The organism is Pseudomonas sp. PD9R, assembly GCF_019200975.1.
In the GTDB taxonomy this organism is placed as follows: domain Bacteria; phylum Pseudomonadota; class Gammaproteobacteria; order Pseudomonadales; family Pseudomonadaceae; genus Aquipseudomonas.
In genome coordinates this window covers 57672-115342 of sequence record NZ_JAHTMR010000007.1, presented here as the reverse complement: position 1 = coordinate 115342, position 57671 = coordinate 57672, and the positions used below count along the sequence as shown (strand labels likewise).

The following is a 57671-nucleotide window of genomic DNA, read 5'->3' as shown; positions in this document are numbered from 1 at the left end:
TGCGCCTGACCCTCAGTGGTGAGGCCAAGGTGTTGCTGTCATGGCTGGACCACATCGAGCGCGACGGCGTTGCGCTGCAATCGCTGACCCTGGAAAAACGCGACACCGTGCTGGAGGCGCGGGTGGTGCTTAGGTAGTTGTGCCGCTTCCCGGTAACGGCGGCAACTTCGCCAGTTTCAGCGCGACCACCAGCGCGACCACCAGCAACCCGCCGATGAACAAGCCAATCCCGTTCCAGCCGCCCAAGTGCCAGAACACGCCACCCGCCGTACCGGCAATGCTCGATCCGGCGTAGTAGCTGAACAGATACAACGAAGACGCTTGCCCTTTGGCCTTGGTGGCGCGGCGGCCGATCCAGCTGCTGGCCACCGAATGCGCGCCGAAGAAGCCGAAGGTGAAAATCAGCATGCCGACGATCACCAGCGGCAGCGGCGTGAACAGGGTCAGGGCGAGGCCGGCGATCATCAGCACGATGGTGCTCCAGAGCACTTTGCGCCGGCCCAGTTTGTCGGCCAGGGAGCCGATTTTCGCCGAACTGTAGATGCCCGAGAGGTACACCACCGACAGCAGCCCGACGAAGGCCTGTTCCATGTGGTACGGCTCGGCCAACAGACGATAACCGATGTAGTTGAACAGGGTGACAAATGCGCCCATCAGCACAAAGGCTTCGAGAAACAGCAGCGGCAGCCCGGCATCGCGAAAGTGCATGGTGAAGCCGTCGAGCAGGCTGCGCGGGTGTAGCGAACGGGCGCGAAAGTTGCGTGATTCCGGGAGGATCTTCCAGAACACCGCCGCCGCAATCAGCGCCAGCCCGCCGATCACCAGCATCGCCGTATGCCAGCTCACAAAGTCGATCAACACCCCGGTAATCAATCGCCCGCACATGCCGCCGATGGCGTTGCCGCCGATGTAGAGGCCCATCGCCAAACCGATGTGCTGCGGGTGAATTTCCTCGCTCAGATAGGTCATGGCCACCGCCGCCAGGCCGCTCAACGACAAGCCGATCAGCGCGCGCATCGCCAACACGCCATGCCAGCTCGGCATCATCGCGCTGGCCATGGTGCACAGCGCCGCGGCGAACAATGCGGCGACCATCACTGGTTTACGCCCGACGCGGTCGGAGATGGGGCCGGTGATCAGCAGGCCGATGGCGAGCATGCCGGTGGCCACCGAGAGGATGAGGCTGCTCTGCGCAGCATTGATGGAATACTCGTGGGACAACAGCGGCATCATCGGCTGCACGCAATACAGCAGGGCGAAGGTCGCGAAGCCGCCGCAGAACAGCGCCAGTACCGTGCGCATGAACGCCGGCGTGCCTTTTTCGATAAAGATTTCCTTCAGTTCAATGGCGACATCGTCCAGTGCTGAGGGCGGAACTTCATGGGCAAGTGGAGCAACAGCAGTTTTCACGTTGGACCTCGAAGGGGCGCAGCCGGGCAGGCAATGGAAAAATCATATAGCTGGCTAATGATTCAATCCAATATATTGTTCGACCTGTTTGATAGCTTTTACGACCTAATGGAAATCCCATGGAATTGCGTCATCTGCGCTACTTCATCGCTGTCGCCGAAGAACTGCATTTTGGCCGCGCCGCACAGGTGCTGGGCATCTCGCAGCCACCGCTGAGCCAGCAGATTCAGGCACTGGAACAAGAGGTCGGCGCGCGGTTATTCGAGCGTACCAATCGTCGGGTCGAGCTGAGCGAGGCCGGTCGGCTGTTCCTTGAAGAGGCGCGGCTGGTGCTGGCGCAGGTCGACAAAGCGGCGGATGTCGCGCGACGGGCGCAGTTGGGCGAGTTGGGAGAATTGAAAATCGGCTTCACGTCATCGGCGCCGTTCAACTCGACGATTCCCCAGGCGATTTTTTCGTTCCGACAGCGCTTTCCGGCGGTGCACTTGAACCTGCGGGAAATGAGCAGTACCCAGGTGGCCGATGCGCTGGTGGACGAATCGATCGAGGTCGGGATCATGCGACCGTTAGGCCTGCCTGATTCCCTCAGCGTCGTGGAGCTGATGCGCGAGCCATTGGTGGCGGTGCTCAGTTCCAAACACCCGCTGGTCAATGACAGCGAAGAGGGCTTGTTCCTGTCGGCGCTGGCGCTCGAACCTTTCGTATTTTTCCCGCGCAGCTATGGCAGTGGCTTGTACGCGCAATTGCTCAGCCTGGCCCGGGACGCCGGCTTCAGCCCGCACTTCGCCCAGGAAGCCGGCGAGGCGATGACCATCATTGGTCTGGTGGCTGCGGGGCTTGGGGTGTCGGTGTTGCCGGCGTCGTATCAGCGGATGCGTATTGATGGTGTGGTGTATCGGCCATTGCTCGATTCGGCGGCGGTGTCGGCGGTTTGGCTGGTACAGCGCAAGGACCAAAAGTCGGCGATGGCCAAGGCCTTTGTGGAGTTGCTGACGCGTAAGGTGGAGCCGCTGAAAGCGTGACTGCTGCGCAGTCAATCGCGAGCAGGCTCGCTCCCACAGGGACCGGCGATGTGCACAAGATTTGTGTCCCGCCACCGATCTACTGTGGGAGCGAGCTTGCTCGCCAAAGCGCCCTCAATAGCGACTTGACCTGCGAGGACAGACGGATGCTGTAAATGCCATTCGGTGGGCGATTACAGGTGGAGTTTTTGATGTGAATAACCAAGCGCTTCCGACAATGAAATTGGCGTTTGAGGATATTTCCTACCTACCTCAAAGCAATTTCCTCGCACTCGGAACATCTCGTCTGCCAACAATTTCTGATTTTTGGCCTGCGTGATCTGAGCGGGTCTATGGCTGATAGGCTTCAGGGATTATCTGATAGACAGGTCTCCTGCCATGACCCTGTGGTTCAAAGATCACCCCAGCGATGAACAGTTTTACAGGCGCGGCCCAGCATCGCTTCACTTTGCGGCTATCTGACTCACTCAATAAAAATCGTTATCAACCAGTGCTTGAACACTGACTTTCTGCAACTACTTTTCGGCCCTCACAAATGGATTTGACTTGGATGGAGTGCCGATAATGTCCCAGAAGTTGTCTGAGGAAAGTGATGAATCGCTCAAGCGCCGAGGCTTGATACGGTCTAAAACATGGCCCTATGTCATTCGTGTTTTACCACGCGAAATGGAACCATCCAGGCCCACCAAAGTAAAAACTGCCTTAGCACGTGAGCGGGAACAAAAGGAAGTTACACGTCGATACGAAGCGCTTCAAAAAGCCGAGCGTGCTCGACAAGATGAATTCCTTCGCCCCTGTGACGAACGTGAAAAAGCCGAGCAACTGAAATTACCTCACAGTCAGGACTGCACATTCGCCAAATCCACCAGCGTGGCTATGGGGCAGGTCTGCCATCCGAACGGTACTGCTCCTTTTGAGAGCCTGGACAATTACGGCACCTACGCAGTGCTCAGCACCCGTGAGGCCATCACCTCGGCGGGTACACCGCTCCAATTGATTGGCGGCTCAGCCACCGCATTGACCTTGGCGGGGCGACTTGGCGGCTCCATGTCGCTGGGATTGGCCGATATTGCTATCACCACAGGCGTTGTCGCAGGTGGCATGGCTGGCACCGTCGCCATGCTCTGGCCCAATGCCTTTGCGTCTGACACCGCGTTTTACAGCACCGAAGAATTCGCCAATCTGACCATGGCTAACATCGGTGTACGAGTCAACGTCAAACACCTGCCCGGGGAATCGGTCAGTGCGTTCGGGGTGTACACCGGTAACAACTCCGCGTGGCGAAGTGTCCCGGTGATTGCCGCAACCGCGCGCGGTGATCAACTCGTCGCGGATCTGGGCGACGGCGTAGAGTTGATCTGGACACCCTCCGTCGATACCAGCAGGTTGCTGGGCATTCCAGCGCTGGAAGGTGCCCCGCAATTACCTGCCGCGTTCGTCTTTCCCGTAGCCGAACAGGCCGAGCAACGTTATGAGCATCCGGCAAACCCGGCGGACTTCCGGGATGCCATTATCTGGTTCCCGGGCCAGCCGCAAATCCTGCCGGTCTATATCTCGCTCAACGTGCGCGGTGCGCCGGGTGTGGTTACGGGTGTTGGGCAAGATGTGATGGGGATTTGGTTGGCCGGGGCAGGTGTCGGAGAGGGTTCCCCAGTTCCAACACGGATTGCCGACCAACTCAGAGGTCGTGAGTTTTCTAGTTTCGATGCGTTTAGGAAGGCGTTTTGGAAAGCAGTAGCAGACGACCCTGAGCTGAGTCGCCAATTTAATGAAGACAATTTAGACCGTATAAAGTCAGGCTATGCACCAACTGCTCGCGATAAAGATACCGTAGGGAAAAGAAGTACCTTCGAGTTGCACCACGTTGAGCGTATTGCTGACGGCGGAGCCGTGTATGACGTGGATAATCTAAGGGCCAATACTCCTAGAAACCACATAGCCAATCACCGAAAAGTGGATCTATGAAAAAAAGTATCTCTGATTACACCGAAGCTGAGTTTATTCGCTTCATACAAAAAATACGTGCGGCAAACAAAAGCGCGTCAGACGAAGTTCTAGGTGAACTTCTAGAACAATTCAGGCAGCTCACAGGCCACCCTGATGGCAGTGACCTGATCTACTACCCTGAGCACGGAGCGGATAATTCAAATGAAGGCATCACTGAAACTGTGAAGAAATGGCGCGAAGCTAACGGTCTACAAGGTTTTAAACCGCGGTTTTAATCGCAATGCTGCTCAGTTAATTGTTAGTGCTTAACTGAACAGCATTGTACTTCTGATCCAATGTTTCTCACCGGTGACTATCACGCCAAATGTCCGTGGTGCGTCGGAGGTGGTCCCAGATGTTGGTTAAGGCGTGACGCAGGTTTGACTCATATGGAGACTCAGTGATGAAGCTTAAGGGCGCACTTTCTGATTACACCGAAGACCAGTTCAAAGCATTGATTCAATCTATAAAAGACTGTGAAGGGACAGAGGATTATCAGGCTGGATTGGTAGAACACCTGAACAGCCTTGCTGCGGGTGCAGGTGGTTCTGATCTGATCTATTACCCTGAGAATGGTTCTGACAGCTCAGCAAAAGGCGTCGTGCAAATAATTCAGGCTTGGTGCTTGGCCAACGGCCTGCCTGGCTTTAAACCTCGTTTCTGAGCGACCGTTCAGAGAGGATCCCAGTTTCGCGCCTGCGAAATCCCGTTTTCCGGTTGTGTCATTTTTTGCTGAGGAAATGAAAAGATCGCAGCCTGCGGCAGCTCCTACATGGATCAGTGTAGGAGCTGCCGAAGGCTGCGATCTTTTGATTTTGCTTTTACGACCAGCGCTTGAAAATCAGCGAAGTATTTACCCCGCCAAACGCAAAGTTATTGTTCATCACATACTGATTACTCATCTGCCGGAACTCGCCGCGCAGGTAGTCCAGCTTGCCGCAATGCGGGTCGACCTCGTCGAGGTTGAAGGTGTGGGCGTAGAGGTCGCGGTTCATCATTTCGATGCTGAACCAGGATTCCAGTGCGCCGCAGGCACCGAGGGTGTGGCCGAGGAAGCTTTTTTGCGAACTGATTGGCATGTGTTCGCCGAACAGGCTGCTGGTCGCGATGGTTTCGGCAATGTCGCCTTGTTCGGTCGCGGTGCCGTGACCGTTGACGTAGCCGATGTCCGAAGGCTTGAGCCCGGCGTCTTCGAGCGCCAGTTCCATGGCCCTGCGCATGGTGACTTGTTCCGGACGGGTGGTGTGCTGGCCGTCGGCGTTGCTGCCGAAGCCGACAATTTCGGCATGGATGTGCGCGCCACGGGCCAGGGCGTGCTCCAGTTCTTCAAGCACCAGCATGCCGCCGCCTTCACCGATCACCAGCCCGTCACGGCCCTTGTCGTAAGGGCGTGGGCTGGATTGCGGGGCGTCGTTTTTCAGACTGGTGGCGTAGAGGGCGTCGAAGACCATGGCTTCGGTCGGGCACAGTTCTTCGGCACCACCGGCGAGCATCAACGGCAGACGCCCGAACTTGATTGCTTCATAGGCATAGCCGATGCCCTGGCTGCCGCTGGTGCAGGCGCTGGAGGTCGGAATCAGCCGGCCGGTGAGGCCGAAGAAAATGCTGATATTCGCCGCCGTGGTGTGCGGCATCATGCGCACGTAGGAGTTGGCGTTCAGGCCCTCCGCCACCGAGTTGAGCAGCATGTTGCCGAATGCCTTGATCTCGTCGGTGCTACCCGTGGATGAGCCGCACGCGACGCCCATGCGCCCGTCCTTGATCGACGAGTCGCCCAGCAACCCGGCATCGGTCAGTGCTTGTTCCGCCGCGCCGACCGCCAAGCGTGATACCCGGCCCATGCTGCGCAGTTGCTTGCGGGTCCAGTGGCTCGGCACCTTGAAATCATCGATGGGGCCAGCCAGTCGGGTGTTGAGTTCGGTAAAGCGATCCCACTCGTCCATGCGGCGAATGCCACTGCGGTTGGCCGCGAAGTTGCCGGCGATGGTCTCCCAATCGCTGCCAAGGGACGTGATGCCGGCCATGCCGGTGACGACAACGCGCTTCATCAGCACAGGCCTCCATTGACGGCCAGAACCTGCCGGGTGATGTACGAGGCTTCCGCCGACATCAGGAAATTCACCGCGCTGGCCACCTCTTCCGGGGTGCCCATGCGTTGTGCAGGAATCATTTTCATCAGCTCTTCCACCGGCACGTTTTCATCAAGCATCGCCGTGTCGATCAGGCCGGGCGCGACACAGTTGACGGTGATTTTGCGTTTACCCAATTCAATCGCCAGCGCCTTCGCCGCACCGATCAGACCGGCCTTCGAGGCGCTGTAGTTGACCTGGCCACGGTTGCCAATCAAGCCGGACACCGAGGTGATGCAGACAATCCGCCCGGAGGCGCGACGACGGATCATAGGCATCATCACCGGGTGCAGCACGTTGTAGAAACCATCGAGGTTGGTGCGCATCACCACATCCCAATCATCCTCGCTCAACGCTGGAAAAGCACCGTCACGCGTCAGGCCGGCGTTGAGTACCACGCCGTAGTAGGCGCCGTGGGTGTCCACGTCGGCTTCAAGAATTTCTTTGCAGCTGGCGCGGTCGGACACGTCGAATTGCAGGATTCGCGCGTTGCGGCCCAAGGCTTCTATTTCAGCCTGCACCGCTTGCGCGTCTGCCAGGCCGCTGCGGCAATGCAGCACGATGTCATGCCCGGCCTGCGCCAGGCGCAGGGCGATGGCGCGGCCGATACCACGGCTGGAACCGGTGACCAGTACGGATTCAGTCATGGCTGCGTTCCTTGTGAAGAACCTTCGGGTTCAGAAAGATATTGAGCTGCCTGCGGCGGACGGTACACGTTCAGACGGGCGGTGGCGTGAATGCCAGGGGCGTTGATGTGGCATTCGAACACGCCCATGCCGTTATCGTCTTCCAGCGAGCGGAGGCCGTGGATGGTCAGCTCGGTGCCGGCCGGAAAATGCTCGACGTTGCATTCGAATTTGCGGCTGCCGAGCAGGAAGCCGAGTTCCACCGCATCGCCACGCTGACGCGCCCGACAGCCGGCGTAGGCGGCCACGCTTTGCGCCATCAGTTCAATGCCGACCCAGGCCGGCAGGCTGCCGTCGGCACGGTTGAACAGCCCGGCTGATTTGACCGTGAGACGGGTATAAATCTGCTCGTCATCAAACGCCAGGATCTCATCGATGAGGATCATGTCGCCAGCGTGCGGCAGCAGTTCGGCGAGCGGCCAGTCAATCATGGGGCGTCTCCGATAATCAGGCTGACGTTGTTACCACCGAAAGCGAAGGAGTTGCTCATCAGGTAGCGGGGATGTGTGGACGCCAGGCGAGTGGCCGGGGTCACCCAATTCAGCGCAGGAAGTTCGGGGTCCGGTTGGCCATCCCAGACATGCGGCGGCAGGGCGTGCTCGCGGTTGCCCGTGCTCAGGCTCAACCAGCAGAACGCCGCTTCCAGCGCGCCAGCCGCACCGAGAGTGTGGCCAGTCATGGGTTTGGTGGAAGAACACGGCACTCCGTCAGGGAACACCGCCGCGACGGCCTGGCTTTCCATGGCGTCGTTGTGTTGAGTGGCGGTGCCGTGCAGGTTCAGGTAACCGATTTGTTGCGGTTGCAGTCCGGCGCGATTCAATGCTTTGCGCATTGCCTGTTGGGCACCACGGCCGGAGGGTTCCGGTGCAGAAATATGGTGCGCATCGGAGCTGGCACCGCTGCCGAGCAAGGCAATCGACGGGCTGTCGCCGGGCTGTTTGCTCATCAGGAACAGCACGGCTGCTTCGCCGATGTTGATGCCGTTACGGTTCAGCGAAAATGGGTTGCAGCGCTGCGCGGACACCGCTTCCAGCGCCGAAAAGCCATTGAGGGTCAGTTTGCACAGGGTATCGACACCGCCGCACAGCACCACGTCGCACACGCCAAGATCGAGCAGGCGTTGGGCGCTCATCAGTGCGCGGGCGCTGGAAGTGCAGGCCGTGGAAATCACATAGGCCGGCCCACGCAATTGCAGCCACTCGGCAAGAAAATTCGCCGGTGCGCCGAGCTCCTGTTGCTGATAGTCGTATTCCGGAGGGAACTGCTGTTCGCGGATGAAATGGGCCAGGCCCTGGCTGGCTTCGTCGATGCCCGACGTGCTGGTGCCCAGAACGACACCGATGCGCTCGCGGCCATAGGTCTGAATGGCTTGATCGATGTCCTGACGAATTTGCAGGGCGGCTTCCAGCAACAATTGATTGTTTCGGCTGTGTTGCCGGGGCAGTTCGGCTGGAATTGCCGCCAGTTCGCCACGCACCGCACCCACCGGCAACGATCGCTCCGGCACCCAACCGGCTTCGTTGCGCATCCCCGCGCAATCGCCGGCAAACAGGTTGCGCGCGACTTCGTCCTTGTCACGGCCCAAGGAACAGATGACTCCGAGAGCATTCAGGTAGGCGGTCATGGTGCCTCCCCGCTCAGGGGCGTGACTTGATATTTCGGGCCTTTGGGCAGGTTCAATACAAAGCTCATCGGTTGTGAATAACGAACGTCCCAGCGCTCAGGCAGGGAGCGTTGCGCGCCATGCTGCCAGGCATCGGGATAGTTGCTGTGCAGTTCGTCCTTGGGCGTCAACGCAAACAGCAGCGCCGCGAACAGCTCCCGGGCTTCCGGGTTGGGCGGCAGCAGGCCATCGGCATGCCATGCGCCATCGACCAGTTTCTGGCGTGCCTGGGGAATGCCCAACAAGTCCATCATCGACCAGCGAATACCCGGGCCTTCACGCTGGATCACCAGCACCCAGTCCTGACGTTGGTCGGCTTGCAGGCGCTGGATGTGCAATTGCAGTGGCAACGACAGGCCTGAGGTTTGCTTGGGCAGCGGTGCCTGGCTAGCGCAGGCGCTCAGCAACAGGATGCAACCCAGCAGCAGCGCAGTACGCCCTGTAGGAGCGAGCTTGCTCGCGATGGACGCCAGCGATAACGCGGGCGGTCTGAATAAACGCGTTGTCCAGACGTTTTTCGCGAGCAAGCTCGCTCCTACACTAAACATCACGCAGCACCTTCCAGCGGTTTACGTGCCACCACATTGACCAGGGTTTCTTCCCGCTGGCCGAAAGGTTTTGGCCTGCACAGTCCCAAGACTTCCAGCAGGCCAAAGTCCTTGGCGCGACTCCACCACAGGTACGGATACGACACGTTTTGCGCACCGAATTCGAAACCCTGGCCACGGATCATTTGCAGATACTGCGCGGCACTTTTTTGTACCTGCATCGGGTGGCGAAACAGCCAGCGAATCACCCAGGTATCAATGTAAGCCTCGGTTGATTCCGCAAACAGCAAGTAACCGCCGGGCTTGAGCACGCGATAGAACTCGGCCAGTGCCTGTTCCTGCTCCACCAGATGATGAAAGGTCTGGTGACAGAACAGCAGATCGACGCTGGCATCCGGTACGGCGAGGGTCGCGCAGTCGCTGCCTATCAACTCCACCGTCATACCTTGATTGACTGCTTCTTCACGGCTCTGGTTCAGGCTGTGGGGGTCAGCGTCCACGCCTATCAGACGTTCGGGCATGAAAGCTTCGCGCAGATACTTGAATGATTTGCCCTGACCGCAGCCGGCATCCAACAGCACCGGATTGCTTGGCGGTGCTTCGCTGAACAGGTTGCGCAGATCGTTGATCGCAACGCGCAATACCCGGTATTGCCAGGTGTGACTGCGCAGGAACCACAGGCCAAAACGGGTTTCTTCGACGTAGTTGTCGCTCAAGTAGCTCATGTCGCATCCTTTGCGCAGAATTCGGAAATCACTTTCAGCCGGCGCTTGGCTTCGCTGACGAACGGGTTGCGTTCGTCCCAGGCATAGCCGGCCAGGATCGAGCTGATCATGCGGCGGATTTCCGCTGAGCTGCCCTCATGGTAAATCACGTCCTGGAAGGTTCCGGCGTACCAGCCTTCGACATAGCAACGGAACGTATCAACGCCGCGCTTGAGCGGTTCGGCAAATTCCTTTTGCCAGTCGACGGCTTCGCCTTGCAGTTGGCGGTGCAGAACTGCGGCCGCCATGCTTGCCGAACGCATGGCAATAGTCACGCCGGAAGAGAACACCGGGTCGAGGAATTCCGCCGCGTTGCCCAGCAGTGCAAAACCCGGCCCGTGCAGTGTTTTGACGTTCGCCGAATAGCCACCGATGGTTCGGGCAGGCGTGTCCCATACCGCGTTGTTCAGCACGCCGGAAAGGCTTGGCGTTTCGGCGATGAAGCCGCGCAGGCAATCGTCCAGATTGTCAGTGCGGCCATCAAAATGTTCCGCCGCCGCGACCACGCCTACCGAGCATCGGCCGTTGCTGAACGGGATGGTCCAGAACCACACATCGCGCTTCGTCGGGTGCGTGGTGACGAGGATTTTGCTGCGGTCGAAGGTTGGACTGTCGATGCAGTCTTCGACGTGAGTGAATACGGCTTGGCGCACCGGAAAATTCGACGGTGCTTCGAGGTCGAGCAAACGCGGCAGGACGCGACCATAACCGCTGGCGTCGAGCATGAAATCAGCCTCGATGCGGTACTCGCTGCCGTCCTCGCGACGTACGCCGAGCTGCGGTTTCGGCCATTCGACGTCGACGCTGACGATGGTTTCGCCATAGCGAATTTCTACGCCTTGCAGCGCCGCCTGATCGGCCAGCAGCTTGTCGAAATCGGCACGTTGAACCTGAAAGGTCGTTGGCTTGCCGTGGCTGAAGGTGTCACCGAAATCGAAGGCGCTGTAGCGTTCGCCCCAGGCAAACGCTGCGCCGGTTTTCACCTGGAATCCGGCGGCGTTGACCGCATCAAGCATGCCCGCTTCTTCGACGAAATCCAGGCAGTGCGCCAACAGGCTTTCGCCGATGGAAAACCTTGGGAAATGCTGACGCTCGATCACCAGTACGTCGTGGCCCTGGCGCTTGAGCAGCGCGGCGGCGATTGCACCCGAAGGGCCGGCACCGATGACCACGACCTGGCGATTTTCCATCTCAATGATTGGCATGGGGGCTCCTTGCCGGGGCGGCAGCTTTCAAGGGGATCCGGTGCATGCCGGCCAGTGCCGGCAGCAGTGTTGCGATCAGACCCATCAGCATCAGCGCAAAGTACAGCGCCGGGCTGATGAGCTGTTGTTGCAGCAGCAGGTTGAGAAAGACGATCTCGCTCAAGCCGCGAATGTTCAGCAATACACTTTCGCGCCAGCGGCTGGCGCCTTTGAACGAAGCGCCGGCCCAACCGAGGCCGAGCCAGTTGCCCAGCAACTTGCTGGCAATCGGCAACAGCAGCAGTGCCGCCATTTGCAGCCAACCCAGGCTGTCCATTGCACTGTGCACATTGATCTGCACGATGCCGAACGTAAGGATCAGCGGGATGGCGAGGTACGTCTGCAAGCGACTCATCCAGATTGCCGGCAGCGGCAACACCAGCGGTGCCTTCAGTGCGGCCATGATCAGTACATAACCGATGCCGAAAATCAGTGCGTTGAGCTTGTAGTGCTCGGCGACCATCAGCAGGACAAAAAAACTCACGCTGTAGAGCCAACGTTGACGCAGGCCGAGCAGCCGCAGCAGGACGGGCAGGCAAGCGCCGGCCAAAGGCAGCAACAGGCTGCTCAGGTGCAGGGTGCCTTGGGCGAGGGCGAACAGGGTCCAGCAGGCGAGGTCGATAAGGATCGCGGTTTGCACCAGTCGTCGGGTAGCGGCGGGCGGGTAGTCGATGTGGCGCAGGTACAGGTACAACACTGGAATGGCGGTGATGGCAAACAGCAAACCGACCGCCAGCGAACTCAGCCACGGCTGTGGTGGCAATAGCCAGATCGCCGTGGCCAGACCGCAGGAAAACGGAATGCAAAAACTTGGCAGGGCGATTTTCAGGCTCTGGCGGTCCAGTTGCAGGTCGATCACATCGCTGAGAATGTAGCCCAGCAGCAGCGCGAAGCTCAGGCTGTAGAGGTTTTTCAGCCAATCCGCAGACACCAGCGCCGCACCACTCAATTGCCAATGGGGTTCAACCCAGAAATACATCAGCAACGGCAGGCCGACGGTGGCCAGCAGCAATTGGCTGACAATCGGAATCAAGCCTAAATGGCGACCGACGCCGGTCGCCACGGCGAACAGCGCCAGGGCCATTACCCAAAACAGCACGACCATCATGCTGCCGGCTCCGCGATTGCAACGGCGTGCGGATGTTTTCCGGCCCAGGGTGCCAGCATGAAACTGAAGGCCAGGCCGAGGCTCACCGACAGCCCGAAGTTGCTCACTGCCGGCGTGCTTGAAACCGCCAGCAAGCCGAACGACAGCCAGGTGGTCAACGCCGCCAGTAAGGTGCCCAGCAGGCTCACGGCGGCACCGCCGACCTGTTCACGCATGAGGATCGCGTAATCGACGCTGATCGCCGTCACCAGCAGCAGGCCGAACAGGCTGAACAGGGTCAATGGCTGCCCCAGCCAGCCGAGGCTGGCCAGGCTGCACAGGGCGGCCAGCAACGGCAGGGAAACAATACGCAGCGCACCACTGAGACCGAATGGCAGGATCAACACCAACACGATCAACACACAGGAAGCGAGTTTCAGTTCGGCGGCACTGACCTGCGTCGCGGCGAACACCGTGTTCAACTCACCCAACCGATCCACCAATTTGACGCCCGGCAAATCCTCGGCCTGAACCCGCAGCAAGCCAGGGTTGTTCAGGCCTCGCAGGCTGACCATTGCAGCCACACCGTCGTCGTTCTGGCCGAGCCACAGCGGGCGATAAGGTTCTGCCAAAGGGCCGACCAGCGCCGCGTCGATGTCTTCCGTTGGCAGCGCCTGCAACGTCGCCAGCTCTGCTTGCAGCGCTTCGACCGGCACGCCGACGTCGAGCAATGGTTGCCAGAACTGCGGCAGTTTGTTCAACGCTTCGCGCACCTGACGCTGCTCGCTCGGTTGGCTGACCAATTGATTGAGCGACAGGTAGCCCTGAAGTTTGTCCAGGTTGACCAGTTGATCCAGACGGTCGCTCAGGGCGATCTGGCGTTCGAGCAATTGCTGTTGATTGTCCCCGCGCACCAGGAAGAACTGGCTGGTGGGTTGATAACCGGTGATGCGCGCAATGGTCTGGGCTTCGTCCGTCAATTGCTGCGGTGCGCCGACCCACTGGCGAATGTCGTTTTTGCTCCCGAGCTGCAACAGGCCACCGACGCAGAAGGCAATCAGCAGTGCAGTCAGCACAGGCGTGCGTGCGCGCTGAAGCAACGCGTCGCGCACCTCAAGCAAATACTCGCAAAGTCGCAGCGGCCACTGCGCCGGGCGTAAATCCACACCCTTGAGCAGCGCCGGCAACAGGCACACGGCGGACAAGTACGCACCTACCAGACCGGCGGCAGAGAACACGGCGATCTGCGTCAGCGCCGGAAATGGCGTCCAGGCCAGGGCCAGGTAACCGATGGTGCTGGTGATCAGGCTCAGCGTCAGCCCTGGCAAGGTCAGGCGCAGGGCAGGCCAACTGTGCCAGGGTTTCAGGCTCCAGCTCTTGGACAGGTAATGCAGCGGGTAATCGACCGCGACGCCGATCAGGCTCGAACCGAGCACCAGTGTCATGACGTGCATGTGGCCGAACAGCGCGACACAGGCCACCGCGCCAAACAGCATGCCCACCACCACCGGGACAAACGCCAGCAATACGCGCCAGCGGCGGAAGGCCAGTAACAGCAGCAACAGAATGCCCAGCGTGGCGCCGCCGCCGACCCAAGTCATCTCGCGGCTCGCTTGTTGCTGACCGTTGGCTGCATAGAGCAAGCCACTGGCGGCCAGCAGTTGCACGCCGGCTTCGGCGGCCTCTTCACGGCTGTGCTTGAGCAGGTCGGCCACTTGCAGCGGCAGGTTCATGTCGAAGGCATTGCCGGTGGTCCGCGCGCGCAGCAGCACCCAGCTCTTGCCGTCGGCATCGGCAATCAACGCGCCGCTGCCGATATCCAGTTGTACTGAGCCGTGTTGCGGCTGGCTGTTCTGAATGCGCCCGGTCAGGCCCAGCCAGTCGTCCTGGCTTGGCACCAGGCTGAAACCGGTGAAGGGGTCGAACAGCGCTTGCACCCGTTGCTGGATGAACAGGTCGGGATGCTCGATCAGTTGCTGGCGATCTTCCGCCGAGAGCATCGCCAATCGGCCTCGCAGCAGTTGTGTGCGCAGGGCCGGCAAGTCGGCTTGCAGGTTCCACTGGACCTTCTCGAACAAGCCGCTGGCCTGCCACTGATCACCGAGTTTTTGCGCCATCGCGATGGCTTGCTGGCGGTCGGCATGGCCCACCAGCACCAGCATTTCGCGGTTCAGTGGTTCTTGCATGCGTTGCTCGGCGCGCAGCTCCAGCGCGTCCGGTGCAGTGCCAGGCACCAGTTCCATCAGGTTGGCCGACAGCGGTGCGCCGTCACGCCATTGCCAACCGGCGAGCGCAAGCACCGCCAGCAGCAGGATCAGGAACAGCCTCGGCAACATGCGTTCACTCGGCAAAGTCGTGTTGCTCCGCGTCGCTCAACGGTTGGGCGCTGGTGCTGTCCTGCATGCGCAACAGGGTGCTGTCGCCCTGGGTTTCCAGCAGCTCGATACTATGCACCAGTTCGCCACCGGTGATGTTGATCTGATTGAACACCTGCTTGAGCAACATCGAGCGCGGCACCAGCGTCAGCTGCCAGCCCTGTGCGTCGCCGCTCAGCGACAGTTCGAAATCACGTTGTAGCCCGCTGCTGTCGCCTTGCAGTACGGCGAGGAACAAACGGTTTTGCTCGGCACCGGCACTCTTGCCCGGCAACATCTGCCAGCCGCTGGCGTCACGCCGGGCAATGCCTTTGTCGTTGATGCGGTAATCCTGTTGCAGCGGCGTTTTCAGCAGCCACAACAAACCGTGGTTTTTCGCGAGGACGAACGTGCCTTTGCTGGTCAGCGGTTGAGGCAGGGCACGCAAGTGTTTTTCCTGGATGAAGTTGCCGTGAATCACCTCGGGTTTGGCCAGTTGATCGCTGAGCTGTTGCAGATCGAACGCGTGAGCCAGCCCTGGCAGGCCCAGTAACAGACAGAACACTGTAGAAGCGAGCTTGCTCGCGATAAACCTGAGGGCGCTGCGGAGTGTCAGGTGCCTAGCGTCATCGTTGACGACCATCGCGAGCGAGCTCGCTCCTACAGGGGAGCGGGGGTGGCAGAAGTTCATGGCAGGGCCCTCTCTACGGCGTCGGTGAATACCTTCGGCGAGGCCAGCAGCATTTCGCGATTGCTCATGTCGACGGCGACTTGCACGGAAACGGCACGGGTCAGGCGTTCGCCGGTTTCCAGGTCGCTGATGAGGTAGTTGATCTTCAATCGATTCTCCCACTCCACCAGATTGGCTCGCACGTTGAGCTTCTGGCCAAACACCGCGCCGCGCACATAACGCAGTTGCAAGTCGATCACCGGCCACGCGTAGCCCGACTTGGACATGGCGCTGTAGTTGTGGCCGATCTTGTCCAGCAGCGCGCAGCGGGCGACTTCCAGGTATTTGACGTAGTGGCCGTGCCAGACCACGTTCATGCTGTCGACGTCAAAGAACGGCACGAGGATTTCCGTATCGGCGTGAAGCACTCCCTTGCTACGCATGCAGCCTCCAGTGTTGTTCGGCGATACGTTGCAGGCACAGGCGCAATTCGCCTTCCAGTGCGCGGTCTTCGATGACCGGCGGGAAATCCTTGGCCAACGCTTCGTGCATGGCGGCCAGCGCCGGTGGCAATGGCCGCGCGTCTTCAGCCTTGCTGCGCAGCCACACGCCTTGATTGGCGGCCAACAGCGTGGCGGCGGCGACCTGCTCGGTCAGCTCCAGCACACGAATCGCATCGCGGGCGGCGATGGTGCCCATGCTGACTTTGTCCTGGTTATGGCATTCGGTGGAGCGCGAGAACACGCTGGCCGGCATGGTGTTTTTCAGCGCTTCGGCGGTCCAGGCACTGGTGCCGATCTGCACCGCTTTGAAACCGTGATTGAGCATGGCGCGCTCGGCGCTGGCACCGGACAGGTTGCTCGGTAAACCGTGGTTGTAGCGTTCGTCCACCAGCAGCGCCAGTTGGCGATCCAGCAGGTCGGCGACGTTGGCCACGAGGTTTTTCAGGCTGTCCATGGCGAACGCGATGTGGCCGCCATAGAAGTGCCCGCCGTGCAGCACGCGTTCGGCTTCGGCGTCGATGATCGGGTTGTCATTGGCACTGTTGAGTTCGATCTCGATGAACGAACGCAGCCAGTTCAGGCTGTCTGCCAGTACGCCGAGCACGTGGGGCGCGCAACGCAGGGAATAGCGGTCTTGCAGGCGATGCAGCGGCGCGGTCGGGGCGTCGATCGCCAGGTCCTTGCGCAGCCACGCGGCGACTTGCATCTGCCCCGGATGCGGTTTGGCGGCGAACAGGCGTTCGTCGAAGTGCTCCGGATTGCCTTGCAGGGCGACCACGTTCAGCGCGGTGATGCGCGTGGCCAGTTGCAGCAGGTAGTCGGCGCGGGCGTAAGCCAGGCAGGCAAGACCGGTCATCACGGCGGTGCCGTTCATCAACGCCAAGGCTTCTTTCGGGCGTAGCACCAGTGGCTGCCAGTTCAGTTCACGGTGCACATCGGCGGCTTGGCGGCGTTCGCCACGGAACATCACTTCGCGCTCGCCGGACAGGGTCGCGGCGACGTAGGACAGCGGCGTCAAATCACCGCTGGCGCCCACCGAGCCCTCTTCAGGGATCAGCGGCAGGATGTCGTGTTCGAGGAACGCTTGCAGGCGTTCCAGCAGTTCCACGCGCACACCGGAGACGCCGTGGCACAGCGACTGCAAACGCGCCGCCAGCACCGCGCGGGTCGCCTGGGCGTCGAGCAGTTTGCCCAGCCCGCAGCCGTGAAAGGTGTACAGATGACGCGGCAATGCTTCGACATGGTGCAGCGGCACCGCGACCACGCAGGAGTCGCCGTAACCGGTGGTCACGCCGTAGATCACGCCTTCCTTGTCCAGCAGGGAATCGAGGAATCGCGCGCCCTTGGCAATGCGTTCGCGATACGCGGCGTCGTTCTGCAACCGCGTCGGCGCCTGACGGTTGGCCAGGGCCAGCACGTCTTCGATGCGCAAAGGGAGTTCGCCGAAGGTTACCGGCTCAAGCGTTGGCGTCGTCATCGGTCTTCCAGAAAGGGTAAAAGTTGAACCATTGTTGAGGCGCTTCGAGGCAATAGTGACTCAGGCGCCCGGCATAACGGGAGGCGCACTGATGAATGACCTGCTCGCGGTCGCTGCGCTTCCAGGTGATTGCGTCGGCGAACGGTTCGATGGTCAGCCGATAATCACCGTCGGGCTTTTTCAGGCACAGCAGCAGGTTGATCGGGCATTTCAGCAAGCCGGCGAGCAGCCACGGCCCTTGCGGGAATTTTGCCGGGTGGCCGAGGAAGTCCACGGTCACGCTGCGCCCGCCATGCAGTGGTACGCGGTCGCCGGCAATCGCCAGCCACTCACCGCGCTCCAAGCGTTCGCTCAGTTGCAACATGATCAGCGGGTCGAGCTCGCTGACCTGAATCAGGCGCAGATTGGTCGCCCCGGCTTCGCCCAGCAAGCGATTGAACTGCTCGGCGTGCTTGGTGTGCACCAGCACGTTCATCGTGACCTTTTCGCCGATCTCCGCCAGCGCGCGGCAGACTTCGAGGTTGCCCAAATGCGCACCCACCAGCATTTGCCCACGCGTGCCGCGCAACTGATTGCGCAGCAGCGCCGGGTCGATGATTTCGATCTGATCGATGCTCAGCTTGCCGTTCCACACGTCGAGTTTGTCGAGCATGGAATCGGCGAAGGCCATGAACTGGCCAAACACTCGCCAATGGGTCGGGCGCAATTCGGCGCGGCCGCTCCAGTCGGCGAGGCGTTGCTGGTATTGCCAGGCGCTGTGACGGGCGGTGCGGCCGAACAGGAAAAAGTACAAGACGATGCCATACAGCACGGGGCTCAGCAGTCGGCGACCCAGTACCTTGGCACCGAACGCGGTGAGTTTCATCAGCCAGAAACTGCCGCGCTCCTCGCGGTCGGCCCAGTGCTCTTTATCAGCGTTGCTGCTCATGCTCGCCACCGACGCCAGAGGATCACGGGGGAGCGCAACAACATGCCGAAAAACAGCCGGGTGTGCATGCTCGAAATCAGTACGTTGTCGTGGAACATGCGGAAATGCGAAACGCCATCCAGCGGGTAATGGACTTTGGTTTGCAGCCATTGCATTGGCTGATTGCGCCAAGCCAGACGCACCAGAATGTCCGAGTCGAAATCCATCCGTTTGCCTATTTTGGCGGTGTCGATCAGTGCCAGGGCCGGTGGTAACGGATAGACCCGGAAGCCGCACATGGAATCGCGGATCTGTAACGACAAGGTGTTGATCCAGACCATGACGTGGGTCAGGTAGCGTGCATAGAGGCGGCCTTTTGGGACGCTGGCGTCGTATTGCGGATAACCGCAAATCACCGAATCAGGATGGGCTCGGGAGCGTTCGATAAATCGTTCGACGTCTTGCAAATCGTGCTGGCCGTCGGCGTCCACTTGCAAGGCGTGGCTGAAGCCCAGGCGCGAAGCTTCACGCAAGCCGGTCATTACGGCGCCACCCTTGCCCTGGTTGGCGGCGAGGCGGATCAGGTAAACGTTGTCGCGTTTGGCCAGTTCATCCAGCACTTGGGCGCAGGAAGGGCTGCTGCCGTCGTCCACCAGAATGCACGGCAGATGACTGCCGAGCAGGGCGTCGACCACCGTGGTGATCGCGGTTTCATGGTTGTAGACCGGGATGATTGCGCAGGGGTTATGCATGTTCTGAAGCCTCCGCAAAACCCTTGTGGCGAGGGAGCTTGCTCCCGTTCGAGTGCGAAGCACTCGCCATGAAGCCCGAGCACGGAGGTTTTGGGGCAGCTTCGCAGCCCAGCGGGAGCAAGCTCCATCGCCACATTAAGCCTGCTTTATGCATAACCGGCAGGCTCCAGCAATATCCGCCCACTGGAGCAGGTAGCCGTTTCATTGCGGTAGGCGAAATACAGCTTGCTGCGTACCGGGTCAAAGCGCAGGTGCAATTGGACTTCATCCCCAGGACGCACCAGTTGCTGGAATTTCAGCACTTCCATGCCGGCGAATTTTTCTGGCAAGTTCATCAGTTGCTGACCCAGGCTCAGTGCCCACTCTACCTGCACCACGCCGGGCAAGACGGGCGCGGTCGGGAAGTGGCCGCTGAAGTAAGCCAGGTCCGGCGGTACAGCCAATTGCAGGCTCCATTCACCGTCAGTTTCGAGCTGCTGCAACACTTCCGGGCATTTGGGGCGCGGCGCTGACAACAGGGCTTCGACATCGGCCTGGGGCAGTTTGCCTTGAGCATTCAGCGGCAACTGTCGCAGCATGCGCCAGCGGCGTGGCAGTGCCAGCGCCTCGCAATGCTGGCTCAGGTGTTGGCGCAACGCTTGAGTGAGGGTGCGTCGGCCTTGATTACGCAAGGCGTGCAAACCTGATTCGCTCAACACCAGCAGCGCACCCAGTGATGCACGGTTTTCCTGGACCACGCCAAGCCGCGCTTCGGCGACCCAGTCGTGGTCCGTCAATGCCTTTTCCAGCATCGGCAGCGAGATACGCTTTTCTTCCAGTTTGACGATGCGGTCCAGCCGCCCTAGCAGTTCAAAACGACCATCGGCAGCGATTCGTGCCGCATCGGCGGTGTGTTCGATATGGCCTGGCGGCAAGTATGGCGAGTTGATGAGCAGCGCGCCGTCAGCGTCCTGGCTCAGCGTGACATCGGCAAAGGGCTGCCAGAGATCATGCCCCTGACGCCAGGCAATGCCGCCGGTTTCCGAGCTGCCGAAGATTTCCGTCGGCCATTGCTGAAGGCGTTGATGCAGGCTCTGCGCGGCGTCGGCCGGCAGTGCCCCACCGGAAGAAAACACCCGCCGCACCGCACTCAGGGCCTGCCAGTCGAGGTTATCGCCCATGCGCTTGAGCAGCGCCGGGCTGGCGACCCATGCAAAAGCCGGATGCTCGCGGCTGGCGCGCTGCAAGTCTTCGGGGAAGGCCAGTTGCTTGCGCACAAACGAGCGCCCGGCGCACAACGGCCACAGCACCCGAAACAGCAGGCCGTAGATATGTTGGGTGGCGACGCTGCCGATGATACACGCCGGGCCCAGGTCGGCCCCCCACAGTTGTTCAAGGGCTTCGACTTCATTGGCCAGCTGGCGCAGGGTTTTTTCGATGCGCTTGGGTTCGCCGCTGGAGCCGGACGTGCACAGGCTCAGCGAACAATGATCGAGGTCCAGCGCCTCGGCGCTGAGCGGCGGATCGCGATAGACGTTGAGGTGGGCGTCATCGGGGTGATCCGTCAGCCACAGATCAACTTCGCTCGACCAGCGTTCGCGTGTCCCGGCTTGCAGATCGGCCGGCAGCAACACGCTGACCCCGGCGCGCCAGGCACCGAGCAGGGCAATCGCCAGGTCGGCGGCATCTTCAAGGTGCACGGCGATGCGCTGCACGCCTTGGGTTTGCAGGCCGGCGGCCAGGCTCAAGGCCTGTTCGCACAGGTGTGCGTGATTGAGCAGGGGGGCGGCCGTGATGGCACGCTGCGCTTCAGCCTTGAGCAACAGGTGCTCAAGTTTTATCCAATTCATGGGCGGCCTCGTACCCGTTGTCGTATGAGCCATTCAATGGCAAACATCAGGCCGATCAATCCGTAGGAGATCAGGCCTGTGTACAACATCCACCAATTCAGCGGCGCCCACAGGGTCAAAAGGGCGGCGCACAAACCGTTGCAGAAAAAAAACACGCTCCAGGCCACGGTGACCTGACGGGTGTAGCGGATCGCCTCGGGCGGTAACTGCGATTCCCGTAGCCGCGCCAGGCGTTCAACCATTGGCGGACCCCATTTCAGGCTCAGGCCGAACAGCACCAGCATGAAGCCGCTGATAAGCACCGGATACCAGCGCAACAACAATGTGCTGTCGAACACCGCCAGCAACAGGCAGAACACCATTGCCACACTGGCCATCCACAGGCTGCCGGGCTTGCGCTCGCCGGTCAGTGCTCGCGCCAGCCACAGGCTGCCCAACAGCAAGCCAAACTGCCACGGCGCAAAGTGCTCCATGCCGAAATACACCGCGAAGGGGTACAGCAGGCCCGCCAACAGCAGGCCGAGGCCAATCAATCGACTCATGCGGCCGGTTGAACCAGACGGTAGACCGCCTCGACCACGTCGCTGACGGTACGCACCGATTTGAATTCTTCGGCGGCGATTTTCTTGCCGGTCTGGCGTTTGATGTGATCGATCAGGTCGACCGCGTCAATGCTGTCGATTTCCAGGTCCTGATACAGGTTGGATTCGAGGCTCACACGCTCGGGATCCAGTTCGAACAGCTCGACCAAGGCATCGCGCAGGGTGTTGAAAATGTCGTCACGAGTTTGCATGGTCCGGTCTCAAGCTGCCTGTTTTGCAGTGACGAACGCCGCAAGGCTCGCCACGTTGCTGAAGTGATTACGCGTGTCTTTGGCATCGGCATCGATTTTGATGCCGTACTTTTTCTGGATCGCCAGACCGAGTTCCAGGGCGTCTACCGAGTCCAGTCCCAGGCCTTCGCCGAACAACGTCTGATGGTCGTCGATGTCCTGGGCACTGATGTCTTCGAGGCCCAGGGCTTCGATGATCAGGTCTTTGATTTCCAGCAACAGGCTATTGGTGTTCAGATCGCTCATCTTCGGCGAGCTCCTTAATAAAGTAAGAATGCAGATAATCGTTGAGCTTGCGCGAGGCCTGAGGGGCTGGGCCGAGCGCGGCGAAGGCCTGTGGGTCTATATCGGCCCCGACGCGGAAACTGAAGTGCACGCGCCGATTCGGAATGCGATACCAGGGTTCGGCCTTGGTCAATGTGGTGGGGCTGACCTTGATGACGACCGGGGTGAGGATTTTCGCACCTCGCAGGGCAATTGCCGCCCCACCCCGATGAAAGGCCGGCGCCTGGCCCGGTTGGGTGCGGGTGCCTTCGGGGAAGATGATCAGGGTCTGGCCGTCTTTCAGCGCATCGGCGGCGGCATCGAGCATGTCCATGCTGCCATCATTGCTGATGTATTCAGTGCTGCGCAGCGGGCCACGGGTGAAGGGGTTTTCCCACAGGCTTTGCTTGACCACGCAGTTGGCATGGCGCACGAGGCCGATCAGGAACACCACGTCGATCAGCGACGGGTGATTGGCGATGATCATCTGCCCCGGCCGGCCCAGTTTTTCCGCACCTTGAATGTCGTAGGTCAGCACCCCGGCGCGCGCCATGAAGCGCACGAAAAACCAGAAGCAGCGACTGACCGTCTGCCGTGCGCGCAGGCGGTGAGTCTGGGCGTCGCCCGGCAGGCAGCCGAGCAGCGGGAAAATCACCAGCCGCAGGCACAGCCCGCCTAGCCCGAACAGGGCGAAGCTCGCGGCGGTGGCCAGCAGGCGCCAGTAGTAGGCGTCGCGGTTTTTTTCGGTCACGGGTTGCGTTGCCAGGTCCATACACGATTTTTCCAGGCATGTTGGCAGGTGGTTTGCTGGCCAAGCATCGCGCGCAACAGATTCAGCGCATGGGGCCAGCGGGATTTGGACAACGCATCCGTGGGGCTGTTCAGGGACAACTGCCAGTCACGACCGGGGGTAATCAACAGGCCGACGGCATAGGGAAACGGTACATCGTCGATCCAGGTCGAGTAGGCCTCGGGCGGTTGTTCTTCGGTGATCACCAGCAGTACGGCGGGCGCGCCTTCATTCAGTAGCGACGCGGCTTCCAGCATCCCGTGTTCCAGGCCATCGCCCGCAGCGGCGAGGGCCGTCATTTCGCTGGTTTCCCCGCGCATGATCGACCACAACCCGATGATCGCGTTGTGCACCGACAGGCTGAACTGGGTCGGTGACAGCGGCTGATCGACGGCCAGATCGCTGAGAATGTCGAACGTGCGCGGGGTTTCGCCGTGACGGGAAATAAAGACCAACGGTAGATCCTGACGACCCTCGGCCAATGGCCAGCCGACGCTGAACGCCATCCGTGCCAGACGGCTCAGTCGCCGGCGCTGCATGGCCGGCAGAAATGACACGTCGGGTGCGTCATCGCTGCCCGGGAGCACGACCGGCTGCCGGCTCCAGGCCTGCCAGTCGTCCACGCTTTCGAGCCCTGGGGCCCATGCGCGCCACTGGGCGATGTTGAAGTTGATCACAGACATTCATCCCGCCCTTGCGGGCTTCCTTGACGCGGTGAGTGGTTGAAGGCCACGACACACCCGCGTGGCGCATTGCGCCGAGTGGCGCGCATTATCGCGGTGCGGCGAACGTGTAGCAAATACTGGTTACATTTTGCTCAGTAAGATGTACCGGTTAGTTCGCGAAAACTGAACGTTTGACAATTATTCACATCGCCAACGGCCCGTCTGTCGGCTCTGTCGTCGAGCCAGCCACCCTATTGCGGCATTTTCCGCGAGAGATTGCCTATGACTGTGTAGTCCCTGTCTCTGCGAGGTAGCTAAGCAACGTCGAGGACCACTACACTCGGTCATTCTTTGATACACGGAGGTTTTGACATGCGGCGCGTGGTGTTCAATCAGAAAGGTGGCGTGGGCAAATCCAGTATTGCCTGCAATCTGGCGGCGGTCAGTGCCAGCGAGGGTTATCGCACCCTGTTGGTGGATCTCGATGCCCAGGCCAACTCCACTCAGTACCTGACGGGACTCACCGGCAATGACATCCCGATGGGGATTGCCGATTTCTTCAAGCAGACCCTGTCTTCCGGGCCGTTCTCCAAGAAAAACCAGGTCGACATCTACGAAACCCCGTTCGACAACCTCCACGTCATCACCGCCACCGCCGAACTGGCGGACTTGCAGCCCAAGCTTGAGGCCAAGCACAAGATCAACAAGCTGCGTAAGTTGCTCGAAGAGCTTGATGAGGATTACGACCGGATTTATCTCGATACACCGCCCGCACTGAATTTCTATGCGGTTTCTGCGCTGATTGCCGCCGATCGCGTGCTGATCCCCTTTGATTGCGACAGTTTCTCGCGTCAGGCGCTCTACGGCCTGCTGGCGGAAATAGAAGAATTGAAGGACGACCACAACGAAGGCCTCGAAGTCGAAGGCATCGTAGTCAACCAATTCCAGGCCCGCGCCAGCCTGCCGCAGCAAATCCTCGACGAGCTGATCGCTGAAGGCCTGCCGGTGTTGCCCGTTTACCTGGCCAGCTCGGTGCGTATGCGCGAGTCACACCAGGCGAACACACCGTTGATCCATCTCGATCCGCGGCACAAGCTGACGCAGCAGTTTGTCGAGCTGCATAACTTGCTGGAAAACACCTGAGTCTACTGACTGCACAGAACCACTGTGGGAGCGAGCTTGCTCGCGATGAGGGCTTCACATTCAACATCTTTGTTGACTGATCCACCGCTATCGCGAGCAAGCTCGCTCCCACAATGATCGGGGTGTTTTCAAATCCCTTGGCTGGCCAGCCAGCTCATCAACTGCGGTAACGAAAAGGCCCCGCTCTGGCGTGCGACTTCCCGGCCGTTCTTGAGCAGGATCAGGCTCGGAATCGAGCGAATCCCCAACTGCGCCGACAACTGCTGGTTCGCCTCGCTGTCCAGCTTGGCCAGTCGACACTTGCCCGCCAATTGCCCCGCCGCCTGCTCGAACACCGGCGCAAACGACTTGCACGGCCCACACCAGTCCGCCCAGACGTCTACCAGCAACGGCAGATCGCCCTTGATCTGGCTGGCGTAGTCGCCTTGCTTCAATTCAAAGGGTTTGTTCAGCAGAACTTCAGCCTTGCAGCGACCGCATTTGGGGTGATCGTTGAGGCGTTCGGCGGGGATGCGATTGAGGCCATTGCAGTGGGGGCAAGGGATGAGGAGTGGGTCGGTCATAAGGGGGGTCCTGTGAAGAGTCCGATTGATCCTATTTGGAGACGTTTGCTCATGTTTTCAATCGTGCAGCGTGCTGCGATCAAACTAGGCTGGGTCGTAATGAGCGCGACCGTTGGTCCACCCATGATTATCGCAACTTGCGATATTTTTGATCTGTGATTAACTCCCCATAGCAGAATGCGATAAGGATGTTGCATGCGTGTGTTCTCGGAAAAAAGGATTTGGGATTCAAAAGCGAAATGGCCCAATGCGGCGACTGCACTTGATCACTGGTATCGACTAGTCAGGCGAAATAGCCCTTGTGATTTTGCCGCGATGAAATCGCTGTTTTCTGCGACCGACAAGGTCGGTGAGTTTCATGTGTTCGATATCGGAGGAAACAAGCTGCGCTTGATTGCATATGTACGGTATCGGGGTCAGAAGCTGTACATCAAATACGTATTGGATCATCGCGAATATGATCGGGAAAAATGGAAGGAGGGAAAGGAATGAGTGTACTTATCAAGCAGGCCGCTGAGCATTGGGAATTTGTCTCGCCATTGCTGCGCAAACCAAAAAACGAAGATGACTACGACAGGCTTGTCCTGGCGCTCGACGAATTGCTCGAGATAACCGGTGACGACGAATCGCATCCCTTGATGAGTCTTGTAGATATCATCGGTGACTGGATCGAGGAATGGGATCATAAACATCGTCCCATGCCCGAGGCCAGCGGTGCCGATGTCCTTGGTTACATGATGCGCGAACACGGCCTGACCCAGAGCGATCTGCCGGGCGTCGGCCCTCAGTCAGTGGTATCCGAGATATTAAGCGGCAAGCGCCAGCTCAACCTGCGGCAGATCCGCTGGCTGGCTGAGCGCTTTGGTGTGTCGGTGGAAACCTTTATCTGACCGCCTCACGACGAACAACTGATCTCAAGATGCTTGCCCCACTCTGGCGGCCGCTCGGCGTAGCTTTCCATTCCAGGCTGTTCTTCGAACGGCTTGCTCAACACAGCATGCAGTCGCCGAACCTCTGAATAGTCGCCGCTCTCTGCCGCGTCGATAGCCTTTTGCGCCAGGTAGTTGCGCAGGATGTACAGCGGATTGACCGCGTGCATCCGGGCGCGACGCTGTTGCTGATCAACCTCGCCTTCACGGGCGACCCGGGCGAGGTAAAGCTCGCCCCAGGCGTCGAAACCCTTGATGTCGACGAAGTCGTCGCGCAAGCGGGCGATTGCCAGTTCTGGTGCCTGGTCGCCCAATCGGCGGAAAAACAGCGTGTAATCGACGCCGCTGTTTTGCATCAGCTGCAGCAGGTGTTCCAACAACTTCTGGTCATCGTCTTCGGCGGTAGTGAAGCCGAGGCGGCGGCGCATCAGGTCGAGGTAATGGGCCTGGAACAGCGGGAGGTACAAGCCAAGGGTTTCGCGCAGTGCCTCGACGCTGATGAACGGTGTCAGGGCCTGAGCCAGCGCACTGAGGTTCCACTGGCCGATCGGCACCTGGTTGCTGAAGGAGTAGCGTCCTTGATCGTCGGAGTGATTGCAGATGAAATTGGCGTCGAAGTCGTCGAGGAAGGCGAACGGGCCGAAGTCGAAGGTGATGCCGAGGATCGACATGTTGTCGGTGTTCATGACGCCATGGCAGAAGCCATAGGCCTGCCACTTGGCGATCAGTTCGGCGTTGCGCTCGACGATTTCGCGGAACATGGCCAGATAGGGTTCTGGCTGTTCCAGGCACTCGGGAAAATGCATGGCCAGCACATGCTCGCCCAGCTCCTTCTGCATCTCGGGACGTTTGGTGTAATAGAAATATTCAAAATGCCCGAAACGCACATGGCTCGGTGCCAGGCGCAGGACCATGGCTGCGCGTTCCTGTTTTTCGCGCCAGACTGGCGTATCGGAGCCGATCACACACAGCGCCCGAGTGGTCGGGATTTTCAGGGCATGCAGGGCTTCTGAAGCGAGGAACTCGCGGATCGACGAGCGCAGCACCGCTCGTCCGTCACCCATGCGCGAGAAAGGTGTTTGGCCGGCACCCTTGAGGTGCAGGTCCCAATGCTCGCCGGCCTCGTTGTACACCTCGCCCAGCAACAAGCCGCGACCGTCACCCAGCTGCGGGTTGTAGGAACCGAACTGGTGGCCGGAATAGACCATCGCCCTCGGGATCGCGTCGGCCCAGAGCTTGTGGCCGCTGAACAACTCGGCAAACTCCGGGGTGTCGGCCACGGCCGGGTCGAGGTCCAGCAGCGCCATGGCGGCGGGGCTGGCGACCACCAGTCGCGGATTGTCGATGGGCTCGGGCAGCACATGGGCGGAAAACGCATCGCCCAGGCGGTCGAAGCGATTATCGAAGGTCAGTTCGTCGAGGGCTTTCAAGGGCCGTCTCCAGCAGAATGTCCGAGCATTCTGCTGGGGAATGTCCGGTTAGTCGAGCTTGGCGGCCGGTGGCTCTTGCGCCGGTTTGCCATCCACCGGCGGTACGATGGTTTTGTTTTCCGGTTCGATGGGCACCATTTTGTATTCCTGGCCTTGCATGTTCTTGAGGTAGACCTCCATCTGCCGGAACGAGATGTTGATGTGCTGTTTCTTGAACTCGCGGTTGATGAAGCGGTTGACCTCATCGAGCACCGGGTTGCGGTCGCCCAGATCACGCACATGCATGCGCAACTCGTGGTCGAGGGTGCTTTCGCCGAAGTTCAGGAAGTACACGTGGGGTTCCGGGTCTTTCAGCACGCGCGGGTTGTCGCGCGCGGCTTTCAACAGCAGTTCCTTTACCAGGTCCAGGTCGGAGCCGTAATCCACGCCGAGCTTGAGGGTCACCCGGGTGATGGTGTCGGTCAGCGACCAGTTGATCAGTTGCCCGGTAATGAACGTCTTGTTCGGGACAATGATGTCCTTGCGATCGAAGTCGGTAATGGTCGTGGCGCGAATGCGGATCTTGCTCACGGTGCCCGACAGGTTGCCGATGGTGATGGTGTCGCCGATCCGCACCGGGCGTTCGAACAGGATCATGATGCCGGAGATGAAGTTGGCGAAGATTTCCTGCATGCCGAAACCGAGGCCGACCGACAGCGCCGCCACCAGCCACTGCAACTTGTCCCAGCTCACGCCGAGTGTCGACAGGGTCGAGACAAAACCGACGCCGGCGATCACGTAGGACAGCAACGTGGTCGTCGCGTACGCACTGCCCTGGGCCAGATTCAGCTTGGACAGGACGAACACTTCCAATAGGCCGGGCAGGTTGCGCGCCAGGGCGAAGGTGATGCCGATGATGATCAGCGCGCCGAGCATGTCGCCGATGCTGATCGGCACCATGCTCATGTTGGCGCCGGTGCCGCTGGTGTATTCGTAGAGGGTGACGTTGTCCAGGTACGAAAACACGGTGATCAGGTCGGCCCAAGCCCAATACAACGCGGCCATGAAGCCGCCGAGCAATGCCAGGCGGATCAGGCGCAGGGATTGTTCGTTGACCTTCTCGATGTCCAGGGCCGGCTCTTCGATCACCGCTTCGCCATCGCCAGCTTCTTTCGCTGCCTGCCGTTTGGCCAGCGCACGTTGATAGGCCAGGCGTCGTGCTGCCACGCTGAGACCGCGCACGAAGGTGGCTTCGATCACCAGCCAGAACATCAACAAATAAAGCGTGTTGATCAACCGATCGCTGAGTTTCAGCGCGGTGTAGTAGTAGCCGAAGCACACCGCCACGAACAAGGCGATCGGCAGGGCGGTGAACAGAATGGCCACGGTTTTGCGGAACAGTGACGCGTGTTCGTGGGTCGGGCTGCTGATCAGCAGGCGGCTGAGCAGCCAGGTCATCAAGGCGTAGCAGGTGAGCACCACCGGCATGCCGAGCACGTCGTCGGCCAGCGTCGCCGGTTGCAGTTCGGCAACGGCCACCACGGCGACGAGTGCCATGACCACCATGCCGAGCCGGCGAACCCAGCCGCGAAGGAATTCGACCTGGGGTTTTTCCCAACGGAAATGCAACTCGGCCACGCCACCGGGTGCCAAGACCCGGTACGCGGTGTAAAACACCAACCAGGCCTGGGCCATTTGCAGCAACGCCGCACCCATGTTGGCGTTCTGCCCGCGGGCGTCGATTTGCAGGGCCAGGCCACACAAGGCCAGGCCCAGGGCGACCGGCATCGCCAGCAGGATATTGATCAAGATCGCCTGAGGCGTGTGCAACTGGCTGTCGCGCTTGAAGTGGCCGATGTCCTGGTGAACCTTGTTCAGTCGGGCATACAGGTGCTTGCGCCGCCACAGCAAGGCACCGATCACCAGCGCCAACGGCAGGAACAGCAGCGGCCGCTGGGTCAGGCCATCGGTCAGTTCGCTCAGGCTCGACGCCCACGGCAGTGTGGTGACCTGGCGTTGCAGGCGCTCTGGCACGGCGCGGATCCATTCCAGGTCCAGCGGTTTGTTGCTGGGAATCCAGAACATCTGTTCATCGAGCGTCGCCCGCAGGCTTTGCGCGGTGCTGAGCAGTTGCTTTTGATTCAACTGGAGGGTGATGGATTCGTTAAGCACGGCGCTCAATTCGCGGTTCAGCCGCTCCAGAAGGTCAGCGCGCGTGGTCGCCAGCTCCAGCAGGTTTTTACGCAGTTGCGGGGTGACTTGCTCCGGCGGTTGGGTCGAGAGCAAGTTGTCGACATAAGTGGTCGGATTACTGAGCAGCTCACGTTGCTGGCTGACTTCGAATTGATACAGGCGAATGTCGGCGATCTGGTCGGCCAAATCACGGTCGACCTTGAGGCGCGGCAGGGCCAGTTTCTGTTTGTAGAGGATTTTCGAGAGCAGCAGGCTGCCCTTGAGCACGTTGATTTGTTCGTCGAGAGCCGAATCGCTCTGGGTCACACTGTCCAGCTGCTGTTTGGTTTGCAGGTTTTGCTGAGTGACGACGTTGAGGCGGTCAGTGCTTTTGAGCAGGTAGTCGGAGAGCTTCAGGTTGGCCGCACTTTCGGTGGCCAACAGGCTGCTGCTGCCGGCCTTCTGCGCTTCGATGGACTGCTGCGTCACTGTTTCCTGGGATTGGGCCAGGCGCTTTTGGTTGATCAGGTTTTGCAGCTCCTGGATCTCTTGATCCAGGCGGTCGGATCGTTCCGACAGCAAGTCATGCTGGCTGTTGCCCAGGTCTTGCAGTTGGTTGTTTCCGGCCAGTTCCTGACGGCGCAGCGGGATCAGCGCATTCAGTGCCGCAAGCTCGGTGCTGAGCTGGTCGCGCTGTTCGGCGCTCAAGGTTTTGCCGCTGTCCTTGCCAGCCTTGAGGATGTTGTTGATCTGCTGGATGCGCGTCTGGCTGGCAGAAATTTCCGCCTGCGCGCGCTCGGGGCGAGTCTGTGCAGTAATGATCAGGCTGTTGGCATCGCCCAGCGCCTTTTGCAGATCACTTTGCTGGGTCGCGCGCTCGGTCAGCAACTGCTCAAGCTGTTGAATCGACTCTTTGGTAAAGCGCTGCGCCACCGGCACCACGTTGCTGGCCTTGAGGCGAGCCAGCTCTCGCTGGTTCTCAATGGTCTGCTTGGGCGCGGTAGCGATTTGCTGCTTGAGATCGCTGAGCTTCTGCTCGTAATCACGCCGGTTGTTGAGCTGGGTCAGCGTATTTTGCAGGACCGATTGCAGGGCCTTTTGATCGGCCTCCGGCAATTTACGGTCGGCGATCTTGTCCAGGCTCGCCTGCACGGATTCACGGGTGGGCGGTTCGGCGGCTTGCAACGTGCCGACAGAGAGGCTCAGGCCCAACAGGACCATGACAAAAAAGGTGCGCAGGCTTGACATAGAGACCGATTAAAAAGCGAGACGAAGAATGGAGTTTAGAGGAACAAGCCGGGACCCGGGCGACTTCCTTCGGGGAATCTGACGCCCACTTTGCCGATCTTGTTCCCGTCCATGACCGCGACGGTCCAGATGGTGTTGTTCCATTCCACCTGGTCACCGACTACTGGCGCACCGCCCACTTTATGGGCAATGAAGCGGCCCAGGGACATGTCCGGATCTATACCTTCGACTTTCAACCCGTACAGGGCAGCAACCGCAGCCAACTGGGCGTCTCCTTCGAGTACGAAGTCGCCGAAGAAGCGCAAATCGAGGCCACGTTGCGGGGCCTGGCTGAAGAGTTTTCCGAGGGCCGCAAGGTTGTGTTCATGCCCGATTACACAGAGTAAATCGTCGACTTCGAGCACCGTACTACCCGACGGATGGAGCAGTTGCTGGCCACGAAACAGGGCAGCGATACGGGTCCCTTCGGGCATTTTCAGTTCACGAAGGGGCGAGCCGATGCACCATTTCTCGGCACCGAGGCGATAAACGAATAGCTCCCACTCGCTGGTGACGTGCACTTCCAGGGCGGAGCGGGAGATCGGCGCAGGCTCTGGCGGGACAGTCACTTTCAAAAGCTTCGCCACCCACGGCAGGCTTGTGCCCTGCACCAGCAGCGACACCAGCACGATAAAGAACGCCAGGTTGAAATAGAGCTGGGCGTTGGGCAGGCCGGCCATCAACGGGAACACCGCCAGAATGATCGGGACCGCGCCGCGCAGGCCGACCCAGGAAATGAAGGCCTTTTCGCGCCCGTGGAACGCCTTGAACGGCAACAGGCCAACCACCACCGACAGCGGCCGGGCAAACAGAATCATCCACAGCGCCAGGCCCAGAGCCGGTAGCGCAATCGGCAGCAAATCGTGGGGCGTGACCAACAGGCCCAACACCAGGAACATGCCGATCTGCGCCAGCCAGGCCATGCCGTCGAGCATGTGCAGGATGCCGTGGCGGCTGCGCACCGGGCGGTTGCCGATCACCAGGCCGCACAGGTACACCGCGAGGAAGCCGCTTCCGTGCAGGGCGTTGGTCAGGGCAAACACCAACAGACCGCCGGCGATGACCAGAATTGGATAGAGGCCGGTGGCCAGATTGATGCGGTTGACCAGTTGCAGCATGAGCCAGCCGCCACCGAGGCCGATCACGCCGCCGATGCCGAATTCGCGCAGCAGGTGAGTCAACAGGCTCCAGTGCAGGCCGGTCTGGCCGCTGGCGAGCATGTCGATCAGGGTCACGGTGAGGAACACCGCCATTGGGTCGTTACTGCCGGATTCGATCTCCAGGCTGGCGGTTACCCGCTCGTTCAGGCCTTTACCACCCAGCAGCGAGAACACTGCCGCGGCGTCGGTCGAGCCGACAATGGCACCGATCAGCAGGCCTTGAATCAGGTTTAGGTCGAACAGCCAGGCGGCGGCCATGCCGGTCAGCCCGGTGGTAATCAACACTCCGACGGTGGCCAGCGACAGCGCCGGCCATAACGCCACGCGGAAACTTGAGACCCGCGTGCGCAAGCCGCCATCGAGCAGGATCACGGCCAATGCCAGATTGCCGACCAGATAAGCCGTTGGGTAGTTGTCGAAGATAATGCCGCCGCCATCGACACCGGCCGACATGCCCACGGCCAGGATGATCACCAGAATCGGGATGCCGAGACGAGACGACAGTGAACTCACCAGAATGCTCGCACCTACCAGCAACGCGCCGATCAAGAACAGGCTGTTGATGGTCGTCGCATTCAAAGGCAGTACTCCAGAAAGCTGAAAGGCGGGCACAAACTGACCATGCAGTCTGCGTGCCAGCGATTCTAACCTGTTGAAATGTGATGCTGTCAAAAAGCTTTTTGAAGATCAAAAGATCGCAGCCTGCGGCAGCTCCTGCATTGTTCTATGTAGGAGCTGCCGCAGGCTGCGATCTTTTGCTTTAACGGATTACAGGCTAAAGCGCCCAACCATCGAGTTCAGATCCACCGCCAGCCGCGACAGCTCACTGCTGGCTGCGCTGGTCTGGTTGGCGCCGGTGGCCGATTGCACCGACAGGTCGCGGATGTTCACCAGGTTGCGGTCCACTTCGCGGGCCACTTGGGCCTGCTCTTCGGCAGCGCTGGCGATCACCAGGTTGCGCTCGTTGATTTCGACGATGGCGCTGTTGATGGTGTCCAGCGACAGGCCGGCGCCACGGGCGATATTCAGAGTCGATTCGGCGCGCTCGGTGCTGTTGCGCATCGAATCCACTGCGTGTTCGGTGCCGCTCTGGATGCTGCCGATCATGCGTTCGATTTCGCTGGTCGACTGCTGGGTACGGTGCGCCAGCGCACGCACTTCATCTGCCACCACCGCGAAACCACGACCCGCCTCACCGGCGCGAGCGGCCTCGATCGCGGCGTTCAGGGCCAGCAGGTTGGTCTGGTCAGCCAGGCCGCGAATCACGTCCAGCACCTTGCCAATGTCCCGGGACTCGTTGGCCAGATCGCCAATCAGCGTGGCGGTGCTTTGCACATCAGCGCTCATGCGCTCGATGGCGCTGACGGTTTCCTGCACTAGATCGCGACCATCACCGGCGGAGGTCGTGGCGTTCTTCGAGGCTTCGGATGTGCTGACGGCGTTGCGCGCGACCTCTTCCACGGCGCTGGTCATCTCGTTGACGGCGGTGGCGGCTTGTTCGATTTCGTTGTTCTGTTGAGTCAGGCCTCGGGCGCTTTCGTCGGTGACGCTATTGAGTTCTTCGGCGGCGGACGCCAATTGGGTCGCCGAGCCGGAAATGCGTTGCAGGGTGTCACGCAGTTTGTCCTGCATCTTCGACATCGCCAGCAACAGGCGGCCAGCCTCGTCTTCACCGTCGACCGTGATCGGGCGAGTCAGGTTGCCTTCGGCGATTTGTTCGGCGGCGTCCAGTGCATTGGCAATCGGTTTGGTGATGCTGTTGGTCAGTAGCCAGGCGAACAACAGAGTCAGTGCGGTGGCGGCCATCAGCAGGATGATCACCAGATTGAACGCCGAATCGTACTGATCGGCGGCCTGCTTGTTGGTGTCGAGGGTCTGTTGGGTGTTGATCTCCAGCAGCTTGTTCAATACCGCGTTGACCGCTTCGGAGTTGCTCAGCAAATCGGCATTGAGCAGGTTGCGCAGTTCATCGACCTGATTGTTGCGCGACAGGGTCTTCATCCGGTCTTCGATCTGCCGGTATTGCCCCAGCAACTGCACGTACTGATCGTAAGTCGCACGCTCCTGGGGGCTGGCAATCAGCTTTTCGTAAGTCGCTTGGGCGGCGTGAATCTGCTGGTTGCGCATCTCCAGCAGCTCCATGGTTTTCTGCTGAATGTCAGGCTCGCGATTAACCAGCAGGCGATAAGACAGCACCCGCAGGCGCAAGGTGAGTTGGGTGAACTCGTCGAGGCTTTTGATGCTCGGAACGCTGTTGGTAGTGATGTCCTCGGCAGCGCCGCGGATTTTGCTCATCTGGTTCAAGGCAAACACCCCTAGAACCATCATCAGACCGCCGATCAGGGCAAAGCTGAGGAACGCACGCGGCGCGATATTCATATTACGAAGGGACATGGCGTTTACCGAAAAGAGCGCATCCGTGCGGGGCTTAAACTGCTGTATGGATGACTTATCGGTCATGCGACTGAAGTCTTGAGCTTTACCGCCGTCCGACCATTACTTGTAGGATCGAAGCTTGCTCGCGAAGGGCGTTAACGATGACGCGCACAGTCTGGATAAACGCGTTGTCTGGACGCCTTTCGCGAGCAAGCTCGCTTCTATAGGAAGATCTTTGTTTTTGTTGGCGACGAAGTGCAGGAACCAGATACGCCAATCACAGTCTTTAAAGTTCGCGAGAACGGTCACTCGTCAGGAAAATCAAGGTCTTGCGCCTGTATAACCCTGGCATCCACGGTGACTTTTCTTTATCGTACGCGCCCTTTGAAAATGCCTGGAAAATCAAAATGTTGGAAGCATCTCTAAGCCAATTGGAACAGCTGGTCAGCGACCTGGTGCAACAGAACCAGACCCTGCTCGGTACTAATCAGACCCTGAGCGCCGAATTGGCTCAGGCCAAGGATGAAAACGAAAGCCTGCAACTGAGCCTGATGGAGCAGGAAGAGAAGCAAGGCGCCACCGCAGCACGCATTCAAGCCCTGGTTGAGCGTGTCAGCGCTGGCCCAGTCAGCGCATGAGTTACGGCGCAGGGGTAAAAGTCGTCTCTATCCTGGGGGAGGACTATTCGATCAAGGCTCCGGCCGGGGAAGAGCAAACCCTGCTGGACGCTGCAATGATGTTGAAAGCTGCCCTGGCCGATACCAAAAGAAAGTACCCGACCCTGATCGGTGACCGACTGCTGGTGCTGGCCGCGATGAATCTGTGCTCGCAGCAGATCGAAATGCAGAAGCAACACAAGCTCGAACTCGACCGTTACCAAGAGCAAGTCAGCGCCACGGTTGAAGTGATCTCCAAGACGATCAATCAGGCCTGATCGGCTTTGCGCACAACCAAAGAATAGATTGTCGGTTTGGCTGTATACAATCGGCACGGCTGTTGCAGTGTTTAAGCCACTTATTCTTTGGGGGTGCTCCATGCAGTTCTGGCGACGCAGTATTCAGTGGCAGTTGATCTTGAGTATGGGCACGGCCCTGCTCGTCAGTATTCTGATCGTGGTTGGCATTTATACCCTCGTGGTCAACCGCCTCGCCCAGAGCTATCTGGTCGAACAAGCGCTGCCGTCGAGCATCGAAGCGATGCGCAACGACATCGAGCGCATCCTCGTGCAACCACTTACCGCCGCCAAGGACATCGCCAGCAACAGCATGGTGCGCGACTGGCTGGCCGGGGGTGAAGACAGTGCCCAGGCCAATACCTTCGTGACCTACCTGGAAGGTATCCGCGCTGAACACAAGGCGTTCACGGCGCTGATTATCGGGGCCGCTTCCAACCACTACTACACGGAAAAAGGCCTGGACCGGACCCTCAGCCGAGCCAACCCCAAAGACGCCTGGTTCTACTCGTTCCTCGACAGCAACCAGCCGCGCACCCTCAATATCGACAACGACACGGCTACCGGAGAATTGGCGCTTTTCATCGACCTCAAGGTCGAGCAAGCCGGCAAGGTCGTGGGCGTCGCCGGGCTTGGGCTGAGCATGAAAGAGCTGTCGGAGCTGATCCACAACTTCAGTTTTGGTGAGCGCGGCAAGGTCTATCTCGTGCGTTCCGACGGTTTGATCCAGGTTCACCCCGAGGCGCAATTCAGCGGCAAACGCACCCTCACCGAGCAAATTGGTGGGTCGGCAGCGCAAGCGGTCATGGGTCAAAAAACCGCCACCAGCAGCGGCTTCCAGCGCGATGGCGAAGAGTTCCTCGCGTTGAGCTTGCCGCTGCGGGATCTCGGTTGGACTTTGGTGGCCGAAGTACCGCAATCGCAGATCTACGCCGAAGCCCGCCGCGCCATGTGGATGAGCAGCGGCATCGGCCTGGCGGTGGCGCTGGTGTGCCTGTTGCTGGTGGTGTTACTGGCCCGTGGGCTGGTGCGACCGATTCGTCAGGTAACAGCGGCGCTGGTCGCCATCGGTAGCGGCGGTGGAGATTTGACCCATCGTTTAGATTCCAGTCGTGCTGATGAGTTGGGTGACCTGGCGCGCGGCTTCAACCGGTTCCTCGACAGTCAGCGCGAGATGATCGGTGAAGTGCTGACCACCAGCGAGCAATTGCGCACCGCGGTCGGCCAGGTGGCGCGGGTGGTGGACAACACCGCCGAACGCTCCGGACGTCAGCAGGAGATGACCGACATGGTCGCCACGGCGGTCCACGAAATGGGCCTGACCGTGCAGGAAATCGCGCAGAACGCCGGCAACGCCGCCGTTGCTTCGCAAAGTGCTCGTGATGAGGCGATGCTGGCTCGCGAAGTGGTCGGTGGTTCGATCCGCCATATCGAAAGCATGTCCGACGAGATCGGCGTCGCCGCCAGTGCGGTGGGCGAACTGGCCAATCAGGTGGCATCGATCGATCAGGTGTTGGCGGTGATTCGCGGGATTTCCGAGCAGACCAATTTGCTGGCGCTCAATGCGGCCATCGAAGCGGCCCGGGCCGGGGACATGGGTCGAGGCTTTGCGGTGGTCGCCGATGAAGTACGGACGTTGGCGCGGCGTACGCAATCATCCACCGACGAGATTCAGCAGATGATCGGCAACCTCAAGCAAGGTGCAGAGAACGCGGTGTCGTCGATGCACACCGGGCAAGCGGCCACCGGCACCGGTGTCGAGTCGAGCCAGCGCACCGGCGCGTCGTTGACCGCGATTACCGGGCAAGTCGAACGCATCAGCGACATGAATCATCAGGTGGCGACGGCGACGGAAGAGCAATCGGCGGTGACCGAGGAGATCAACCGTAACGTGCAGGGGATTTCTGATTTGGCGCGGGCGACGGCGGGGGAGGTCAGGGCTTGTCGTGAGGATTGCCAGACGTTACAGCGGTTGGCGGATGATCTGGCGCGGCAGATGGGTGGGTTTCGGTTGAGCTAAAAAGATCAAGATCAAAAGATCGCAGCCTTCGGCAGCTCCTACAGGGAGCGCATTCCCATGTAGGAGCTGCCGAAGGCTGCGATCTTTTTTGTGGCCGTTAAACCGATCTATTGCCTATCAAAACCACTCATCCTGCATTCCCAAGCACACATCATCCCGCGCCTCAAGAATCGCCAACTCATGGTGGCAACCCGGCACTTCCCAGGTCAGGAAATACCGCGCCGCCTGCAGCTTGCCTTTATAGAAACTCACATCCGCTGCATTGCGCTTGGCCAGCCCTTCCTCGGCGCGAATCGCCTGTTCCAGCCAGCGCCAGCCGATCACCGTGTGGCCGAACACTTTCAAGTACAGCGCCGAGTTGGCCAGGCTGCTGTTTACCTTGCCCTGAGCCAGATCGGTCAGCAGGCCAATGGTCACGGTTTGCAGGCGCGCCACCAGTTTTTCCAGCGGTTCACGCAACGCGGTCAGTGACTCATATGCCTGGGCGCGTTCGGCGGTGTCGGCGATCAGGCGGATCAGTTGCTTGAGCCCGGCGCCGCCGTTCTGCGCCAGTTTGCGCCCCAGCAGGTCCAGCGATTGAATGCCGTGGGTGCCTTCGTGGATCGGGTTCAGACGGTTGTCGCGGTAGTACTGCTCCACCGGGTATTCGCGGGTGTAACCGTGGCCGCCGAGAATCTGGATCGCCAGTTCGTTGGCCTTCAGGCAAAACTCCGACGGCCAGGATTTGACGATGGGCGTCAGCAGATCCAGCAGCTCGTGGGCCTGTTTACGCTCGGCTTCGGTTTCGAGTGTGGTGGTGTCATCGAACAGCCGTGCGGCGTACAGCCCAAGATCGAACGAACCTTCGACGTAGGCCTTTTGGGTCAGCAGCATGCGCTTGACGTCAGCGTGATTAATGATCGCCACCGGTGCGGTGGTCGGGTCCTTACTGTCCGGCACGCGACCCTGCGGACGCTCGCGGGCGTACTCCAGGGAGTACAGGTAGCCAGCGTAACCGAGCATCACCGCGCCCATGCCGACGCCGATCCGTGCCTCGTTCATCATCTGGAACATGTAGCTCAGGCCATGGTGCGGCTTGCCCACCAGGTAGCCGACACACTCACCGTTATCGCCGAAGTTCAGCGCCGTGGACGTGGTGCCGCGCCAGCCCATCTTATGGAAGAGCCCAGCCAGCAACACGTCGTTGCGCTTGCCGAGACTGCCATCATCGTTGACCAGAAACTTGGGCACGATAAACAGCGAAATACCCTTCACCCCGGCCGGTGCGTCCGGCAATTTGGCCAGGACCATGTGCACGATGTTTTCTGACAGCGGGTGATCGCCGCCGGAGATAAAGATCTTGTTGCCCTTGAGCCGATAGGTGTCGTCAGACGCCGGCTCTGCACGGGTACGAATGTCCGACAGCGACGAACCGGCGTGCGGTTCGGTCAGGGCCATGGTGCCGAAGAAACGCCCGTCGATCATCGGCTGCAGGAAACGCCGCTTCTGCTCGTCAGTGCCGAAGCTTTCGATCAGGTTCGCCGCGCCCATGGTCAGGAACGGATAAGACGTCGACGCAGCGTTGGCTGATTGAAAATGCGCAAAGCAGGCCTGGGACAACAGCGTAGGAAGCTGCATGCCCCCCGCCTCGAAACTGCGTGCCGCGTTGAGGAAACCCGCTTCGAGAAAGGCGTCCACCGCCGGTTTCACTTCCGGAATCAAAATCGCCTGACCGTCCTCGTAGCGCGGTTCGTTCTCGTCACCCTTGCGGTTGTGCGGGGCGAAAAACTTCTCGGCGATGTTGCGGGCGGTGCCGAGGGCGGCATCGAAGGTTTCGCGGTTGTGCTCGGCAAAACGCTCACGCTGAGTCAGGCCCTCGGCATCGAGGACTTCATACAGCTCGAAAGCCAGATTGCGGGAACTGAGCAACGTCTCGGACATGGCGGTCTACCTTTTATTGGAGTGGGCCGAGTCTAGGTGGGGGAATAGAGGCTGAACAGGATGATTGATCTTGGTGATGGAGAAGCAAAAGATCGCAGCCTTCGGCAGCTCCTACAGGAAACGCGATCCCATGTAGGCGCTGCCGAAGGCTGCGATCTTTTGATCTTGCTTCTAAAAAACCAGGCACCCATCGCAGGCGCCTGGCTCTACAGGAAACGCGATCCCATGTAGGAGCTGCCGAAGGCTGCGATCTTTTGATCTTGCTTCTAAAAAACCAGGNCACCCATYGCAGGCGCCTGGCTCTACAGGAAACGCGATCCCATGTAGGAGCTGCCGAAGGCTGCGATCTTTTGATCTTGCTTCTAAAAAACCAGGGCACCCATTGCAGGCGCCTGGCTCTATTACGGTTTAACCAATCGTCATCAAGCTGGCATTGCCACCCGCCGCAGCCGTGTTAACGCTCAACGCCCGCTCGATCACCAAGCGCTCCAACGCAATGTTGGTCTCGCCCTGCGACAGACCCTGCACGCCAACGATGGCACCGGCACGCTTGGCCACTTGCTGGCAGACAGCACGCAACTGATCGGAATGGCCGTGATGCAGCACTGCATCAAACACCACTTCGTCCTTGTTCCAGTCGGAAACCAGCTTGATGCGCGCCTGAATCTCCTTCGGCAGGCGTGCGAACAACGCCTTGCTCAGATCAGTTTCCGGCCATACCGCCGAACCGCCAACGGCCAGTACCGCCGCCAGTTGCGTCAGCAGATCGCCTTCGACTTCCGCCAGGCACAGCACGTGTTCACGCGGCAGAATCGCATAGCTGTTGCGCTCGCCGGTCGGGCCGGCCAGCAGGCGGGTGATCCCGCTTTGCGATTGCGCGGCGAACTGCACGCACAAGGCGCTCAAGTCGGCGAACTTGTTGCTGTCAGCCCAGGCTTGCAGGGCGGTCAGCGGCTTGCTCATGGCTTCACGCAGGCGAACGTCCGGCGCTGCGATAGCGTCACCGCGAGCGAAGGATTGTTCGATGGCATCGGTAGGACGCGTCGACAGCAGGCGGTACAGGTACAGCGGACCACCAGCCTTCGGACCGGTACCCGACAGGCCTTCGCCGCCGAACGGCTGCACGCCGACCACGGCACCGACGATGTTGCGGTTGACGTAGACGTTACCGGCGTTGACGTTGTCGATCACCTTGGCGATGGTCTCGTCGATGCGGGTATGCACGCCCAGCGTCAGGCCGTAGCCGGAAGCATTGATCTGTGCGATCAGTTGATCGATGTCTTTGCGCTTGTAACGAACCACGTGCAGCACCGGGCCGAAGATTTCCCGTTGCAGTTCGTCGAAACTTTCCAGTTCGATCAGGGTTGGCATTACGAAGGTGCCGCGTTTGACTTCTTCGGCATCGGCGATGGCCACCTGATACACGCTGCGACCTTTGTCGCGCATGGCTTGGATGTGTTTCTCGATGCCGGCCTTGGCTTCGGCGTCGATCACCGGGCCGATGTCCACGGACAGGCGCTCCGGATTGCCGAGACGGCTTTCAGCCATGGCGCCTTTGAGCATTTCGATGACACGGTCTGCGGAATCTTCCTGCAGGCACAGAACCCGTAGAGCCGAGCAACGCTGACCGGCGCTGTCGAAAGCGGACGAAACGACGTCGATGACCACTTGTTCGGTCAGCGCCGAGGAGTCGACGATCATTGCGTTCTGGCCACCGGTTTCGGCGATCAAAGGGATCGGACGGCCCTGGTTGTCCAGACGGCCAGCGATGTTGCGTTGCAGCAGACGAGCGACTTCGGTGGAACCGGTGAACATCACGCCTTTGACGCGATCGTCGCCCACCAGGCCAGCGCCGACGGTTTCGCCACGGCCCGGCAGCAGTTGCAGCACCCCTTGCGGAATCCCGGCTTCGAGCAGCAGGCGCACGGCTTGAGCGGCGACCAGCGGGGTTTGTTCCGCAGGTTTGGCCAGTACCGGGTTACCGGCGGCCAGTGCGGCAGCGACTTGACCACTGAAAATCGCCAGCGGGAAGTTCCACGGGCTGATGCACACCACTGGACCCAGCGGACGATGAGCGTCATTGGTGAAATCGTTGCGGGCCTGCACCGCGTAGTAGCGCAGGAAATCCACGGCTTCACGCACTTCGGCGATGGCGTTGGCGAAGGTCTTGCCGGCTTCACGAGCCAACAGGCCCATCAGCGGCTGGATCTCACCTTCCATCAAATCGGCGGCACGTTCCAGGATCGCGGCGCGTTCGGCTGGCGGAGTGGCCTGCCAGATCGGCGCGGCGTTCAGGGCGCACTGAATGGCGTTGTCGACGTCTTCGACGGTGGCTTCCTGCACATGGCCAACCACGTCACGCAGATCGGACGGGTTCAGCACTGGCGCAGGGGTTTCAGTGCTGGAGGCGCAACCCAGCATTGGCGCGGCTTTCCAGCTGTTGTGTGCGGTGGCGAGCAGGGCGCAGGACAGCGAAGCCAGACGATGTTCGTTGGCCATGTCGATGCCGCTGGAGTTGGCGCGTTCCGAACCATAAAGGTCACGCGGCAAAGGAATGCGCGGGTGCGGCAGACCGAAGCCGCCTTCCAGCGTGGCCATTTGCTCGATGCTGGCTACCGGATCGGCCACCAATTCCTGAATCGAAATCGACTGGTCGGCGATACGGTTGACGAACGAGGTGTTCGCGCCGTTTTCCAGCAGGCGACGTACCAGGTACGCCAGCAGGGTTTCGTGGGTGCCGACGGGTGCGTACACACGGCACGGACGGTTCAGCTTGCCTTCGGAAACTTTGCCTACAACTTGTTCGTACAGCGGTTCACCCATGCCGTGCAGGCACTGGAACTCGTACTGGCCCGGGTAATAGTTCTGGCCGGCGATATGGTAAATGGCCGACAGGGTATGGGCGTTGTGCGTGGCGAATTGCGGGTAGATGACTTCCGGCACCGACAGCAGCTTGCGTGCGCAAGCGATGTAGGAAACGTCGGTGTACACCTTGCGGGTGTAGACCGGATAGCCTTCCAGGCCTTCGACCTGAGCGCGCTTGATTTCGCTGTCCCAGTACGCGCCTTTTACCAGGCGGATCATCAGGCGATGGCGGCTGCGGCGAGCCAGGTCGATCACGTAGTCGATCACGTACGGGCAACGCTTCTGATAAGCCTGAATCACGAAACCGATGCCGTTCCAGCCGGTCAGTTGCGGCTCGAAGCACAGGCGCTCCAGCAGATCCAGCGACAGCTCCAGACGGTCGGCTTCTTCGGCGTCGATGTTCAGGCCAATGTCGTATTGCTTGGCCAGCAGGGTCAGCGACAGCAGGCGCGGGTACAGCTCATCCATCACGCGCTCGTACTGGGCACGGCTGTAACGCGGGTGCAGTGCGGACAGCTTGATGGAAATACCCGGGCCTTCGTAAATCCCACGACCGTGGGACGCTTTGCCGATCGAGTGGATGGCTTGTTCGTACGAGGCCAGGTACTTCTGGGCGTCATGTTCGGTCAGTGCGGCTTCACCGAGCATGTCGTAGGAATAGCGGAAGCCCTTGGCTTCGAACTTGCTGGCGTTGGCCAGGGCTTCGGCGATGGTTTCGCCGGTGACGAACTGCTCGCCCATCAGGCGCATAGCCATGTCGACGCCCTTGCGGATCATCGGCTCGCCGCTCTTGCCGATGATGCGGCTCAGGGACGAAGTCAGGCCAGACTCGTTGTGGGTGGAGACCAGTTTGCCGGTCAGCAGCAGGCCCCAAGTGGCGGCGTTGACGAACAGCGACGGGCTGTTGCCCAGGTGTGGCTGCCAGTTGCCGGTGCTGATTTTGTCGCGGATCAGTGCGTCTCGGGTGCCTTTGTCCGGGATGCGCAGCAGCGCTTCGGCCAGGCACATCAGTGCAACGCCTTCCTGGGACGACAGGGAAAATTCCTGCAACAGGCCCTGAACAATCCCTGCGCGACCGCCAGCACTTTTCTGATTGCGCAGTTTTTCGGCGATCGAAGAGGCGAGCTTGTTGGTGGCTTCGGCCATCGGTGCCGGCAGGCGCGCCTGCTCGATCAGCATTGGCACAACTTCCGGTTCGGGGCGACGGTAAGCGGCGGTGATCGAGGCGCGCAGCACTGATTGCGGCAGGATGCTTTCGGCGAATTCGAGGAAGCACTGATGCGCGTGATCGACGTGGGCATCGCCTGCGTCATCAGCGTCTTTAGTGGTCAAACCGTTCAGCTCGGTCAGGGTTGCACCACCCTCGAGTTTTTCCAGGTAATTGAAAATTGCCTGCTTGATCAGCCAGTGCGGCGTGCGATCAATCGAGGTCGCGGCAGCTTTGAGGCGTTCGCGGGTCGGGTCGTCAAGTTTGACCCCAAGGGTGGTGGTAGCCATGTTTTTATCCTCATGTTTGCCACGACTGCGTGGCATCAGCTGCCGGCAAGATTAGCCGTGCGCCGAAAGAGGTGCAACCGGGTGCAACCCTTTTTTGTCGGAATATTAAGCAGTTCGTCAGGAAATAAATTCTGGTACGAACGTGCTGCTCCTGCTGGGTGTTTTTGCTGTAGGAGCGAGCTTGCTCGCAAAAAAACTGAGGGCGTCCGGAGAGTCCAGCGCCTAGCGCCATCGTCGAGGTCCATCGCGAGCAACCTCGTTCCTACAGAAAAGCATCAAAAACAGTCGGTTATGGTGAATAACGTCTTTGGGTGCAACTAATTCTCAAGAAATGGGTTGCACCTTATTTGCTTTGTTGAATAGCATTCGCGCCCAAGGTGCAACCAGTCAAAAAAGACAGGCGCGCCGGCTGATGGCTTTCCTGGGGAAACATCAGTCATAAATGCGCGGGATCCAGGATCGTCTGTAAACGAATGCGTTTGCGAGCGGTTCAGCAGCCGCCGCTACATAAAAACAAAGCCAGGGCGTAACTCAATGAGCGTAAGCAATCCAACCCTGATCACGTTCGTGATCTATATCGCAGCAATGGTGCTGATCGGCTTGATGGCCTATCGCTCCACCAACAACCTTTCTGATTACATTCTCGGCGGTCGCAGCCTGGGCAGCGTGGTTACAGCACTGTCTGCCGGCGCTTCCGACATGAGCGGCTGGTTGCTGATGGGCCTGCCAGGCGCTATCTACATGTCCGGTCTTTCCGAGAGCTGGATCGCCATCGGCCTGATCGTCGGTGCGTACCTGAACTGGTTGTTCGTCGCTGGCCGTCTGCGCGTGCAGACCGAGCACAACGGCGATGCCCTGACGCTGCCGGACTACTTCTCCAGCCGATTCGAAGACACCAGCGGCTTGCTGCGCATCATCTCTGCGGTGGTGATCCTGGTGTTCTTCACCATTTATTGCGCTTCCGGCATCGTGGCCGGTGCCCGTCTGTTCGAAAGTACTTTCGGCATGTCCTACGAGACTGCGCTGTGGGCCGGTGCGGCGGCGACGATTGCCTACACCTTCGTGGGCGGTTTCCTGGCAGTAAGCTGGACGGACACCGTACAAGCCACGCTGATGATTTTCGCGCTGATCCTGACGCCGATCATCGTGCTGCTGGCCACCGGCGGCGTAGACACCACGTTCCTGGCCATCGAAGCGCAAGATCCAGCCAATTTCGACATGCTTAAAGGCACAACCTTCATCGGCATCATCTCGTTGATGGGCTGGGGCCTGGGCTACTTCGGCCAGCCGCACATCCTGGCGCGCTTCATGGCGGCGGATTCGGTCAAGTCGATTGCCAAGGCACGTCGCATCTCCATGACCTGGATGATCCTGTGCCTGGGCGGCACCGTCGCTGTAGGTTTCTTCGGTATCGCCTACTTCTCGGCTCACCCAGAGGTGGCCGGTGCTGTCAGCGAAAACCACGAGCGCGTGTTCATCGAGCTGGCCAAGATTCTCTTCAATCCATGGATTGCCGGTGTCTTGCTGTCGGCCATTCTGGCTGCCGTAATGAGCACCTTGAGCTGCCAGCTGCTGGTGTGCTCCAGCGCCCTGACCGAAGACTTCTACAAAACCTTCCTGCGTAAAACCGCTTCCCAGGTTGAGCTGGTCTGGGTCGGCCGTGCCATGGTGTTGCTGGTTGCCCTGATCGCTATCGGTCTGGCGGCTAACCCGAACAACCGCGTACTGGGTCTGGTGAGCTACGCCTGGGCCGGTTTCGGTGCTGCATTCGGTCCGGTCGTGCTGATCTCGGTGATCTGGAAAGACATGACCCGCAACGGCGCACTGGCTGGCATCCTGGTCGGCGCGATCACCGTGATCGTGTGGAAACACTTCGAGCTGCTGGGTCTGTACGAAATCATCCCGGGCTTCATCTTCGCCAGCCTGGCGATCTACATCGTCAGCAAACTGGGCAATCCGACTGCCGGCATGCTGCAACGCTTTGCCGCGGCCGAAGGTGATTACCGCCTGAACAAGTAATGGTTCTGAGCCAATGCGCTGAGCCACTGCTTGAATGAAAACGGCCCGCTTCCTTTGGAAGCGGGCCGTTTTTTTGTCTGCGAGGATCCTTGTAGGAGCGAGCTTGCTCGCGATAGCGATTGATCATTCAACATTGTTGGCGTCTGACCTGACGCTTTCGCGAGCAAGCTCGGCTCCTACAAAAGACAGCGGTTGTCTGTAGCCGGATAAACCGTTTTCTGAAGGCCAATGCGTCAGCTGAAGTAGGGCGAATCTGATTTTCCTGCCCCTCGGCCAGCACCCCTTGCCACTCATGCAGAATCGCTCGCCTTCATTCTGCAGAGACACATCGGATGTTCGCTTCTGCTAATCAACCACGCTTCACATTGACCGTCGACGGTTTCCAGGGTGAGCTCAAGGTGCTTGAGTTCAAAGGCAAAGAGGCCATCAGCCAACCCTACCGCTTTGATCTGGAGTTGGTCAGCGAACGGTCGGACATCGATCTCGAAAGCCTTTTGCATCAGCTGGCGTTCTTGAGTTTCGATAACCAGGGTTCGGGTATTCACGGTCAGATTTATCGGGTTGGGCAAGGCGATTCCGGTAAACGCCTGACACGCTACCAGGTCAGTCTGGTACCGCGTCTGACCTACCTCGGCCAACGCATCAACCAGCGGATCTTCCAGCATAAGAATGTGCCGGCGATCATCACGCAAATCTTCAAGGACCACGGCATCCTCGGCAATGCCTTCGAATTTCAGCTTGGTAGCGAATACCCCGAGCGCGAGTACTGCGTGCAATACGCGGAAAGCGACCTGGCATTCATCCAGCGCCTGTGTGCCGAAATCGGCATCCACTATCACTTCCAGCACAGTCAAGACGGACACTTTCTGGTGTTCGGCGATGACCAGACATTTTTCCCGCGCCTGCCTCAGCCGACGTCGTACCGGCTGGACAGCGGTACCGTGGGGGATGAGCCGGTGATCAATCGTTTCAATGTGAACCTGGAAACCCGGACCACTGCGGTCGCCCGCAACGATTACAACTTCCATAAACCTCGCCTGGAACTGGAAAGCCGTTTCGATAGCAAGCAACAGCCGGTGCTGGAGGATTACGGTTTTCCTGGTCAATTTACCGACCGCGAAGTCGGCAGGCGCATGGCTCAGCGTGAACTGGAGCGTCACCGCGCGGATTACCGTCAGGCACGAGGCAACAGTGACCAATCTGCCTTGGTCAGTGGGCATTTTCTAAAGCTTGCAGAGCATCCTCAGGGGGAATGGAACGATCTGTGGTTGCTCACTGAAATCGAGCACCGTGGTCGGCAGCCGCAAGTGCTCGAAGAGTTGGCCAGCGGTGGCAGCCCGAATGAATTCCAGGGTTACCGCAATACCTTTCTGGCAACGCCGTGGGAGGTTTTCTTCCGTCCGCCACGGATCAACAAACCCCGGGTCGCCGGTTATCAATCCGCCGTGGTCACCGGCCCCAAGCACAGTGAAATCCATTGCGACGAGTACGGTCGGGTCAAGGTTCAACTGCACTGGGATCGCGACGGCCAATCGAACGAGCACTCCAGTTGCTGGCTGCGGGTGGCCAGCGGTTGGGCCCATGACCGTTACGGCAGCGTGTTGATCCCGCGAGTCGGCATGGAAGTGCTGGTGGGTTTCGGCGATGGGGACGCCGACAAGCCAGTGATCATCGGCTGCCTGCCCAACGCCTCGACGCCGGTGCCGCTGGACCTGCCTGCGGACAAGACCCGCAGCATCTTCCGCAGCCAGACCAGTCCCGGTGGCGGCGGCTACAACGAACTGCGCATTGAGGATCGCAAGGGCGCCGAGGAAATTTACCTGCGCGCCCAGCGCAACTGGACCCAGCATGTGCTGCATGATCAGCGGGTGCAGATCGACAACCAGCGCAGCATTGTCGTAACCGGCGCCGCCCATCATGAGTTGAAGGCAGACGAGCAACGCATCACCCACGGCCGGCGCCAGGTCGAAATCAAACAGGACGATCATCTGCTGGTGACCGGCGACCGCCACATTCGCGTGACCAGCCAGGCGCTCAACGCCACTCAGCAATTTCATGTCAGCGCCGGCCAGCAAGTGGTGATTGACGGAGGCGCGAGCGCGACCATTCAGGCAGGTGGGCACTGGATCAATATTGGCCCTGCCGGGATCTTCAGCAGTGTGCCGATCCAGGTCGGCGGCGCGCCAATGATGGCCATGACCGCCACGCCGGACCTGCCCGGCGCGCCGGAAAAACTAAAGGCTGCGCCACTCAGCACCGCGCAGGCCCAAAGCCTGAAAAACAGTGCGCCGTTTTGCGAAGAATGCGAGCGCTGCAAGGACGGCCTCTGCGACATTCCCGACACCGTGCTTGGCGCTCCCAAAAACACGGCGAGCGAAGGCGCCGAACCTGGCTTTCATATCGTCGAACAACCCCTGTCCCGCGCGGCGCTGGAAGCCCTGCTGTTCCCCCAATCGAACCCGGTCGTGCTGCAAAAATTCCGCAGCCTGAATCCGCAACTCGGTAACTACGCCAAACCGGGCCAGTTGATCGTCCTCAGCGACCCAAACAACAGCCAGTGCACCCGCGAAGAAGCGTTGTTGATGGAAGCCGCGCAGAAGGTTGATGCCGCATTGGAGCCGATGAGTGATGCAGAGGCGGAGTTTATGGTGCGGCATTACGGGCTGATTGAATCTTTTATTTCAAAGAGCTCAACCGGTCTTGGAATTAGTGCCGCGATGGTCAGTAGTCACTTGGACAGCCTGAAGCAGACTTTGGTAGACATTGAAGCCCTCCACCAACGCACCTTCGAAAGGCATGGAAAACTTAAGGGTGATGATTTCTTTGCCAAACGCAGGCAGTTGATGAAACAGCTTGATAAAAGTCTCAGCTCACTTGTACGCACAGGTGTAGGCATTTCAGATCATCCGAAACTTAAAAACGCACTGGGTATTTCCAAACACAGCCTGGTACGTCATTGGAGCAAAGCCGGTACGGCGGGCGGAATACCGGGCTATGCCACGCATATTGATGGAGTTAGCAGGGCAAGTAAGGTGATTAAGGCGGGTGGTTGGATTGGGGTTGGATTGGGGGCTGGGGCTTCGGGGCTTAAGGTTAAGGAAACTTGCAGGGTGGGGACGGAAGAGGCTTGTCGGAAGGTAAAGTTTACGGAGGCAGGGAAGTTTGGTGGGGGGGTCGCTGGCGGTGCTATTGGCGGTGCTCTCGGTATACCAACATGCGTTGCCATCGGAGTAGGTACGATGGGATTTGGAGGAATTGCCTGCGGGCTTGTGTTGGCTGGAGTGGGTGCGGCGGTAGTAGGTAATGGGTTAGGGAGTGTCGGTGAACGTGTTGGTGAGCTCATGTATGAGGTGACAAATTGAGGACTGACTCTGAGGTGGCATTCTTATTAGTTAGTTTTGTATTGATAGTGCTTATTTTTTTTGCATTAATAGTTTTTATATATATTGCTTATTTTCGGTTGAGGGAGATTTTTGACGGTCTGAGTAATTCATCTGGGGTGATTGGCAAGAAAAAATACTTAGGCTGGGACCCCTTTAGTCGTTTTTATATAATTACTACCGTAGGTGCACTGATAATGTTTTCGCAGCAATCTTTGCGAACTGGCGAGCTAGACTTGCAGGACTACCAACTCCTTCCCGTTAGGTTGAAACGAATAATAATGGCCTACAGTTGGTCGATGCTAATACTCGGAGTGTTCGCTGTAGCATTGATATTGGTGGGTAAGTCAATGAATTGGATAAATTAAGCGTTCTGGCAGATGCCTGGCATGTTTAAGGGGTAAGCAACGCGCCAATAGAATCTTTAAGGCAGGTGGGCGGATGAGGAGGCTGGTACTTCGGGGTTTAAGGTTAAGGAGACTTGCAGGGTTGGGACGGAAGAGGAACGTAGGAAGGTGAAGTTTACGGAGGCGGGGAAGTTTGGGGGTGCATTTGGAGGGAGTATCGCTGGCGGGGTGGCAGGAGAGCTGGTTTGTTTGGGAGTGGGGGTTGTTACAGCCGGAACTGGCTTGGTTGGATGCTCGTTGCTCTTAGTGGGTGTAGGGACCTTCGTCGGGGGATTAGGTGGAGAGATGGTGGGAGAGAAAGCTGGAGAAATAATTTATGAGAAAATCTACTAATGACGAACGATGATGAGGTTTGGTTTGTCCTGACTTTTGGTGGGATGTTTTTTGGGCTTGGCTTTATATCTATTTTTGGTCAGGTTTATTTGTGTTTTTTTAAAATGCAAGAAATCCTGAGCTTGCTTCGCAACTCTTTTGGGATTCTGGAGCGCAAGCCTTTCTTGGAGCGAGGGGTGTTTGGTTCCTATCTTATGCTTACTTGCGTAGGTGCTTTCTTGACATTGCCCTCATGGGCAATAAAGGGTGGTGGATTGGATAAAGAGGATTATTTAAATTTTCCTCTTGGATTGCTGACATTGATTCGTTTTTTTTATGTGGCGGCACTGGGAAGTGGAGCGGCGATGCTTGTGATGTTGATTGGTTGTAAATACATGGGGTGGATTGACTGAGTTTGGGGTTTTATGAGGGGCTAAGTTTAAGTTTCGCTTCGCTTGGTAGGAGTTGTTAATGGGTGTTTTATTCTTCGTCAAGTGATGGACGCTAATTTTGTTAGTGTGTTTTTTTATTTTGATTGAAATTTGGTATTGAGATTTTTTATTTTAATCATGTTTCATTCTGAGTTTTCCCTATGATAGATCCCGGTATTTGGCAAAAAATTATTCCGCTATCTGGAAGTGAAAAACTCTTCGCCATCTTCAGCAGCGCCAGTGCCGCTGAGCCGTTCAAGGTTTGGCGGCGTTCGAAGTGCGGTTCGTCGCCGACGCCGGTTTGGGCCGGTACTGTTTATGCCGAGTGGGAAGAGGTAATGCCTTATGTGGGAATCGTCGCGGCGGACAGTGAGTTTTTGCAGTGGGTGGCCACGACCGAGTCGCAGGACTGGGGTTGGTTGGCTGTTTCGTCAGCGAGCCTGGAGGTGGTGGTCGAGCATTTGCGCAGCTTGAGCCAGGTGAAGCTGCCGGATGGCAAGGCTGTGTTTTTCCGCTTTTGGGATGGGCGGTATTTGTTGCCGATCCTGCAATCTGCCGAGGTGGATGCTGCGCAGTTACTGCCGGTTTTTGGGCGGTGTTTGATCAATGGCCAGTCGGTGGAGATTGGCGGTAGCGCGATGACAACGGAGCGGGTTTTTCCGTGGTGGGAAGTGCCGGATGCTCTGTTGCAACAGCTTGGCGCCGAGGATGCTTCGACCCGGATCGACAACCTGATGCAGTGGCTGAGTGAAGAGCAACAGAATGTTTACGAGGCGTTTTCTGAGCGTGTGTTGCGCAGCAAGGTGGCGAATTTTCTGACCGTGGAGGGTTTGCCGCCCGTGCCGAAGGCTGAATTATTGGAGTATTTGACGGAGGAGCTGTGCTGAAAATGAGATTGGTCCTAGGACGTTTCCGGGCAAGGTCTTCGGATATTTCCTTCAAGCTGTAGCGGTTTGCGTGAACTGGTGGGCAGTGAATTAGGGGGATAGTCTTTGGCTGTCGCTGCAAATTCAGTGACAGGGTGTGGAAGCCCTTCTATCGTTAGGCGCGTCAAACGCCGCCAGTCCGACGGATTATCGTCTGTGTTTTATGGTGGTTGTACGCGGGGCGCTTTCGAGTGCGCCGGGTGCCTAACGTCCCGGTCTTCCACACCTGCGTACAGCCGCCACCTATTGCGTGGAAGTGAAAGGTGACGGCTTCATTCCATACGTTAGGAATTCAGAAATGACCAAACTTCATCCCGATCCACCCTACGAAAAACCAGTCCCGCACCCCGAAAACCGCTTCATGGCCCTCACCAGCAACTGCGACGACATGCCGACCCTGTTCGTCGACGCCCACGCGCCACTGGATGTGTTGTACGACGCCGCGACTTACCGAATCGAAGCGGTCACCCAAGTGCTTGAGAACCTGTCCATGCGCGGTTCGATCGAGTGTCAGTCGTTCATCCTCAGTGACTTTGCCTTGTTGTGCGCCATTCCGTTGCGTGATGGGTGTGACGTGCTGAATGTGCTCGGGCGACGGTTGCGAGCTCGGCCTTCGTCGTAGCGTTTTAAAATATCCAACTGTAGGAGCTGCCGAAGGCTGCGATCTTTTGATCGTAGCTTTACAAAAACAAGATCAAAAGATCGCAGCCTTCGGCAGCTCCTACAGTGGGGGCGTTGGTGCTGGGTTGGCCGCTCGGCTGTGAGGCCCTGACTTGCGGGCCGGTAGGAGGTAAACTTGCCGGCCTTCGCAGGAGCAACCATGAATTATCGTCACGCCTTCCATGCCGGCAATCACGCCGATGTGTTCAAACACCTGACCTTGACCCGCCTCATCGCCCTGATGTCGCGCAAGGAGCAGCCGTTTGCCTATCTCGACACCCACGCCGGCATTGGTCTGTACGACCTTCAGGGCGATCAGGCCAACCGTACCGGCGAGTACCTGGAAGGCATCGCGCGTTTGTGGGATCAGCCGGACCTGCCGATCCTGACCGCCGATTACATGCAGGTGCTGCATGAGATGAACCCGGATGGCCAGTTGCGCTATTACCCCGGTTCGCCGGAGTTGGCGCGGCGCCTGACTCGCCCGCAGGATCGCGTGATGCTCAACGAGAAGCACCCGGAAGACGGTGTACTGCTCAAAGACAACATGGCCGGTGATCGCCGCGTAAAGGTTCACCTGGGCGAAGGCTGGCATGTGCCGCGGGCGATGTTGCCGGTGCAAGAGAAGCGGGCGGTGATGCTGATCGATCCGCCGTTCGAAAAGCTCGATGAGATGCAGCGCTGCGCGGCGTCGCTGAAAGAGGCGATTGGCCGGATGCGTCAGACGGTGGCGGCGATTTGGTACCCGGTGAAGGACCAGCGCATGTTGCGTCGTTTCTATCAAGACCTGGCCGGCACCGGCGCGCCGAAACTACTGCGGGTGGAATTGCTGGTGCATCCGCTGGACACGCCCAACAGCCTGAACGGCTCCGGGATGGCGATTGCCAATCCGCCGTGGGGGCTGGAGGAAGAATTGCGCGAGTTGCTGCCGTGGTTGTCCCAAAAGCTTGGGCAGACCCAGGGCGGGTGGCAGATGGATTGGTTGATTGCTGAGTAGCAGCTGCAAGTTTCAAGCTGCAAGCGGCAAGACAAGAACAACAAGATCAAAAGATCGCAGCCTTCGGCAGCTCCTACAGGGTTATGTGTAGGAGCTGCCGAAGGCTGCGATCTTTTGTTTTAAGCGGTTAGATCGGGCAGGTCACGCCGGTGCCGCCGATCCCGCAATAGCCTTCCGGGTTTTTCGCCAGGTATTGCTGGTGATAGGCCTCGGCGAAGTAGACGGTCGGGGCTTCGTCGATTTCGGTGGTGATGATGCCTTTGCCGGCCTTGGTCAGTTCGGCCTGGAACACTTTTGCGCTGTTCTTCGCCGCTTCCAGCTGAGTTGGGTTGGTGGCGTAGATCACCGAGCGGTACTGGGTGCCGATGTCGTTGCCCTGGCGCATGCCCTGGGTCGGGTTGTGCAGTTCCCAGAACATCTTCAGCAGTTCTTCGTAGCTGACTTTTGCCGGCTCGTAGACGACTAGCACGACTTCGCTGTGGCCAGTCAGGCCCGAGCAGACTTCTTCATAGGTCGGGTTTGGCGTAAAGCCGCCAGCGTAACCCACCACCGTGCTGACCACGCCTTCGCGCTGCCAGAAGCGGCGCTCCGCACCCCAGAAGCATCCCAGGCCGAAGATCGCGAAATCCACGTCCATGGCGAACGGACCCAGCAGCGGGGCGTCGTGGACAAAGTGTTTTTCCGGCAGGTTCATTGGGGTTTCGCGGCCAGGCAGAGCTTGTTCTTTGGTAGGGAGCACGTTTTTGTTCACCAGGATTTCCGAGCGCAGAACCATCATCAGTCCTCTCAGTCAGGTTGAAATAATTAGAGATGCAGTTTGCCTGAGAGTTGAATCGATGTCAGGCGATGGGACCGCGCGGGTAGCGTTTGAGCTTCTCGATCAGCTCGGAGCCCGGGATCGGTTGGTCGAACAGATAGCCCTGGCCAACGTCGCAACGGTGGCGACGCAGGAAGGCCAGTTGTGCGGCCGTCTCGATGCCTTCAGCCACGACCTTGAGTTTGAGGTTATGGGCCATGGCGATCACCGCGGAGGTGATCTCCATGTCGTCCTGGTTGTCCGGGATTTCGTGAATGAAGCTTCGGTCGATCTTGATGATATCGATCGGGAATTTTTTCAAGTAACTGAGCGAGGAATAGCCGGTGCCGAAGTCGTCCATGGCCAGGGTCAGGCCCAGGCGCTTGAGTTGGTCGAGTTGCAGGTGGGTGTCTTCAGTGGCCTCCAGCAGCAGGCCCTCCGTTAACTCAAGCTCCAGCAGGTGGGCTGGCAGCGCTTCTTCCTTGAGGATGGTGGCGATGGAAGCCACCAGGTCCGGGTCGGAAAACTGTTTGGGTGACAGGTTGATTGCCACCTGAAGATTGCCCAGCCCTGCGGCGGTCAGCTCTTTGCTCTTGCGGCAAGCCTGGCGAGCGATCCATTTACCGATGGGAATGATCAGGCCGGTTTCTTCGGCAACGCTGATGAACTGGTCCGGGCGGATCATGCCTTTTTCCGGGTGATCCCAGCGCAGCAGCGCTTCCATGCCCAGCAGGCGACCACTGCGCAGGCACAGCTTGGGCTGGTAGAACACGTCGAGTTCGTTCTGGGTCAGGGCGCGGCGCAGGTTGTTCTCCACGAACAGCTTGTAGCTGGCCTCGGCGTTCAGCGCTTCGGTGAACACTTGGACCTGATGTTTGCCGTTGGCCTTGGCTTTGTGCAGCGCCAGGCCGGCGTTGCGCATCAGGGTTTGCGGGTCTCGCCCGTGCAACGGCGCGCACGCCAGGCCAACGGAGCCGGTGACGCTGATCAACTGGTTGTCGACGAACATCGGTTTGTCGAGGGTCGCCAGCAGTTGATTGGCCACTTGCTGGCCCACCGAGAGGTCGCTGTTGTCCAGTAATACGGCGAATTCGTTACTGGCAAAACGCGCCAGGCTGCCGCTGGGGATCAGGCTGTTGCGCAGGCGTCGGGCCAGGCTGATCAACAGTTTGTCACCGGTCTGGTGACCGAGGCTGTCGTTGATCCGCTTGAAGTTGTCGATGTCCACCAGCAACAGGCAAATCGGCGTATCGCTGTCTCGGGCGAAGCGTTCATCCAGGTTGCGGATAAATGCCGGACGGTTACCCAGGTTCGTCAGATTGTCGGTGTAGGCCAGGCGCTCGATACGTTGCTGGGCGAGCTTGGTCTGGGTGATGTCTTCGTAGATGCCGATGTAATGCGTCAGTTCGCGGTTGTCGCCATAGACTTTGGAAATCGACAACTGACCCCAGTAGGGTTCGAGGTTTTTGCGACGACTCTTGAATTCACCTTGCCAGCTGTTGCTCTTGGCCAGCGCGGAAGGGGCGTCGAACAGCAGCTCACTGAGGTTTTCCAGCGCCGGCAGTTCCGACAGGCGCTGGCCGTGGACTTCTTCGGTGCTGTATTGGGTGATCGCCGTAAAGCTCGGGTTGACGTACTCCACGACGCCGTCGCAATTGACCAGCAAAAAGGCGTTGGCACTTTGCTCGACCGCACGCTGGAACAGGTGCAGGGCGCTGGTGGCGGTACGTCGGTTGTGGTTACTGATGACTTGGGCGAACTGATCCGCCAGTTCGCCGGCAAAGGCGATTTCGTCCGACTGCCAGGCGCGGGTGGCGCCGGTTTGCTCCAGGCACAGCACGCCGACCACTTGGCCGTCGACGCGGATGCTGGCGTCGAGCATCGCGTTGACATCGCGAGGGCGCAGGCTTTCGGCCATGTCCCGGGTGCGCGGGTCACGTATGGCGTTGTGGGCGTCGATGGCGCGGCCGGTGTGCAAGGCGTCGAGGTAGTCGGGAAAGCCGCTGACGTCGATGGGCTCCGGCAGCAGGTATTCCCCGTCGGCGCGGTGATAGGCCGAGATCGGCACCAGCATCGGGCCTTCAAGATTCCATAGGCTGGCGGAGTCGATCTCGTAGATATCACAGGCGCTGCGGGTAATCAGTTCGGCGGCTTCTTGCAGTGAATTATTGCTGCTGTAGCGCTGGCGGGTGAGTAGCAGAATCAAGTCCTGCTGGGCGCGCACCCGTTCCAGATGCTGCAGTTGTTCCTGTTGGGCGATCTGGTTCAGTTCCAGGGCGATCTGCAGGCGCGAGTTCTGCGTTTCCAGGTCGAGCGCCGGCAGCAGCGGATCGTCATCGAACAAGCCATCGATCACCAGCAGGTAACCGCGCAGCAGGTGTCTATTGTGTTGCTTGTAGGGTTCGCCCATTTCCAGCAGGTTGAGCGAGCCTGAGGCGGTGTGCAGGGTGTAGCGAATCAGGTAATGCGAGTGTTCGGTCAGTTGATGCTGCACCGCATCGTGCAGTTGATAGCGCGCTTCGGGCTCCATCAGGCTGGCGTAGGGTGAGCCGACCAGAGCACACAGCTCCATGGCCGGCAGGCCGAACTGGCGTTCGCAATTGGGATCAAGAAACAGCAGCGCCCAGCTTGGCTCATTAAGCCGTTCGAAACGCAGCATGCCGAGCCGCGAGGGCACAGGCAACTGCGTCACTACCTCGGCCACCATACGGCTGGCGGCATCGGGTTGGCTTTTCATGGAGGGAAACTCGCTTCGAATTTGCTGAACGCGCCGGGCTCTCGCCCTCTTAACTGTTGTCTGCGGCAAGGTTGCATCATTGCGACACCGACTGACAAGAGACATGAAGGCCAAGTGCTATAAGAATATGTCGGCAGGAGGGAAGATTTCTCCAGTTAATGAAAAAAGTAATGCTATTTACGGAAAAGATCGCAACAGCGGCAGGATCTACGCTGCTTCTGTAGGAGCTGCCGAAGGCTGCGATCTTTTGATTTTAATGCAACGCAATGCTGATCGATTGCAGCAGGCTGCCATCCCGATCGTGATACCTCACTTGAATCTGCTGTGCGTCGACGACCAGATGAGCAAAATTATCCTGGCTCACCACCTCACTCGTCAGCTCATGCCGGTAATCACCCGCAGCAGTGCGCGCCAGCGGTTGATCGAGGATGAACGTGGAGGCCTTGGCATAAGGCAGCAGTTTGCTGTTGCACAACGGTGACGAGACGATGGTGTGGACTTCGAAATCCGGGTTTTCGCTGTGGCTCAGGCGGCTGGTCAGTGAACCGTGGACATCGCCGGAGATGAAGATGACATTCTTGATGCCGTTAGTACGAATAGTCTCCAGCAACCGTAGCCGTTGTTCGGGAAAGGCTTTCCATGCGTCGTCGCCCAAGCGTTGGCGGTCGGGGTAGAACATGACGCTGGTGACGACGAATTTGACCCGGGCCGGGCTGTTGATCAGCCATTTACACAGGGCCTGTTCCTGCTCGTTGTCGAGGATGCGCCGGTCGTTGGCCGAGAGATTGCGTCGGGTGCGGCTATCGGTGACAAACCATTCGATGTCACCGTTGCTGAACTGATACCAATATTGTTTTAACGGATGACTTATTTGCCCAAGGGAATTCAGTGAATGAGCCGGGCTGTGACTGGCTTGATATAACTCATAGGCCGCGATGGCGTTTTTATATAAGTGGTTGTCGACTTTGCTTTTATTGGCGGGCCAATTGTCTTCAATTTCATGGTCGTCGAGGATCATGTAAGTCGGCGTGCCAGACATTAACTTTGAAATATTGGGTTGAGAAAACGCCGTGCGGTATTTGGCGAGTATTTCCTTGTACTCCCGATCCGGCGCAATAAAGTTAAGGTCAT

At 59.2% G+C, this 57671-nt stretch carries 47 protein-coding genes and 3 pseudogenes (2 of these 50 cut by a window edge); 18 read left to right on the top strand and 32 right to left on the bottom strand.

Features of this window, described 5'->3' with window-relative positions; translation table 11 throughout:
* On the top strand, positions 1–137 hold the final stretch of the coding sequence (gspM, locus tag KUF73_RS15795; protein WP_218438999.1) for a type II secretion system protein GspM. It extends 319 nt beyond the left edge of the window; the window shows 137 of its 456 coding nt (coding positions 320–456); its start codon lies off the left edge, out of view; the stop codon is at positions 135–137.
* Here the strand turns inward: gspM and KUF73_RS15790 are convergent.
* Positions 130–1362: an MFS transporter gene (locus KUF73_RS15790; RefSeq protein ID WP_371135494.1), complete on the bottom strand. Its 1233-nt coding sequence runs from the start codon at positions 1360–1362 to the stop codon at positions 130–132. The two genes, gspM and KUF73_RS15790, sit on opposite strands and share 8 nt — an antisense overlap.
* 167 nt (positions 1363–1529) lie before the next feature.
* On the opposite strand from KUF73_RS15790, the gene KUF73_RS15785 reads away from it, so the two are divergent.
* The 4 genes from KUF73_RS15785 to KUF73_RS15770 all read left to right on the top strand — a co-directional run bounded on the left by KUF73_RS15785 (position 1530) and on the right by KUF73_RS15770 (position 5082).
* Positions 1530–2432 carry a LysR family transcriptional regulator gene (locus tag KUF73_RS15785; RefSeq protein ID WP_218438997.1) on the top strand — a complete coding sequence of 301 codons (903 nt, stop codon included), beginning with the start codon at positions 1530–1532 and terminating at the stop codon, positions 2430–2432.
* Positions 2433–2996: 564 nt separating this feature from the next.
* Positions 2997–4397: an S-type pyocin domain-containing protein gene (locus KUF73_RS15780; RefSeq protein ID WP_218438996.1), complete on the top strand. Its 1401-nt coding sequence runs from the start codon at positions 2997–2999 to the stop codon at positions 4395–4397.
* A complete protein-coding gene (locus KUF73_RS15775; protein WP_218438995.1) occupies positions 4394–4654 on the top strand; it encodes a bacteriocin immunity protein in 261 nt (86 codons plus the stop codon). The genes KUF73_RS15780 and KUF73_RS15775 overlap by 4 nt, the downstream gene beginning before the upstream one ends.
* 167 nt (positions 4655–4821) lie before the next feature.
* The gene (locus tag KUF73_RS15770) at positions 4822–5082 is read left to right on the top strand and encodes a bacteriocin immunity protein (RefSeq protein ID WP_218438994.1); all 261 of its coding nucleotides are present in this window, start codon (positions 4822–4824) and stop codon (positions 5080–5082) included.
* A gap of 157 nt (positions 5083–5239) precedes the next feature.
* Here KUF73_RS15770 and KUF73_RS15765 read toward each other — a convergent pair whose 3' ends face one another.
* The 20 genes from KUF73_RS15765 to KUF73_RS15670 all read right to left on the bottom strand — a co-directional run bounded on the left by KUF73_RS15765 (position 5240) and on the right by KUF73_RS15670 (position 23600).
* On the bottom strand, positions 5240–6466 hold the full coding sequence (locus KUF73_RS15765; RefSeq protein ID WP_218438993.1) for a beta-ketoacyl-ACP synthase: 1227 nt from the start codon (positions 6464–6466) through the stop codon (positions 5240–5242).
* Positions 6466–7194 carry a 3-oxoacyl-ACP reductase FabG gene (fabG, locus tag KUF73_RS15760; RefSeq protein WP_218438992.1) on the bottom strand — a complete coding sequence of 243 codons (729 nt, stop codon included), beginning with the start codon at positions 7192–7194 and terminating at the stop codon, positions 6466–6468. The genes KUF73_RS15765 and fabG overlap by 1 nt, the downstream gene beginning before the upstream one ends.
* Positions 7191–7664 carry a hotdog family protein gene (locus KUF73_RS15755; protein WP_218438991.1) on the bottom strand — a complete coding sequence of 158 codons (474 nt, stop codon included), beginning with the start codon at positions 7662–7664 and terminating at the stop codon, positions 7191–7193. The genes fabG and KUF73_RS15755 overlap by 4 nt, the downstream gene beginning before the upstream one ends.
* Positions 7661–8857 (bottom strand): beta-ketoacyl-[acyl-carrier-protein] synthase family protein, encoded by a 1197-nt coding sequence (locus KUF73_RS15750; protein WP_218438990.1) that lies wholly within the window; start codon positions 8855–8857, stop codon positions 7661–7663. The genes KUF73_RS15755 and KUF73_RS15750 overlap by 4 nt, the downstream gene beginning before the upstream one ends.
* Positions 8854–9444, bottom strand: a complete 591-nt coding sequence (locus tag KUF73_RS15745; protein WP_256345650.1) for a hypothetical protein — start codon at positions 9442–9444, stop codon at positions 8854–8856. Before KUF73_RS15745 ends, KUF73_RS15750 begins: the two co-directional genes overlap by 4 nt.
* A complete protein-coding gene (locus tag KUF73_RS15740) occupies positions 9444–10169 on the bottom strand; it encodes a class I SAM-dependent methyltransferase (protein ID WP_218438989.1) in 726 nt (241 codons plus the stop codon). Before KUF73_RS15740 ends, KUF73_RS15745 begins: the two co-directional genes overlap by 1 nt.
* Positions 10166–11413, bottom strand: coding sequence for an NAD(P)/FAD-dependent oxidoreductase (locus KUF73_RS15735; protein WP_218438988.1), 1248 nt, complete (start codon positions 11411–11413; stop codon positions 10166–10168). The genes KUF73_RS15740 and KUF73_RS15735 overlap by 4 nt, the downstream gene beginning before the upstream one ends.
* On the bottom strand, positions 11400–12560 hold the full coding sequence (locus KUF73_RS15730) for a sodium:proton antiporter (RefSeq protein ID WP_218438987.1): 1161 nt from the start codon (positions 12558–12560) through the stop codon (positions 11400–11402). The genes KUF73_RS15735 and KUF73_RS15730 overlap by 14 nt, the downstream gene beginning before the upstream one ends.
* Positions 12557–14875, bottom strand: a complete 2319-nt coding sequence (locus KUF73_RS15725; protein WP_218438986.1) for an MMPL family transporter — start codon at positions 14873–14875, stop codon at positions 12557–12559. The genes KUF73_RS15730 and KUF73_RS15725 overlap by 4 nt, the downstream gene beginning before the upstream one ends.
* Before the next feature lie 4 nt (positions 14876–14879).
* Positions 14880–15584 (bottom strand): outer membrane lipoprotein carrier protein LolA, encoded by a 705-nt coding sequence (locus tag KUF73_RS15720; RefSeq protein ID WP_218438985.1) that lies wholly within the window; start codon positions 15582–15584, stop codon positions 14880–14882.
* Complete coding sequence (locus tag KUF73_RS15715) at positions 15581–16006, bottom strand: thioesterase family protein (RefSeq protein ID WP_218438984.1); 426 nt, start codon at positions 16004–16006, stop codon at positions 15581–15583. The genes KUF73_RS15720 and KUF73_RS15715 overlap by 4 nt, the downstream gene beginning before the upstream one ends.
* Positions 15999–17543 carry a histidine ammonia-lyase gene (hutH, locus tag KUF73_RS15710; RefSeq protein WP_218438983.1) on the bottom strand — a complete coding sequence of 515 codons (1545 nt, stop codon included), beginning with the start codon at positions 17541–17543 and terminating at the stop codon, positions 15999–16001. Before hutH ends, KUF73_RS15715 begins: the two co-directional genes overlap by 8 nt.
* Complete coding sequence (locus tag KUF73_RS15705; protein ID WP_218438982.1) at positions 17524–18471, bottom strand: glycosyl transferase; 948 nt, start codon at positions 18469–18471, stop codon at positions 17524–17526. Before KUF73_RS15705 ends, hutH begins: the two co-directional genes overlap by 20 nt.
* Positions 18468–19202, bottom strand: a complete 735-nt coding sequence (locus tag KUF73_RS15700) for a glycosyltransferase family 2 protein (protein ID WP_218438981.1) — start codon at positions 19200–19202, stop codon at positions 18468–18470. Before KUF73_RS15700 ends, KUF73_RS15705 begins: the two co-directional genes overlap by 4 nt.
* 146 nt (positions 19203–19348) lie before the next feature.
* Complete coding sequence (locus tag KUF73_RS15695) at positions 19349–21031, bottom strand: acyl-CoA synthetase family protein (protein WP_218438980.1); 1683 nt, start codon at positions 21029–21031, stop codon at positions 19349–19351.
* Complete coding sequence (locus KUF73_RS15690) at positions 21028–21573, bottom strand: hypothetical protein (protein WP_218438979.1); 546 nt, start codon at positions 21571–21573, stop codon at positions 21028–21030. Before KUF73_RS15690 ends, KUF73_RS15695 begins: the two co-directional genes overlap by 4 nt.
* A complete protein-coding gene (locus KUF73_RS15685) occupies positions 21570–21824 on the bottom strand; it encodes an acyl carrier protein (RefSeq protein ID WP_007992314.1) in 255 nt (84 codons plus the stop codon). Before KUF73_RS15685 ends, KUF73_RS15690 begins: the two co-directional genes overlap by 4 nt.
* 9 nt (positions 21825–21833) lie before the next feature.
* The gene (locus KUF73_RS15680; RefSeq protein ID WP_218438978.1) at positions 21834–22109 is read right to left on the bottom strand and encodes a phosphopantetheine-binding protein; all 276 of its coding nucleotides are present in this window, start codon (positions 22107–22109) and stop codon (positions 21834–21836) included.
* The gene (locus tag KUF73_RS15675; protein ID WP_218438977.1) at positions 22087–22899 is read right to left on the bottom strand and encodes a 1-acyl-sn-glycerol-3-phosphate acyltransferase; all 813 of its coding nucleotides are present in this window, start codon (positions 22897–22899) and stop codon (positions 22087–22089) included. The genes KUF73_RS15680 and KUF73_RS15675 overlap by 23 nt, the downstream gene beginning before the upstream one ends.
* A complete protein-coding gene (locus KUF73_RS15670) occupies positions 22875–23600 on the bottom strand; it encodes a beta-ketoacyl synthase chain length factor (protein ID WP_218438976.1) in 726 nt (241 codons plus the stop codon). Before KUF73_RS15670 ends, KUF73_RS15675 begins: the two co-directional genes overlap by 25 nt.
* Positions 23601–23954: 354 nt before the next feature.
* Between KUF73_RS15670 and KUF73_RS15665 the strand changes: the two genes are divergently transcribed.
* A complete protein-coding gene (locus tag KUF73_RS15665; protein WP_218438975.1) occupies positions 23955–24725 on the top strand; it encodes a ParA family protein in 771 nt (256 codons plus the stop codon).
* Between the two features lie 128 nt (positions 24726–24853).
* Here the strand turns inward: KUF73_RS15665 and trxC are convergent, their stop codons facing one another.
* Positions 24854–25288 carry a thioredoxin TrxC gene (trxC, locus tag KUF73_RS15660; RefSeq protein ID WP_218438974.1) on the bottom strand — a complete coding sequence of 145 codons (435 nt, stop codon included), beginning with the start codon at positions 25286–25288 and terminating at the stop codon, positions 24854–24856.
* 195 nt (positions 25289–25483) lie between these two features.
* On the opposite strand from trxC, the gene KUF73_RS15655 reads away from it, so the two are divergent.
* Complete coding sequence (locus KUF73_RS15655; protein ID WP_218438973.1) at positions 25484–25780, top strand: type II toxin-antitoxin system HigB family toxin; 297 nt, start codon at positions 25484–25486, stop codon at positions 25778–25780.
* Entirely contained in the window at positions 25777–26178 is a 402-nt protein-coding gene (locus tag KUF73_RS15650; RefSeq protein ID WP_218438972.1) for a type II toxin-antitoxin system HigA family antitoxin, read from the top strand. Before KUF73_RS15655 ends, KUF73_RS15650 begins: the two co-directional genes overlap by 4 nt.
* Before the next feature lie 5 nt (positions 26179–26183).
* Here KUF73_RS15650 and selO read toward each other — a convergent pair whose 3' ends face one another.
* From selO to KUF73_RS31740, 5 genes and pseudogenes are all read right to left on the bottom strand, one after another.
* Positions 26184–27647, bottom strand: a complete 1464-nt coding sequence (selO, locus tag KUF73_RS15645; protein WP_218438971.1) for a protein adenylyltransferase SelO — start codon at positions 27645–27647, stop codon at positions 26184–26186.
* Between the two features lie 48 nt (positions 27648–27695).
* The gene (mscK, locus tag KUF73_RS15640) at positions 27696–31046 is read right to left on the bottom strand and encodes a mechanosensitive channel MscK (protein ID WP_218438970.1); all 3351 of its coding nucleotides are present in this window, start codon (positions 31044–31046) and stop codon (positions 27696–27698) included.
* 35 nt (positions 31047–31081) lie between these two features.
* Positions 31082–32824 carry a potassium/proton antiporter gene (locus tag KUF73_RS15635; RefSeq protein ID WP_218438969.1) on the bottom strand — a complete coding sequence of 581 codons (1743 nt, stop codon included), beginning with the start codon at positions 32822–32824 and terminating at the stop codon, positions 31082–31084.
* Between the two features lie 189 nt (positions 32825–33013).
* The gene (locus KUF73_RS31745) at positions 33014–33877 is read right to left on the bottom strand and encodes a methyl-accepting chemotaxis protein (RefSeq protein WP_371135493.1); all 864 of its coding nucleotides are present in this window, start codon (positions 33875–33877) and stop codon (positions 33014–33016) included.
* A pseudogene (locus tag KUF73_RS31740) lies at positions 33869–34624 on the bottom strand (MCP four helix bundle domain-containing protein); the annotation flags it as partial. The gene KUF73_RS31745 and the pseudogene KUF73_RS31740, both read right to left, overlap by 9 nt.
* A 404-nt stretch (positions 34625–35028) precedes the next feature.
* Between KUF73_RS31740 and KUF73_RS15625 the strand changes: the two are divergent.
* The 4 genes and pseudogenes from KUF73_RS15625 (at position 35029) to KUF73_RS31730 (ending at position 37593) form a co-directional block, all read left to right on the top strand.
* Positions 35029–35259, top strand: coding sequence for a hypothetical protein (locus tag KUF73_RS15625; protein WP_008149645.1), 231 nt, complete (start codon positions 35029–35031; stop codon positions 35257–35259).
* A complete protein-coding gene (locus KUF73_RS15620; protein WP_057399678.1) occupies positions 35256–35555 on the top strand; it encodes a cell division protein ZapA in 300 nt (99 codons plus the stop codon). The genes KUF73_RS15625 and KUF73_RS15620 overlap by 4 nt, the downstream gene beginning before the upstream one ends.
* 100 nt (positions 35556–35655) lie before the next feature.
* Positions 35656–36729: pseudogene (locus KUF73_RS31735) on the top strand (cache domain-containing protein); the annotation flags it as partial.
* Positions 36730–36747: 18 nt separating this feature from the next.
* On the top strand, positions 36748–37593 hold the full coding sequence (locus KUF73_RS31730) for a methyl-accepting chemotaxis protein (protein ID WP_371135492.1): 846 nt from the start codon (positions 36748–36750) through the stop codon (positions 37591–37593).
* A gap of 117 nt (positions 37594–37710) precedes the next feature.
* Here the strand turns inward: KUF73_RS31730 and KUF73_RS15610 are convergent, their stop codons facing one another.
* Together KUF73_RS15610 and putA are read right to left on the bottom strand one after the other, a co-directional pair.
* Positions 37711–39513, bottom strand: a complete 1803-nt coding sequence (locus KUF73_RS15610; RefSeq protein ID WP_218438966.1) for an acyl-CoA dehydrogenase — start codon at positions 39511–39513, stop codon at positions 37711–37713.
* A gap of 408 nt (positions 39514–39921) precedes the next feature.
* Positions 39922–43875: a trifunctional transcriptional regulator/proline dehydrogenase/L-glutamate gamma-semialdehyde dehydrogenase gene (gene putA, locus KUF73_RS15605; protein WP_218438965.1), complete on the bottom strand. Its 3954-nt coding sequence runs from the start codon at positions 43873–43875 to the stop codon at positions 39922–39924.
* 534 nt (positions 43876–44409) lie between these two features.
* On the opposite strand from putA, the gene putP reads away from it, so the two are divergent.
* From putP to KUF73_RS15575, 6 genes and pseudogenes are all read left to right on the top strand, one after another.
* Entirely contained in the window at positions 44410–45894 is a 1485-nt protein-coding gene (putP, locus tag KUF73_RS15600; protein ID WP_218438964.1) for a sodium/proline symporter PutP, read from the top strand.
* Positions 45895–46226: 332 nt separating this feature from the next.
* A pseudogene (locus KUF73_RS15595) lies at positions 46227–48224 on the top strand (type VI secretion system tip protein VgrG); the annotation flags it as partial.
* 1789 nt (positions 48225–50013) lie between these two features.
* Complete coding sequence (locus KUF73_RS15590) at positions 50014–50406, top strand: hypothetical protein (RefSeq protein WP_218438963.1); 393 nt, start codon at positions 50014–50016, stop codon at positions 50404–50406.
* Positions 50407–50585: 179 nt separating this feature from the next.
* Positions 50586–51311 carry a DUF4123 domain-containing protein gene (locus KUF73_RS15585; RefSeq protein WP_218438962.1) on the top strand — a complete coding sequence of 242 codons (726 nt, stop codon included), beginning with the start codon at positions 50586–50588 and terminating at the stop codon, positions 51309–51311.
* Positions 51312–51648: 337 nt separating this feature from the next.
* Entirely contained in the window at positions 51649–51972 is a 324-nt protein-coding gene (locus KUF73_RS15580; protein ID WP_218438961.1) for a hypothetical protein, read from the top strand.
* 198 nt (positions 51973–52170) lie between these two features.
* On the top strand, positions 52171–53007 hold the full coding sequence (locus KUF73_RS15575; RefSeq protein ID WP_218438960.1) for a 23S rRNA (adenine(2030)-N(6))-methyltransferase RlmJ: 837 nt from the start codon (positions 52171–52173) through the stop codon (positions 53005–53007).
* A gap of 127 nt (positions 53008–53134) precedes the next feature.
* On the opposite strand, the gene msrA is transcribed toward KUF73_RS15575, so the two are convergent.
* The 3 genes from msrA to KUF73_RS15560 form a co-directional block, all read right to left on the bottom strand.
* Positions 53135–53782, bottom strand: coding sequence for a peptide-methionine (S)-S-oxide reductase MsrA (gene msrA / locus KUF73_RS15570; protein WP_218439130.1), 648 nt, complete (start codon positions 53780–53782; stop codon positions 53135–53137).
* Positions 53783–53846: 64 nt separating this feature from the next.
* Entirely contained in the window at positions 53847–56540 is a 2694-nt protein-coding gene (locus tag KUF73_RS15565) for a bifunctional diguanylate cyclase/phosphodiesterase (RefSeq protein ID WP_218438959.1), read from the bottom strand.
* Between the two features lie 253 nt (positions 56541–56793).
* On the bottom strand, positions 56794–57671 hold the 3' portion of the coding sequence (locus KUF73_RS15560) for an alkaline phosphatase D family protein (protein ID WP_218438958.1). Its footprint extends 517 nt past the window's final position; 878 of the gene's 1395 nt are visible here — the last part of the coding sequence; the start codon falls outside the window, past its right edge; it ends in the stop codon at positions 56794–56796.

Coding starts and splice junctions, on each gene's coding strand:
- KUF73_RS15755 (WP_218438991.1), bottom strand. CDS start 7,664: ATGATTGACTGGCCGCTCGCCGAACTGCTGCCGCACGCTGGCGACATG.
- KUF73_RS15705 (WP_218438982.1), bottom strand. CDS start 18,471: ATGAGCAGCAACGCTGATAAAGAGCACTGGGCCGACCGCGAGGAGCGC.
- trxC (WP_218438974.1), bottom strand. CDS start 25,288: ATGACCGACCCACTCCTCATCCCTTGCCCCCACTGCAATGGCCTCAAT.
- KUF73_RS15730 (WP_218438987.1), bottom strand. CDS start 12,560: ATGATGGTCGTGCTGTTTTGGGTAATGGCCCTGGCGCTGTTCGCCGTG.
- KUF73_RS15575 (WP_218438960.1), top strand. CDS start 52,171: ATGAATTATCGTCACGCCTTCCATGCCGGCAATCACGCCGATGTGTTC.
- KUF73_RS15715 (WP_218438984.1), bottom strand. CDS start 16,006: ATGCGTAGCAAGGGAGTGCTTCACGCCGATACGGAAATCCTCGTGCCG.
- KUF73_RS15590 (WP_218438963.1), top strand. CDS start 50,014: ATGACGAACGATGATGAGGTTTGGTTTGTCCTGACTTTTGGTGGGATG.
- KUF73_RS15700 (WP_218438981.1), bottom strand. CDS start 19,202: ATGCATAACCCCTGCGCAATCATCCCGGTCTACAACCATGAAACCGCG.
- KUF73_RS15675 (WP_218438977.1), bottom strand. CDS start 22,899: ATGGACCTGGCAACGCAACCCGTGACCGAAAAAAACCGCGACGCCTAC.
- KUF73_RS15625 (WP_008149645.1), top strand. CDS start 35,029: ATGTTGGAAGCATCTCTAAGCCAATTGGAACAGCTGGTCAGCGACCTG.
- KUF73_RS15610 (WP_218438966.1), bottom strand. CDS start 39,513: ATGTCCGAGACGTTGCTCAGTTCCCGCAATCTGGCTTTCGAGCTGTAT.
- KUF73_RS15680 (WP_218438978.1), bottom strand. CDS start 22,109: ATGAGCGATCTGAACACCAATAGCCTGTTGCTGGAAATCAAAGACCTG.
- KUF73_RS15690 (WP_218438979.1), bottom strand. CDS start 21,573: ATGAGTCGATTGATTGGCCTCGGCCTGCTGTTGGCGGGCCTGCTGTAC.
- KUF73_RS15775 (WP_218438995.1), top strand. CDS start 4,394: ATGAAAAAAAGTATCTCTGATTACACCGAAGCTGAGTTTATTCGCTTC.
- KUF73_RS31730 (WP_371135492.1), top strand. CDS start 36,748: ATGATCGGTGAAGTGCTGACCACCAGCGAGCAATTGCGCACCGCGGTC.
- KUF73_RS15725 (WP_218438986.1), bottom strand. CDS start 14,875: ATGTTGCCGAGGCTGTTCCTGATCCTGCTGCTGGCGGTGCTTGCGCTC.
- KUF73_RS15620 (WP_057399678.1), top strand. CDS start 35,256: ATGAGTTACGGCGCAGGGGTAAAAGTCGTCTCTATCCTGGGGGAGGAC.
- KUF73_RS31745 (WP_371135493.1), bottom strand. CDS start 33,877: ATGCAGGACAAACTGCGTGACACCCTGCAACGCATTTCCGGCTCGGCG.
- KUF73_RS15780 (WP_218438996.1), top strand. CDS start 2,997: ATGTCCCAGAAGTTGTCTGAGGAAAGTGATGAATCGCTCAAGCGCCGA.
- KUF73_RS15655 (WP_218438973.1), top strand. CDS start 25,484: ATGCGTGTGTTCTCGGAAAAAAGGATTTGGGATTCAAAAGCGAAATGG.
- KUF73_RS15770 (WP_218438994.1), top strand. CDS start 4,822: ATGAAGCTTAAGGGCGCACTTTCTGATTACACCGAAGACCAGTTCAAA.
- mscK (WP_218438970.1), bottom strand. CDS start 31,046: ATGTCAAGCCTGCGCACCTTTTTTGTCATGGTCCTGTTGGGCCTGAGC.
- KUF73_RS15585 (WP_218438962.1), top strand. CDS start 50,586: ATGATAGATCCCGGTATTTGGCAAAAAATTATTCCGCTATCTGGAAGT.
- KUF73_RS15720 (WP_218438985.1), bottom strand. CDS start 15,584: ATGAACTTCTGCCACCCCCGCTCCCCTGTAGGAGCGAGCTCGCTCGCG.
- KUF73_RS15750 (WP_218438990.1), bottom strand. CDS start 8,857: ATGACCGCCTACCTGAATGCTCTCGGAGTCATCTGTTCCTTGGGCCGT.
- KUF73_RS15685 (WP_007992314.1), bottom strand. CDS start 21,824: ATGCAAACTCGTGACGACATTTTCAACACCCTGCGCGATGCCTTGGTC.
- KUF73_RS15650 (WP_218438972.1), top strand. CDS start 25,777: ATGAGTGTACTTATCAAGCAGGCCGCTGAGCATTGGGAATTTGTCTCG.
- msrA (WP_218439130.1), bottom strand. CDS start 53,782: ATGGTTCTGCGCTCGGAAATCCTGGTGAACAAAAACGTGCTCCCTACC.
- KUF73_RS15745 (WP_256345650.1), bottom strand. CDS start 9,444: ATGTTTAGTGTAGGAGCGAGCTTGCTCGCGAAAAACGTCTGGACAACG.
- fabG (WP_218438992.1), bottom strand. CDS start 7,194: ATGACTGAATCCGTACTGGTCACCGGTTCCAGCCGTGGTATCGGCCGC.
- hutH (WP_218438983.1), bottom strand. CDS start 17,543: ATGACGACGCCAACGCTTGAGCCGGTAACCTTCGGCGAACTCCCTTTG.
- KUF73_RS15565 (WP_218438959.1), bottom strand. CDS start 56,540: ATGAAAAGCCAACCCGATGCCGCCAGCCGTATGGTGGCCGAGGTAGTG.
- putP (WP_218438964.1), top strand. CDS start 44,410: ATGAGCGTAAGCAATCCAACCCTGATCACGTTCGTGATCTATATCGCA.
- KUF73_RS15695 (WP_218438980.1), bottom strand. CDS start 21,031: ATGAATTGGATAAAACTTGAGCACCTGTTGCTCAAGGCTGAAGCGCAG.
- KUF73_RS15785 (WP_218438997.1), top strand. CDS start 1,530: ATGGAATTGCGTCATCTGCGCTACTTCATCGCTGTCGCCGAAGAACTG.
- KUF73_RS15580 (WP_218438961.1), top strand. CDS start 51,649: ATGACCAAACTTCATCCCGATCCACCCTACGAAAAACCAGTCCCGCAC.
- KUF73_RS15735 (WP_218438988.1), bottom strand. CDS start 11,413: ATGCCAATCATTGAGATGGAAAATCGCCAGGTCGTGGTCATCGGTGCC.
- KUF73_RS15665 (WP_218438975.1), top strand. CDS start 23,955: ATGCGGCGCGTGGTGTTCAATCAGAAAGGTGGCGTGGGCAAATCCAGT.
- KUF73_RS15740 (WP_218438989.1), bottom strand. CDS start 10,169: ATGAGCTACTTGAGCGACAACTACGTCGAAGAAACCCGTTTTGGCCTG.
- putA (WP_218438965.1), bottom strand. CDS start 43,875: ATGGCTACCACCACCCTTGGGGTCAAACTTGACGACCCGACCCGCGAA.
- KUF73_RS15765 (WP_218438993.1), bottom strand. CDS start 6,466: ATGAAGCGCGTTGTCGTCACCGGCATGGCCGGCATCACGTCCCTTGGC.
- KUF73_RS15670 (WP_218438976.1), bottom strand. CDS start 23,600: ATGTCTGTGATCAACTTCAACATCGCCCAGTGGCGCGCATGGGCCCCA.